Genomic DNA, 56,687 nt, shown 5'->3' with positions numbered 1-56,687 from the left:
CGGGGCAGGGCGTCGTCACCATGCAGCACACCGGCCGCAACCAGGACGGCACTGTGGTGGCACTGGCCACGCGGAGCTGCCTGATGTGGACGCGCGAGGCGCACATAGAGGCGCAGCGGGCCAAATAATCGGACAATGTCTGTATGACGTTTGTGATGGGCCCTGCCCTGCTTTTCTGCCCTGCCGACCGCCCCGAACGGTTCCAGAAGGCCGCCGAGCGCTCCGATGCCGTCATCCTGGACCTCGAGGATGCCGTGGCGGCGCCGGACAAGCAACGGGCACGGGGCGCCATCCTGGCCCAGCTCGGCGGCTCCGGCGAAGGGCCGGAGCTCGACCCCAGCCGGACCATCATCAGGATCAACCCGGCCGGCACCGAGGACTTCGAAAAGGACCTGCACTGCCTGGCCCACACGCCCTACCGCACCGTCATGCTCGCCAAGGCGGAGAGCGCCAACCAGCTCCGGGCCCTCCCGGACTTCCACGTGATTGCCCTGTGCGAAACGGCCGCGGGCGTGGTCCACGCACCAGCCATTGCGGCCGAACCGAACGTGGTGGCCATGATGTGGGGGGCGGAGGACCTGCTGGCCTCCCTCGGCGGCACTTCCAGCAGGAATGACGACGGCGGCTACCGCGCGGTTGCCCTGCACGCCCGCTCATCCGTGCTCCTGGCGGCGGGCGCAGCCGGCAAGCAGGCCGTGGACGCGGTCTACGTCAACATCCCCGACCTTGACGGGCTCGCCGCGGAGGCACGCGACGCCGCTGCCTCCGGGTTCGGCTCCAAGGCCTGCATCCACCCCAGCCAGGTGGCCGCCGTCCGGGCCGCCTACGCACCCTCGGGCGAGGACGTGGCTGCTGCCACGCACCTGCTGGAGGCAGCAAGGGAAGCCGGGAGCGGCGTGTTCCAGTACCAGGGCCGGATGATCGACGGACCCATTCTTCGGCACGCGGAGTCGGTGCTCCGCAGGGCACGGTAGGTTCCGCACGGCCGCGGTAGGTTCCGCACGGCCCCCGTCACCCGCCCGTCGGCCTCCTGTTTTCCGGACGCCATCACTTCCTGGCCCGCAGGGAAATGGGCGGGATCGCCTCGTAGAGGGGCGTCCGGATCCAGCGCTGGCCGGTCTCCCGGAACTCAGCCCGGGTGGCGAACCGGTACAGGTAGGTGCGGGCGCGCACCCAGCGGGGGCGTTCGCCGTCGAACGGGTCGTGGCGCAGCAGCCGCAGCATGGCTGCGTCAGCCTCGAGCAGCTTGCCGAGGAAGGCGTAGAACCATTCCTCGTGGACCGTGCGCAGGGGCAGGAACCACATGAGCCAGTCCAGGCGCAGGTGGTAGGGAGCCCACTGGCGGGGGAGCCGGTGCACCTCGCCTGGTTTTCCCTTGAAACCGTACTCGCGCCAGTCGGCCGCCTCGTCCGGCTCCTCGGCAAGGGTGCCCTCCACCGCCACCTCAATGCGCTGCTTGGTCACCGTGCCGAACGCGCCGTAGGTGTTCACCAGCTGCCAGCGGTTGAAGCTGGCGTTCATCAGCTGGTAGTGGGAGAACAGGTTGCGGATGGGCCAGTAGCTGAGGACCACCAGGAGCAGGGACGCGGCCAGCGTGATGAGAAGCCACCACAGCGGCGTCTCCCCAGTGGTGTGCCAGTCCAGCGGAATGACCGGCAGAACCGCGTGCGCCACGGGATCGCTGACGCCGGCGAACGCCAGCACGATCGCTATCCAGTTCAGCCACGCAAAGTTGCCGCTGGCCACCAGCCACAGCTGCGTGAAAATGATGATGCCCGCCGCGATGCTGCCCAGCGGCTGGGGCGCGAAGAGGAAGAACGGCACCACCAGCTGGGCGAAGTGGTTGCCCACCACCTCCAGCCGGTGGAAGGGCTTCGGCAGCAGATGCGCCTGCCGGCTTAAGGGTCCTGGCATGGGCTGGGTCTCGTGGTGGTAGTACAGGGCGGTGAGGTCGCGCCACTCCCGGCCGCCGCGGATCTTGATCATGCCGGCCCCGAATTCCAGCCGGAACACCAGCCAGGCCACGAGGATCAGGATGGTCCGGGGCGGATCGGTCTGGTCCGATCCCAGGAAGGCCACCGTGAAGCCGGCCTCCAGGAGCAGCATTTCCCAGCCGAAGCCGTAGAACGTCTGCCCTACATTGACCACTGACATGTACAGCAGCCACAGTGCAAGGAATGAGATCAGCGGTACCCAGGGCGGCCCTAACTGGGGGAGGCCGAGGACCAGGACGCCGGAAATGAGCAGACCCGCAGCGCAGACAGCCCGGAACAGCCGGTCCGAATAACGCCAGCGGAACAGCGTGGGCCGGCGCATCCGGCTGAAGGATTTCAGGTAGTCCGGAACCGGAAGGAGCCCGCGCTCGCCGAGCAGGGCGGGGAACTGGTTGAGGGAGGAGAGGAACGCAACGAGGTAGAGTGCGGCAACACCGCGCTGCAGCACCTGCCGGGCGAATTCATAGTCCGGCGCATCGAACCACGCGGCCCAGTCCACGGGCACCACGTTACCCCCGCGCGGAAGCGCGTCAAGGTGCTGCGGATCGCACCGTGCAGCCAGCCTGCGCCGATCCCCGGGACGTCCTTCGGCCACTGGCGGTGCGGGATACTTAAGCCATGCAGACTTCCGGCCCCAGCCGACCAGCCAGCCAGCCGCGCACCATCGTCATCCTCGGATCCACCGGTTCCATCGGCACCCAGGCGATTGACGTCGTCGACGGCGCCCCCCATCTTTTCGAGGTTGTGGCGCTGAGCGCCGGGGGCGGCAACCTCGAACTCCTCGCCCGGCAGGCCGTGCACACCCGGGCCGCGGCCGTCGGCATCGCCGAAGGAAATCCCGGGCGGCTCCGGGACCTGATCAACGACGCCGCCCGCCAGGCAGGGGTCCGTCAGTACCGTCCCGAGATCATCGCCGGCCACGACGCCTCAACCACGATCGCCGCCATGAAGGCGGACGTGGTGCTCAACGGCATCACGGGTTCGATCGGGCTGGCGCCCACGCTGGCCGCGCTGGAATCCGGTGCCACGCTGGCGCTCGCCAACAAGGAATCCCTGATCGTTGGCGGTTCGCTGGTCAAAGCCGCCGCCGCGGAGGGACAGATCGTGCCGGTGGACTCCGAGCACTCCGCCATCGCCCAGTGCCTGCGCTCGGGCACCGCCGCGGAGGTGGACAAGCTCATCCTGACCGCCTCCGGCGGGCCGTTCCGCGGCCGTACCCGCGAAGAGCTCTTCGCGGTGACGCCGGAGGAGGCCCTGGCCCACCCCACCTGGGATATGGGCCTGATGGTCACCACCAATTCCGCCAGCCTGGTGAACAAGGGCCTCGAAGTCATTGAGGCGCACCTGCTGTTCGACATTCCGCTGGACCGGATCGATGTGGTGGTCCACCCGCAGTCCGTGATCCACTCGATGGTGCAGTTCGTGGACGGTTCCACCATCGCCCAGGCGTCGCCGCCGGACATGCGCCTGCCGATTGCGCTCGGCCTGGGCTGGCCGGACCGGGTGCCCAACGCCGCAACCCCCTGCGACTGGACCCGCGCCACCAACTGGACGTTCGAGCCGCTGGACTCCGTCGCGTTCCCAGCCGTCCAGCTGGCCAAGGACGCGGCGAGGCAGGGAAGCACCTACCCGGCTGTGTTCAACGCCGCCAACGAGGAAGCCGTCACGGCTTTCCACGCCGGACACATCCGGTTCACGCGCATCGTGGACACCATCGAGGCCGTCCTCAGCGAACACTCGGGTTCCTCCGGGCTAACGGTCGGATCCGTGCTCGATGCTGAGAAATGGGCACGTGCGCGCACCCACGAACGTTTAGCAGTGAGCAGTCTCTAGGAAGCAGCAGATCTGAAGCATGAGTCCCGTCATCCTCTTTATTCTTGGTGTCGTCTTTGTGGCGGTCGGCATCGCAGTATCGATCGCGCTGCACGAGGTGGGCCACCTGGTGCCCGCCAAGCTGTTCAAGGTGCGCGTCACCAAGTACATGATCGGCTTCGGCCCCACCATCTGGTCGACCAAAAAAGGTGAGACCGAGTACGGCTTCAAGGCGTTGCCGCTTGGCGGCTATGTCTCGATGATCGGCATGTACCCGCCCAACAGCCAGGACGGCTCGGTGCGCCCGTCCAGCACCGGCATGTTCCAGACGCTGGCCAGCGAGGCCCGCTCCCTGGCCCATGAAGATGTGGGACCCGGGGATGAGAACCGCGTGTTCTACCGGCTCCCGGTCTGGAAGAAGATCATCATCATGCTCGGCGGGCCGGCAATGAACCTGCTCATCGGCCTCGTGCTCACCGCGGTTCTGCTCATGGGCTTCGGCATCTCGGAGCCCACCACCACCATCGCGGATGTTTCCAAGTGCCAGGTGAAGGCGGGCGAGACCGTTGACCCGGACTCCGCCGAGTGCAAGCCGACACCGGCAGCTGCAGCCCAGCTCAAGCCCAACGACGTCATCACCGCCTTCGACGGAAAAACCGTCACCAGCTGGGACCAGTTGACGGGCTGGATCCGTGCTTCTGCCGGCAAGGAAGTGTCCATCACCGTGGAGCGCAACGGCTCCCCGGTGACCAGCACCGTCACCCCCGTCCTGTCCGCCCGCCCGGTCGTCGGAGCGGACGGACGCCAGGCAAAGGATGACGCCGGAAAGCTCCTCTACCAGGACGTCGGCTTCCTGGGCATCGGCGCGCAGACCGCCCTGGTTCCCCAGCCGGCGTCGTCCGTCCTGCCCATGGCAGGGGAGAACATCAAACAGGTGGCCGGGGTGGTGCTTAATCTGCCGGCCCGGGTTGCCGGCGTCGCCAAGGCGGCGTTCAGCGAAGAACCCCGCGACCCCAATGGCCCCATCAGCGTGGTGGGCGTGGGCCGCGTGGCTGGCGAGGTGGCCGCCATGGAGGAAGTGCCCGCCCAGGCCCGGCTCGCCGCCCTGGTGGGGCTCCTCGCCGGACTGAACTTCGCCCTGGCCGTTTTCAACCTCATACCGCTGCTCCCGCTCGACGGCGGCCATGTGGCCGGCGCACTCTACGAGGCCGTGCGGCGGCGGGTGGCGAAGCTGCTCGGCAAACCCGATCCGGGTGCCTTCGACATTGCGAAGCTGCTGCCTGTGACCTACGTGGTTGCCGCGCTTCTCATGGGGATGGGTGCGCTGCTGATCTACGCGGACATCGTTAAGCCCGTTAATCTCTTCGGCTGATCTTTACTTATCATCCTATATCGGCTGATAACTAGTTATCAGCTCCAAATGATTGATTTAGATAAATAAACCGGATACGGTTTAGAAATGTACGTTCTGACCATCGACCAGCGTGGCAGCACCAATGACACGGACCGGGTGCCCGAGCTCCTCGAAGCCCTCGGCAGCCATCCCGGTGTTCGCTTTGAACGCTCTGTCGGCGACGAAGTGCAGGGGGTTCTGCAGGACCCTGCCCTGGTGGTCGACGTGGCGCTGCTAGCGCTGCGGAGCGGGCGATGGTACGTGGGGATAGGCGTCGGCCCGGGAACCCTGGCGCCGGACGCCAGCCCCCGCGAAGGGTCCGGACCCGCCTTTGTTGCCGCGCGCCGGGCGGTGGAGCGGGCCAAGTCAGCCGCGAGCCATGTTCCCGCGGCAGTGGTTGCGGGGAGCCGGGAACCAAGGGCCGCCGCGGCCTGCGCCAACGCGGAGGCGGTGCTGCGCCTGGTCGGGAGGCTGGTGCAGGACCGGACCGATGCCCAGTGGCGCGTGGTGGATGCCCTCCGTGTGAAAAGCGGAGCCCCAACGGAGCGGGGACCCGGACGTCACGGACTCCAGAAGCAGGTTGCACGGGATCTGGGAATCAGCGAACAGTCGGTGAGCCGGGCCGTCTTCCGGTCGGGCTGGCAGGAAGAATGGGCCGCAAGGCCGGCGGTGGAGATGCTGCTGGCGACCGCCCACCGCCTTGCCCTTGAGAACCCCACCCCGGGGGCCCGGGACGGCGACAACAACCGAGGAGAACCGTGAACGCTGTCTGGATCGCAGCCGCCCTGCTGACAGCCGGATTCGTGGGCTGGCCCGTCACGGCCCTGGTTTTCCGGCTGGCCCGTACCATCGACGACAAAGCCGATGCCGCCGCCGGCGCCGGCCGGGACAGTGCAGACGACCCCTCGGCGGATGTGACCGTGGACAGCCCCGCCACAGGGGACAGGGACAATGCGGGGGACAGGGCCAATACCGTGAACGGCGACATCACGGTGGACGCCGGCCAGGGTGCCACGCTGGCACCCGGAGGCGGTGCCCCGGGCACCCGGATTCTCCGGGGCGGGGCCATCATCGGCGTGCTCGAGCGGCTGGCTGTCTGCCTCGCCATCCTGGCCGGGCAGCCCGTGGCCATCGCCTACGTGGTGGCTATCAAGGGCCTGGGCCGGTTCGCGGAACTCAAGGAAACGCCCGTGGCTGCGGAGCGGTTCATCATCGGCACCCTGGCCTCCATGCTGTGGGCGGCGGGAGTTGCCGCCTTCACGAAGGTCGTGCTCCTCGGCTAGCCCGGCCGCGGGATAGGGTATCTCTATGACTGTTTTTGCTGTTGAGTACGTATACGACGCCGAATCCTCCGAAACGCGCGCGGCCACCCGCCCCGCCCACCGCGAATGGACTGCAGGACTGGCGCAGGACGGCACTCTTCTTGCCAGCGGACCCTACGGCGACGGTGCAGGCGCTTTGCTCATCTTCAAGGCGGCCGACGAAGCCGCACTCAACGAGATCCTCCGGCAGGATCCCTTCGCCGGTGCGGGTGTCATTTCCGGCATCCGGACCACTGAATGGGCCCCCGTGACCGGCCTCCTGGCTGAGCACGCAGCCTAGCCGCCGCCGCACTACCGATTTTCGAATTCAAGGAGTCCACGTGACCTCGGTCAGCCTGGGAATGCCATCCGCACCGCCGCCCGTCCTTGCCCCGCGCCGCAAGACGCGCCAGATCAAAGTGGGCTCCGTCGGCGTCGGTTCAGATTTCCCCATCAGCGTGCAGTCGATGACCACCACGCCCACCACGGACATCAATGCCACGCTGCAGCAGATTGCCGAGCTGACTGCGTCCGGCTGCGACATCGTCCGGGTGGCGTGCCCGTCCGCAGACGACGCTGAAGCCCTTCCGATCATCGCCCGGAAGTCGCAGATCCCGGTCATCGCCGACATCCACTTCCAGCCGAAGTACGTCTTCGCCGCAATCGAGGCCGGCTGCGCGGCAGTGCGCGTCAACCCGGGCAACATCCGCAAGTTCGACGACCAGGTCAAGGAGATCGCCAAGGCGGCCAAGGACCACGGCACGTCCATCCGCATTGGCGTCAACGCCGGGTCACTGGAACCGGGCATCCTGAAGAAGTACGGCAAGGCCACCCCGGAGGCCCTGGTCGAGTCGGCTGTCTGGGAAGCCTCACTGTTCGAGGAGCACGGCTTCCACGACTTCAAGATCTCCGTCAAGCACAATGACCCGGTGGTCATGGTGGCGGCCTACGAAATGCTCGCCGAGAAGGGCGACTGGCCGTTGCACCTTGGCGTGACGGAGGCCGGACCCGCGTTCCAGGGAACCATCAAGTCGGCCACAGCCTTCGGCGCCCTCCTCTCGCGCGGCATCGGCGACACTATCCGCGTGTCCCTCTCCGCGCCTCCGGTGGAGGAAATCAAGGTGGGCAACCAGATCCTGCAGTCGCTGAACCTGCGGCCCCGCAAGCTCGAAATCGTCTCCTGCCCCTCCTGCGGCCGCGCCCAGGTGGATGTCTACACCCTCGCCGAGCAGGTCACCGCCGGGCTCGAGGGAATGGAGATCCCGCTGCGCGTCGCCGTCATGGGCTGCGTTGTCAACGGTCCGGGCGAAGCGCGCGAAGCTGACCTCGGCGTCGCCTCCGGCAACGGCAAGGGCCAGATATTTGTGAAGGGGGAGGTCATCAAGACTGTCCCCGAGAGCCAGATTGTTGAGACACTGATCGAAGAGGCCATGCGTATCGCGGAAGAGATGGGGGAGGCCGATGGCGAAGATGCTGTCAAGGGTAGCCCCGTGGTTAGCGTCTCATAAGGACGGCGCCGCGCCGGACGGTGCCACCGTCCGGGTACTGGGTGTTGCGGACACCCAGCAACTGCGCGAACTGGCTGGGACGGATCCCGTCGCCAACGTGTTCATTCTGGCGCACCTGGAGTCAACGGACTCCGCCGCGCCAACCCCGGGGGGCGCGAACGTCCTGGGTGTTTTCGACGACGACGTGCTGGTTGGCGCCTGCTGGGCAGGCGCCAACCTGGTCCCCGTCCAGCTGGATCCGGAGCAGGCCGGAGCGGTGGCTGCCGCGGCCCACCGCTCCGGGCGCCGGTACGCGTCAATCTTCGGACCGGCGGCCACGGTCCTTGCCCTGCACCGCCACCTGGAGGAGCTGGGCCACCTGGCCCACGAGGTACGGCCCGACCAGCCGCTCATGACCATCACCGGCCCTCCCACCGTCGAGCCGAACTGGCAGTTGGGATACGGGCAGTACGCCGACTTTGACGCCATCCTCCCCGCATGTGCGGCGATGTTCGAGGAAGAGGTTGGCTACTCGCCGTACCTCGGCGGCCGCGACTTCTACAGCCGCCGGGTGGCGGGCCTGATCCGCCAGGGGCACTCCCTGGTCCATTTGAAGGACGGCGAAGTCGTGTTCAAAGCTGAACTCGGCGCGGTCACGGCCGAGGTCACACAGGTGCAGGGCGTATGGATGAATCCCAGCCACCGGGGACTCGGGCTGAGCGCCGGCTACATGGCGGCCGTGGTGCTGCTGGCCCAGAAAATGGCACCTGTCACCAGCCTGTACGTCAATGACTACAACTCCCGGGCCCGGGCAACGTACGAACGCGTAGGCTTCCGGCAGGTAGGCACCTTCGCCACGGTTCTCTTCTAGCCTGTGACCCAATCTGCCCCCGCCAAGCTGATTTGGAATCGGTGACGGCTATCACATAGGTTCGTTCTAACCGCGTTTTCGGGCTCGGGTGGTCTTTCGGGAATTTGCGGCATGACCGGCCGCGGAGCCACGCCACCACAGGGATGACCAGCCGGAAACGGCCAGGGGCTTCTTCTGCGGGGCGTGGCTTTTCCTTTCAGCTGCCGCAGGGCCTGGAAACCTGTACTGCTGCCCAGCCGGTAGATTAGTACCCAGACAATCAGCACTTTCCCCAGAAACGGACATCTACCCGTGGTTCTTCGACTCTCCAAGCTTTTCCTGCGCACCCTGCGTGAAGACCCCGCCGACGCCGAGGTGGCCAGCCACCGGCTGCTCGTGCGCGCGGGATACATCCGCCGCGCGGCTCCGGGCATCTACACCTGGCTGCCGCTGGGACTGAGCGTGCTCCGCAAGGTGGAACAGATCATCCGGGAAGAGATGGCCGCCATCGGCGCACAGGAAGTCCACTTTCCCGCGCTGCTCCCGAAGGAGCCCTACGAGGCGACCAACCGCTGGACCGAGTATGGCGAAGGGCTGTTCCGGCTGAGGGACCGCAAGGGCGGCGACTACCTGCTGGCCCCGACGCATGAGGAGATGTTCACCCTCCTGGTGAAGGACCTGTACTCCTCGTACAAGGACCTGCCGCTGAGCATCTACCAGATCCAGAACAAGTACCGCGACGAGGCACGTCCCCGCGCCGGACTCCTCCGCGGCCGCGAATTCATCATGAAGGACTCCTACTCGTTCGACGTCGACGACGCCGGGCTGGACGCCAGCTACTCCGCCCATCGGGCGGCCTACCTGAAGATCTTCGAGCGGCTGGGCTTGGAAGTCATTCCCGTGACAGCCACGGCCGGCGCGATGGGCGGCTCCAGGAGCGAGGAGTTCCTGCACCCGACCGACGTCGGCGAGGACACCTTCGTGCGCTCCGCCGGCGGCTACGCCGCCAACGTCGAAGCGGTGACCACGGTGGTTCCCGCCGAGATCGACTACACCAACGCCCCGGCCGCGGAAATCCGCGATACCCCGAACACTCCCACGATCGAAACGCTCGTGGCCGCCTCGAACGAGCTCGTGCCGCGCAGCGAGGCCGACGGCGGTCCCTGGACTGCCGCTGACACGCTCAAGAACGTTGTCCTCGCCGTCACCCTGCCTACCGGAGAGCGCCAGATCGTCGTCCTCGGTGTCCCCGGCGACCGGGGCGTCGACCTCAAGCGCGTCGAGGCCAACATCGGTGCCTACCTCCCGGTGGCCGGCGAGATTGCCGTGGAAGCCGCGGGCGAGGAGGACCTGGCCAAAAATCCGCTCATCGTGCGCGGTTACCTCGGCCCGGGCATGTCCCTGAGCGAACCCCTCCTCGGCCTGGAGGGCGCCGCCAAGCTCCTGTACCTGGTGGATCCCCGCGTCGTCAGCGGCACCGCCTGGGTTACCGGCGCCAACATGGCCGGCAAGCACGTCTTCGGGCTCGTCGCGGGCCGCGACTTCACCTGGGATGGCGTCATCGAGTGCACCGAAGTGCGCGCCGGTGACGAAGCCCCGGACGGCTCCGGGCCCCTCGAAACGGCCCGCGGCATCGAGATGGGACACATCTTCCAGCTGGGCCGCAAGTACGCCGAAGCGTTGGAACTGAAAGTCCTGGACCAGAACGGCAAGCAGGTGGTGGTCACCATGGGCTCCTACGGCGTGGGTGTTACCCGGGCCGTGGCCGCGCTGGCCGAATCCAACCACGACGCCAAGGGCCTCGTCTGGCCCCGCTCCGTGGCTCCGGCCGATGTGCACGTCGTGGCCGTCGGCCGCGGCGAGGAGATCTTCGCCGCCGCTGAGCAGCTAGCCCTCGAGCTTGAAGGCGCGGGCCTGGAAGTTATCTATGATGACCGGCCCAAGGTTTCCCCGGGCGTCAAGTTCGGTGACGCCGAGCTTGTCGGCGTGCCCACCATCCTTGCGGTCGGCCGCGGACTGGCGGACGGCGTCGTCGAGATCAAGGACCGCCGCAGCGGCGAGGCTGAAAACGTGGCAGTGGACAAGGCCGTTGACTACGTGGTCAACGCCGTCCGCAGCAACTGACGCCGATCCACAAAGTGGTTTCGGGGTTCGAGTCGATCCAGCTCGCCACTATCGTCCTGATAGTGGTGGCTGGGTTCTCCGCAGGCTGGGTGGACGCCGTCGTGGGCGGCGGCGGCCTGCTGCAGTTGCCTGCGCTGCTGCTCGTGCCGGGCATCACCCCGGTGCAGGCACTGGGCACCAACAAGATGGGCTCCATTTTCGGCACCACCACCAGCGCCGTGACCTACTACGGCCGCGTGCGGCCCGACCTGCGGACGGCCGTGCCGATGGCCGTGATCGCACTGGCGGGCAGCTTCGGCGGTGCGCTGCTGGCCACCCGGCTGCCGGCGGAGGTGTTTAAGCCGATCATCGTGGTGGCCCTTGTCGCCGTCGCGGTGTTCACGGCCCTTAAGCCCGACGCCGGCCACATCACCGTCCTCCGGCACGATGGCCATACGCACTATGTCGTGGCCTGCGCCATCGGCGCCGTGATCGGGTTCTACGACGGCCTGATCGGGCCCGGCACCGGATCGTTCCTGGTCATCGCGCTGGTCTCGGCGATGGGCTATGCCTTCCTCGAGGCCAGCGCCAAGGCAAAAATCGTCAATGTGGCCACGAACGCCGGGGCACTCATATTTTTCCTCCCGCACGGCTCCCTGCTCTGGGGTGTCGGCCTGCTGCTGGGCGCGGCGAACATGGCCGGTGGCTACCTCGGCGCGCGCACCGCTGTGAAGCAGGGGAGCAAGTTCGTGCGCGTGGTGTTCCTTGCGGTGGTTTTCGCCCTGATCATCAAGCTCGCCTTCGACGTCTGGCAGGAGAACTTCGCCTGAGCCTGGCTCCCGGCCGGGCTTTCTCCTCGCGGGCGGCTCAGTGACGGCGTAACATGCCCCTATGTCAGCCGGCGCAGAACCGTACCTGGATGCCTTGGCTGCCGCCGTCCGGCACGCCGCGCAATGGCTGGAAAGCCAGCCCAGCCGGCGGGTAGGTCCGCAGCAGGCAGCCAGGGAACTTGCCGCAGCATTCGATGGGGCGCTGCCACAGTCGGGTATGGCCCCTGCCGACGTGGTGGACTACCTGGCCAGCCACGCCGAACCGGGCCTCATGGCCATGCCGTCCGGACGCTTTTTCGGCTGGGTCATCGGGGGTACCCTCCCGGCAGCCATGGCGGCGGACTGGCTCGTCAGCGCCTGGGACCAGAACTCGGTGCTCCGCTATGCCACACCTGCCATTGCCGCCATCGAGGATGCCGCCGGCCACTGGCTGCTGCAGCTGCTCGGCCTGCCCAAGGAGTCCGACGTCGGCTTTGTCACCGGAGCCACCATGGCCAACTTCACCGGGCTGGCCGCCGCCAGGTGGCGGCTCCTCAGGAATGCCGGCTGGGACCTGGAACGCGACGGACTCTTCGGGGCGCCGCGGATCCATTGCCTGGTGGGGGAGGAACGTCACGACTCGGTGGACCTCGCGCTGCGTTACCTGGGCATGGGCAGCCCCACCGTGGTTCCGGCCGACAGCCAGGGACGCATCGACGCGGCGGAGCTGGACTGTGCCCTGGACCGGATCGCGCTGGAACATACTTCCGCGGACCAACCCGGCGGAGCCCAGGGTGCCGGCCGAGCCCTGGTGCTGGTGTGCCTGCAGGCCGGAAACCTCCACTCCGGAGCCTTTGACCCCTTCACCGCGGCCACCGCGGTGTCCAAAGCACACGGCGCCTGGGTTCATGTTGACGGTGCCTTCGGGCTCTGGGCTGCGGCCGTCCCGGAACTCGCAGGGCTGACCGCAGGTGTGGAACTGGCCGACTCGTGGGCCACGGACGCCCACAAAAGCCTTAACGTCCCATACGACTGCGGGGTCGTCGCGGTTCGGGACGCCCAGGCGCTGCGCAGTGCCATGGGGCTGAATGCCAGCTACCTCCTCCAAGATCCCGACGGCTCCGGTGATCCCAGCCACCGGGTGCCGGAGCTCTCCCGCAGGGCCAGGGGAGTGCCCGTCTGGGCAGCGCTGAGGTCGCTGGGCAGGGCCGGCGTCGCCGAGCAGATTCGCCGTCTGGCTTCCGCCGCCGCCCAGCTCGCGGAAAACCTCACCGCGGTTGACGGGGTGGAAGTGCTCAACGACGTCGGCTACACGCAGATCACGGTGGCTTTCGGCGACGACGGCACAACCCGGCGCGTGGCGGACCGGCTCATCGCCGACGGCAAGGTGTGGATGTCAGGGTCCCGCTGGCACGGCAGGGATGTGGTGCGGATATCCGTCAGCAACTGGACCACCGACGCCGCCGACGTCGCCACTGCGGTGGAAGCAGTGCGGTCGGCTGTCGAAGCCGTCCGGCCGGGCCGGTCCTGACGGTCCTATGACGGCGGGGTATCCATGGCGTCCGCGCCCGGTTCGGGCAAGTCGTGGGCCGCCGGAAGCCCGTCCAGGGTCCGCCCGGCAAGTGTGCTGGCCACCCACAGCGACCGTGCCATATCACCGGCGTGGCCCGGCCTCGAGGTGTAGTGGAGGGCGTTGTCCACCTCCCGGACCAGGCTCCATTGCCGGGCCACCTCCGGGTCCAGCCCTGCCGTGACACTGAAGTCATGGCACCTGGCAAGCAGGCCCGCGGCTGTATCCGTTGCGGGCAGGTCCGAAATACGGTTCCAGAGCACGGGAGCCACGGCGAACTCCGCCTCACCCACCATCGGCTGGGGATCGATGGCGGCAAAGCCGTCGGCGACATTGGCGGCCGTTGGGCTCCCGGAGGCAGGCCCTGGCGCTCCCGGCCTGGCCAGGATGTTGAGGTAGTGGAAGTCCGTATTGACCAGGACGTCCTCGGACGAGCGGCGGCCCACGGCGCCGCGCGTCTGGCAAACCTCGAGCGCGGCCTCCAGCAGCCACCGGGGAAACGGCCGGCCCAGCTGTTCCCAGTCGGCGGGCAGGTCATCGCTCCACTGTTCCGCCCGCGCGGCCACGTGCACAAATTCCAGCCACTGCGGCCTGCCGTCGGGCACCAGGCTCAGCTGCCGCATCAGACCGCCCCACACCTCACGGGCGGTATCCATCGGCTCTGTCCGGAGCGACCTGCCGGCATCAAGACGCTCAAGGAGCATGGAACACGTTCCGGCATCGGAGGCCAGCAGCTTCACCGCACCATGGCCGTTCCACAGCGCCAGCGCGTGGCGTTCCACCAGCGCTTCATCGTGCGGAAAGGCGACCTTCAACGCTGCGGCCGATCCTGCGACGCGGACCGGCACCACAACCCCGCCGTGCCCGCTCCAGGGGAGCGCTCCCGGTTCCAGGTCAAGCTCAAGCTGCCATTGCTCCAGCCGGCCGCGGATCATGTCCGGGAGGGAGGCCAGCCAGGCCCTGCCGGCGCTGCTGCGGGAATAGCGGCGCGCCAGGTCCGGGGGAATGGGAACATCTGCTGACCGGCTCACAGCTCCAGCGTAATAGAGGCGGCCCAACCAGACGGGCAGGCCGGACAGCGGCTTCCGGCCCGATGCGCTGGCTCCTACACGATGCCGCTGGCCCCCAGCAGGTTGCCGATGGTGAATGTCGCCGCCAGGGCGAGGCCGCCCCCCACCACCACCCGTGCAGCAGCCCGGATTTTCGAGCCTCCGCCGATCCACGCTCCGACGGCCCCAGTCACGGCCAGGGCAAGCAGTACTGCGCCAAAAGTCACGGCAACACGAATGCTTTCCGGAGGCAGCAGGATGGCGAGCATCGGCAGCACGGCCCCCAGCGTGAAGGCGATGGCCGATGCGAAGGCGGCATGCCAAGGGCTCACGATGTCCTCTTCGTCAATATTGAGCTCGGCGGAAAGATGGGCAGCCAGGGCGTCGTGCTCGGTGAGTTCCCGGGCCACTCTCCGTGCTGTCTCCTCGCTTAGGCCCTTGCTTCTGTAGATCTCGGCGAGTTCCAGCAGTTCCTCTTCCGGTTCCTCGGCCAGTTCACGCCGTTCCTTCTCGATCAGCGCCTTCTGGCTGTCGCTCTGGCTGCTCACGGAGACGTACTCGCCCAGGGCCATGGACACGGCGCCACCCACGAGGCCGGCAGCACCGGCGGCGAGGATGGGGCCGTTCTCGCTGGTCGCTCCGGCCACGCCCACCACAATGGCGGCGACCGATACGATCCCGTCGTTGGCGCCGAGGACACCGGCACGCAGCCAGTTCAGGCGGTGCACGATGTCGTTGCCGTGGGGCTCATTGGCATGCTGCCCCGCAGGGGGCAACGCCTGCTTGTCCGCTGGATCCATGGCTCCAGCAAACCACCTGGAGGCAGCCGGCTGCCAGTGGAATGTCACCGGCCCCGCGCTTAGGGGGCGGCGGGAGTCACCACTGCGCCGCCGGTGGTCTGGCGTGACGGGGTCGCAGCCGGTTCCGGAAGCTCCGGCAGGAGCGTGGTGTCCAGCACAATGCCAGGCACGGGCCCCGGATCGGACCCCCAGCGCATGGTCCGCTGGGCGGCCGCGACCAGCGAGGCGACGGCCCAGCGCCGGGTCTCACCTTCGCTCAGGGCCACAAGGTCGCCGTAGACCGGCAATGTTCCGGCTTCCAGGCTGGCCAGTCCCGCAGCGGGTTTCTGCAGGAACGAGGTGCCCAGGGTGTAGCCCGGTTCCCGGGGAGGAACGGACACACAGTGAACGCGGGTGTACGCCTCTGCCTGGCCAACCAGGGACTCGTGCGTGGCCAGCAGGGAGGCAGCCTGGTCCGCGGCGGACCCGTTCAGGCGGGTCAGCGCCACCTGATAGCCATACACCGTCTCAACTTCGGTCCGAACCACCCGGTTCAGGGCTGCAGCCAGCGTGGCACCAGACGGCTCGGCCGCCTGGGTGGACCGGTCACCGGTGCTCGTTTCGGGGCTGCCCTGCGTCTCAGTGCTGCTGTTCGAAGGGCCGGTGACCGGGCACGCCGTGGCTGCGTTGCCCCGGGTCGCCCTCGGTGCCTCAAGCGCAGGTGGCGGCGTCCCGGCAGCCTGCGCCAGCCCCGTCGCCTGAAGCAGCTGAGCAGCCCCTACCGCTGCGAGCAGGCGGGCCATCCCGCCGTAGGCCTTCTCGGCATCCACGAGACGCGACTTGCCGCTCTGGGAGAGCGCGGCCACCAGTGTTGGCAGCGTTGCCGTGCCCGCGGATGCTGTCCCTGATGATGCGGTGGCGGACGGGCGTGCGGTTCCCGACGCGCCGGCCGGAGTTGTGCCCGCCACAGAACTGGCGGCACCGCCCGGAAGGAGTGCCCTTGCCTGCGTAGTCAGCAATGTCACAGTGTGCGAAAACAGCTGCCGCCGGGCTCCGGACGAACCGTCCGCGAGCTGCTGGCTGGCAGTCCTCAGATCCAGGGTTTCGGCGAGGGCGGCGGCGCGCGCCTGCTCGGAGAAGGGCGGGGCTGGCGGGGCCGGGGATTCCCGCGGAACCAGCGCAAAGCCCAGGCTCAGCACCAGGAGCGCGGAGAGTGCCAGCAGGCCGTACCGGAGATAGCTGGCCGGCCCTCTTTTTCGCCCGCTGTCGTCGTTCACAACAGACCATGTTGTCACGGCCGACGGGAAGTCCGTGCACCAAGCTGCCCGGAAAATCGCTAGGCTAGTAGTCACAACATCATCTAACGGGAGGCGGCCGGCATCGTGAGCAATGCAGAAGCCACGACTTCATCAGACCGGACCGACGCGGGAAAGGCTGAACCCGCGGCTGTCCACAATCCCGAGGCTGAACGCCTCCGGGCGCTGCTGGAACCCGCGGTCCAGTCGCACCGGCTTTACCTGGAGGATGTTGCCATCCACATCGCAGGCTCCAACCGCGTGGTCCACGTAGTGGTGGATCTGCCGCAGGAAGAAACCGGCGGGGTAAGCCTTGACGTCATCGCTGACATCTCCAAGGAACTTTCCGACATTCTGGACAGTGACCCGAGCACGGACAGCCGCCCGTACGATCTTGAGGTTTCATCGCCCGGCGTGGGGCGGCCGCTGACCGAACCCCGGCACTGGCACCGCGCCCGCGGCCGCATGGTCAGCGTCAACGTGATCCAGGGCGAGAACGTCACCGGCCGGATCCAGTCGGTTGACGACGCCGGCGTGACCCTCGTTCCCGAAATTGCCGTGAAAAAGGGCATGAAGCCCCGGCAGGGCGACCCCGTAAAACTTCCTTTCGACAAGATCCGCAGCGGAAAAGTCGAAATTGAGTTCAGCCGCCTCGACGAGGCCGGTCTGGAAACTGAGCACAATGGACCTTCTGAGGAGGCCTGATGGATATTGACATGAGCGCGCTGAGACTCCTGGAGCGTGAGCGCGAAATCCCGCTGGATCTCCTCATCCCCACGATCGAGCAGGCACTGCTTGTTGCCTACCACAAGTCGCCGGGCGCCTTCGAGAAGGCCCGGGCGGAGCTGGACCGCAAGAGCGGCCACGTGACCATCTGGGCCACGGAAATCGACGACGACGGCGCACCCATCGGCGAGTTCGAGCACACGCCGGCCGGGTTCGGGCGCATCGCCGCCAGCACCGCCCGGCAGATCATCCTGCAGCGGCTGCGCGACGTTGAGGACGACAACGTCCTGGGTGAGTTCAAGGGCCGTGAGGGTGAACTTGTTGCCGGGCTGATCCAGCAGGGCAACAACCCCCACATGATCCAGGTCAACCTCGGCACCGTGGAAGCCCTGCTTCCGCCGCCGGAACAGGTGCCGGGGGAGAAGTACATCCACGGGAACCGGCTTCGTGCGTACGTGATCGACGTGCACCGCGGCACGAAGGGCCCTTCCATTACCCTTTCCCGTTCACACCCGGGCCTGGTTCGGAAGCTTTTCGAGCTGGAGGTCCCGGAGATCGCCGACCGCTCGGTGGAGATTGTGGCCCTGGCCCGCGAGGCCGGGCACCGTACCAAGATCGCGGTCAAGGCAAACACCCCGGGCATCAACGCGAAGGGTGCGTGCATCGGGGAAATGGGCTCGCGCGTGCGGGCGGTCATGACCGAACTGAACGACGAAAAGATCGACATCGTTGACTTCAGCGAGGATCCGGCCACCTTCATCGCCAGCGCACTGTCGCCGTCGCGTGTGAATTCAGTCACCATCACCGACGAGGCCACCCGTTCGGCACGCGTCGTGGTGCCGGATTACCAGCTCTCCCTCGCCATCGGCAAGGAAGGGCAGAACGCCCGCCTCGCCGCCAAGCTGACGGGCTGGCGGATCGATATCGTCTCGGACGCCGCCGCTCCCCGCGGTTAAAAGCGCCGGCTGGACCGCGGAAAAACCGTCCGGCAAAGGCTCGCAACCTGACCGAACTGCCCGCCCTTCGGCGGGCAGTTTCGGTTTGCGGTTTCGGGTATGGGCCCCGTGAGGGGCTAGAATAGAACTTGGCCGCGCCTAGCGGCCGGCATCAGCGTGTTTGAGCGCCGGGTCCTGCTGCAAGGCAGTGACGGGCGGCCGGGCAGGCAGATAGGTACAGGCAGGAAGATACTCGGCAGTGGCACACGTGCAACAACTCGGGAATCAGCCGCTGCGTACCTGCATCGGATGCCGGAAAAAGGGGCCGCGGTCAGAGTTGCTCCGGCTCGTCTCCGACACCGGCGGTTCGTCCGCCGTCGTGGTGGATGAACGACGCCGGATGGCTGGCCGGGGTGCATGGCTGCACCCCAGCGAAGCGTGCCTGGCCCTGGCGGTCAAGCGGCGAGCCTTCGGAAGGGCCCTCAACGGGTCAACCGGAACCGCCGCCGTCGAACGCCGGATAACGGCAGGAGTGCACGCTGCGGACGTCCCGGCGTCTGCAGTACCAACCGTCCAACCTGAAAGCGGGTCAGAAATCTGATGGAAACCCGATGAGTTCCCAGCGATGAGTGCGTAACGATGACAACTTTGTTGCGCTCTGCAATGGGCCTTTCAGCTGTAACAGCAGCGGGGGCCCGCAGTAAGAAGTAGACGGTTCGTGCCTGGCTCGGTGCGGACCGAGACAGGAGAAATGTGGCCAAGGTCCGCGTACATGAGCTTGCAAAAGAGCTCGGTATTACTTCCAAAGATGCAGTAACCAAACTGCAGGAACTGGGCGAATTCGTTCGCTCCGCCTCTTCCACCATTGAGGCCCCCGTGGTGCGGAAACTCCGCAACGCGTTCCCGGCTGCCGCCGCTTCGAAGTCCGAAGCCCCCGCAGCCGCCCCCAAGTCCCCGGCGAAGCCGGCAGAGACCCGTCCCGCGCCGGCTCCCGGCCCCGCTGCCCCCAAGGCTGCGGCGCCTGCTCCGGCCCCCGCACCGGCACCGGCCCCCAAAGCCGAGGCGCCCGCAGCTCCGGCTGCTCCCGCCGCGCCGGCAGCTCCGGCTGCCAAAACGCCTGCTGCGCCCTCCACCGGTGCCAAGCCGGGAGCACGTCCCGCGCCGAAGGCTGAGACCCCCTCACGTCCGGGTGGCGCTCCGCGTCCCGGCGGCCCGCGTCCCGGCAACAACCCCTTCGCCACGTCCCAGGGCATGCCCCGCGGCCGTGGGGGAGACGGCGAACGTCCGCCGCGCCCGGGCAACAACCCGTTTGCAACTTCCCAGGGCATGCCCCGTCCCGGCGGCGGCCGCACTGACGGCGAACGTCCCGGCGGTCCGCGTCCGGCAGCCGGTGCAGGCGGACCCCGCCCCGGTGCTCCGCGGCCGGGCGCTACGCCCGGCCCGCGTCCCGCAGCCGGCGCAGGTGGACCCCGTCCCGGCGGGCCCCGTCCGGGTGCCGGCGGAAACCGGCCCACGCCTGGCATGATGCCTAACCGCACCGAGCGTCCCGCACCTGCAGGTGCCGGCCGTCCGGGTGGCGGCGGACGCGGCCCCGGCCGTCCCGGCGCTCCCGGAACCGGCGGTCCCGGTGCCGGCGGCGGTGCTCCGGCCGGCGGTGGCTTCGGCAAGGGTGGCCGCGGTCGCGGTGGCACCCAGGGTGCGTTCGGCAAGGGCGGCGCTGGCCGCGGCAAGCAGCGCAAGTCGAAGCGCGCAAAGCGCCAGGAACTTGAGCAGATGAGCGCACCGTCGCTGGGTGGCGTGAGCGTACCCCGCGGCGACGGCAACACCGTTATCCGGTTGCGCCGTGGATCGTCCATCACGGACTTCGCTGACAAGATCGAGGCGAACCCCGCCGCACTGGTTACCGTGCTCTTCCACCTCGGTGAAATGGCAACGGCAACCCAGTCGCTGGACGAGGACACCTTTGCACTCCTGGGTGAGGAACTCGGCTACAAGCTGCAGGTCGTTTCCCCGGAGGACGAGGAGCGCGAACTGCTCAGCGCCTTCGATATCGACGTCGAGGCTGAACTCGAGGCAGAAGGCGACGAAGAGCTTGAGGCGCGTCCGCCGGTAGTTACCGTTATGGGTCACGTTGACCACGGTAAGACCCGGCTTCTGGACGCGATCCGTAACTCCGACGTCGTTGCCGGCGAGCATGGCGGCATCACCCAGCACATCGGTGCCTACCAGATCAGCCATGAGCACGAGGGCGCGTTGCGCGACATCACCTTCATCGATACCCCGGGCCACGAGGCGTTCACCGCCATGCGTGCCCGTGGTGCGAAGGTCACGGACATCGCCATCCTGGTTGTGGCTGCCGACGACGGCGTGATGCCGCAGACCGTTGAAGCACTCAACCACGCCCAGGCGGCCAACGTGCCGATCGTCGTGGCCGTGAACAAGATCGATAAGGAAGGCGCGAACCCTGACAAGGTCAAGGGTCAGCTGACCGAGTACGGCCTGGTTCCGGAAGAATACGGTGGCGACACCATGTTCGTTGAGGTATCTGCCCGCCAGAACATCAACATCGACGAACTGATCGACGCCGTGCTGCTGACCGCCGACGCCGCGCTGGACCTTCGGGCCAACCCGGACAAGGCTGCGCGAGGCATCGCCATCGAAGCGAACCTGGACAAGGGCCGCGGTTCCGTGGCCACCGTCCTGGTGCAGTCCGGTACCCTCGCGGTCGGCGACACGATCGTGGCCGGTACGGCCCACGGCCGCGTACGTGCCATGTTCGACGAAGACGGCGAAGCCCTCGACGTCGCACTGCCGTCGCGTCCGGTTCAGGTCCTCGGACTGTCCAATGTGCCGCGTGCCGGTGACACCTTCCTGGTGACCACCGACGAGCGTACGGCCCGCCAGATCGCCGAAAAGCGTGAAGCGGCCGACCGAAACGCTCAGCTCGCCAAGCGCCGCAAGCGCATCAGCCTGGAAGACTTCGACCAGGCCGTCGCCGAAGGCAAGATCGACACCCTCAACCTCATCCTCAAGGGTGACGTGTCCGGTGCCGTGGAAGCACTCGAAGACGCGCTGCTCAAGATCGACGTCGGCGAAGGCGTTCAGCTCCGCGTCATCCACCGCGGTGTCGGTGCGATCACGCAGAACGACGTCAACCTGGCAACGGTCGACAGCGCTGTCATCATCGGCTTCAACGTCAAGCCCGCCGAGCGTGTTGCCGAACTGGCAGACCGCGAAGGCGTGGACATGCGCTTCTACTCCGTCATCTACTCGGCAATCGATGACATCGAGCTGGCCCTCAAGGGCATGCTCAAGCCGGAGTACGAGGAGGTCCAGCTGGGCACGGCCGAGGTCCGCGAAGTGTTCCGGTCCTCCAAGTTCGGCAACATTGCAGGTTCCATCGTGCGCACCGGTACCATCCGACGCAACACGAAGGCCCGCATCAGCCGCGCCGGCAAGCTCATTGGCGACAACCTCACGGTGGAGACGCTCAAGCGCTTCAAGGACGACGTCACCGAGGTCCGCACGGACTTCGAGTGCGGTATCGGACTTGGCTCGTTCAACGACATCACCGAGGGCGACATCATCGAGACCTTCGAGATGCGCGAGAAGCCGCGCGTCTAGGTTGTCTTAGCGCTAGAGGTGTGGGGCCGTTGGGTTTTTCCTGGCGGCCCCGCACTGTCGCCCGACCCGGGAGCCCCCGAGTTTTGGGGGCGCCCCGCCCCTACGCTGGGCGGCTTGGGATCTTCGATCCCTAGCGCGCCCAGCTCCGGCAGGCCCGATGCCACTCCCGGGCGCCCCCAAAACTCTCCGGCATCGTCTTAGACTCACCTCAGGTGCGCGGCAGCAAAGGCAACCCAAGAAGCCAAGCCGCCCTCGCGCCGTCGTACCTCAATTTTTAGGAGTAAAAATGGCTGATCCGGCACGCGCTGCCAAGATGGCGCAGCGGATTAAGGTTGTTGTTGCCGAAGCTTTGGGCCGGAAGGTCAAAGATCCCCGGCTTGAGGGCATTACTGTCACTGATGCACGGGTGACCAATGACCTGCAGCATGCCACCATCTACTACACCGTGTTCGGTGACCAGACCGTGCAGGTTGACGCCGCCAGGGGCCTGGAGAAGGCCAAGGGCGTGCTGCGGCAGGAAGTGGGCCGCAACATCACCGCCCGGCTTACTCCCACACTCGAGTTCGTGGCCGACCAGATTCCGGTGAACGCCTCCAACCTGGAGGAACTGCTCCGGGAGGCCAAGCGGCGCGACGCCGAAGTGGCTGCCCTGGCCGAGAAGGCCAAGCACGCCGGTGACGCCGACCCGTACAAGAGCGACGTCCAGCCGGACGTGGAAATCGACGAAGACGACTTCGACGAAGAGGACCTCGACCCGGCCGACGACGCGACAATCGACGAGGACCGGAACCGCTAGCCTTCCAGGTTCTGCACAGCACAGCCCCAGGCCAACAGGCACAGTAAAGGTGCGGCCGGATCTCTTCGATCCGGCCGCACCTTTTCTTTTTGAACCGCTACTTTGTCAGTCGTTGAATACTTTGTCAGTCATCGAGCGGGGCCTTCACGACGCGCCCATCCGGTGCCGCATTCGGCGCGGGCAGCGAGTTGACCGTCGCGTAGATGCTCTCGCCCCTGATGTCGACGTCTGCCGTAAGCATTCCCGGCAGCACCACAGTCTGCTTGCCTGAGTGGGCAGAGAGCCGCAGCACGCCCTTGCCGAACAGGGACGCGACGTACACGTGCCCGTCGTCGTCCATGTCCAGGCCGGTGGGTGACATCACGTCGTCAGCGAACAGCTTCACGCGACCATTGTGGGGATTGACCTTGTACACCGCTCCGCGGGCACCCAGCACCGGGTCCTCCGGGCCGCCGGGCAGCACGGAGACATACAGCCAACCGTCCGGTCCGCGCTTGACGTCGGTGGGCACGGGCTCGAAGCGGTAGGTGTGGCCGGCGATGCAGCCCGGAAGTTTGAGGGCCGCGGCCTCGTTGGCCGTGAACGTGTGCGGCCGGGCCGGCAGCACGGCAACGGTTTCGGCCTTGCCCGAGTCCACGTCCACCGACACGATGGAGTTGGCTCCGGCGTCGGCGACGTAGATGGTGTCGCCGTAAACATCGATTCCATAGGGATGCGAATCGATCTGGCCCTTGTAGGAGACCGGGACGTCCTTCGGCAGCTTCGCAGCGCAGGCAGCGGGAAGGTCCCTGAAGCCGTAGCTGGTGCCGCCGTCGGCGTTGTGCTTGTTTTCCAGGGCAGCAAGGTCGCCGAAGGTGCGGTGCTTGCCGTCGGCACCAATGCTCCTGATGTGTCCGGCCAGCGGCCTCGGATCCATGGGGCCGGCGCCCTGGCTTTCGGCCAGATATATGGTGCGGCCGCGGCGGTCGCTGCCGGCCACATCCCAGGCCGCGTTCCGGTAGACCACCGATTTGCTGCCGTCCCGGGCGACTTTCGTCAGCTGCCCCGCGAATTCCTCGCTGACCAGGACCGAACCGTCCTGTCCGTCGCTGAGGTGGAGCGGGCTCAGCAGGCCCTTGGCAAGCACGGCGGGTGCGGGCTGGCTCTCGGCCGCCGCGCCTGCCGGGGCCGCGTGGCCCGCCGGGGACGCCGACAAGAGGAGTGAGGCAGCCGCGACAGCCGCCAAAAGTGCTCGTTGCTTTTCCATACTGTCTCCAATGTCAATGGTGCGCATCCAGAACATTGAGACCGATATGTGGTCCGGAAATCGGGTCCCCCGACGCGGGTATTCTAAGCCCGGCTCTCGGGGCGTGTCGACGGCGTGTTGCCAGGCGTGATGCCAACACGAACGGACGCAATCCGGCTGTCCCGCGACGCCATCCGGCTGGCTATGATCAGACCATGCGCGCCAACCCATCAGCAGCAGACGTGACCGAATACCTGACCGCGGCTGTGGCATTGGCCCAACGGAACGTCGCGGCAGGCGGCGGTCCCTTTGGTGCGCTGGTGGTGACAGCCGACGGCACCGTCCACGAAGGGGTCAACCGCGTCACGCGGGACAACGACCCCACAGCCCATGCTGAGGTGGTGGCCATACGGGCCGCCGCTGCGGAGAGCCGGAACTTTGATCTCACCGGTGCTGTCCTGTACGCCAGCTGCGAACCGTGCCCGCTCTGCCTGGCTGCTGCGCTGTGGGCGCGGATCGACCGGGTGTACTTCGCCGCCGACCGGCACGGCGCCGCCGCCGCGGGATTCGACGACGCCCTCTTCTACGAATACTTCGGCGGTTCCCGGCCGGAACTGCTGCCTGTCAGCCACACCCCGGTTCCGACGTCGGACAACCCCTTTGAGGCCTGGCGCAACAACGCCGAACGCACCGACTACTGATACCTTCTGCGGGGCCGGGCGCTACCTTCGGGGGAGCCTGCCCACGCCCTCGACCAGTTCGCTTTGGTCGCCGCACAAGGCGATTCGGATCCAGCCCTCGCCGATGGAGCCAAAGGCGGTTCCCGGAGCAAAGGAGACGCCGGCATCGGCGAGGAACTGTTTGACCCAGGCCCGGACGTTTCCGCCGCTCACATGCGAGACGTCCGCCCACAGGTAGAACGCCCCTTGCGCGCTCAGGAAGGGAATGCCCTTCTCTGCCAACACAGCCGACGCCGCGTCGCGGTTGGCACGGTAGTGCGCGTGAGCCTGCGACACATAGTCCTGCGGACCGGTCAGCGCGGCGAGCGCCGCGTACTGCGACGGCGAGGCCACGCAGGAGACAATCGCCTCCATGACGTTGTTCATCCGCTGCTCCAGGCCGGGCGGGCACACCAGAGCTCCGATGCGCAGACCGGTGAGCCCGTACGTCTTGGACAGGGTCAGTGACGTGAACACGCGTGCCTTGCCGGGGGCGTTGCTGTCAAACCGGGCAGGACTCACGTGCGGGACGTCGTACGTGAAGGCCTCGTAGCATTCGTCGGAGATGATCCACAGGTCGTGGCGGCGGGCCAGTTCCACCAGTTCCCGGGTCAGGTCTTCCCGGAGGACCGCGCCCAGGGGGTTCGACGGCGAGTTCAGCATGAGCACGCGCGTCCGGTCCGTGATGAGCGCCTCGATGTCCGCGATCCGGGGTTGGAAGTCGTGCGCGGGGTAAAGGGGGTATTCCACGGGGACGGCATGCAGCAGCCGGCTGGTCATGGCAAATGTGGGATAGCCCGGATTGGGAATAAGGATTTCGTCGCCGGGTGCGAGCAGCAGGCTCATGGCGAAGTGCAGGCCCTGCTGGGCGCCGTCGACCACGTAAACGCGGTCCGCCCCGATGTCCACGCCGGACTGTTCCCGGAACCTGGCGGCGAAAGCTTCCCGGAGCGGCCGGATGCCGGCGTTCGGAGTGTAGTTGGTCTCATCCCGGTCCAGGCACGCGATTCCGGCATCCAGAACATGGCGGGGGAGCGGGAACCCGGGTTCCCCGATGCTCAGGATCAGCGCCCCGGGCGTGCGCCACGCGGCCTCGGTGATCTCGCGGATCTGGTTGACGGGGACGTCGCGTATGTGCGCGGAAAGCTCGGGCATGACTGCCATCCTAGCGCCGGGCCTGCCGCGGCCCCGCTGCGTCCCAATACCGCCGCCGCGTCCCCGATATACTGATAGGCGTGCTTTCTGGACTGGTAATAGTGGACAAGCCGCAAGGATGGACCAGCCATGATGTGGTTGGACGGATGCGGCGGATCGCCGGTACCCGGAAAGTGGGCCACGCGGGAACGCTGGATCCCATGGCCACCGGCGTGCTGGTGCTCGGCATCAACAAGGCCACGCGGCTCCTCACGTACATCGTGGGCACGTCCAAGACCTACACGGCAACCATTCGGCTGGGGGAATCAACCATCACCGATGACGCCGAGGGCGAAGTTGTGAGTCGGGCCAGTGCCGCGTCCCTGACCGAGGACTCCATCCGCTCCGGCGTGGAGTCCCTGACGGGGGAGATCCAGCAGGTTCCCAGCAGCGTCAGTGCCATCAAGGTCAACGGTGAACGCTCCTATGCACGCGTCCGGTCCGGGGAAGATGTCCAGCTGGCTGCCCGGCCGGTCACCATCCACCGCTTCGACATCCACGGAATCCGCCGGGACCAGGCCGTCGGACACGACACGGATGTGGTGGATGTCGACGTGACGGTGGAATGCTCCTCGGGCACCTACATCCGCGCCCTCGCCAGGGACCTCGGCAACTCCCTCGGCGTCGGCGGACACCTGACCGCATTGCGGCGGACAAACGTGGGGCCCTACTCGCTGGACCAGGCGCGCACCCTCGAACAGCTCGCCGAAGACCTCGAAATCCTGGAAATGTCGCAGGCGGCCAGGGCGCTGATGCCCAACCGGGAACTGAGCGCCGACGAAACCACCGAGATTTCCTTCGGCCGGCGTATCGCAGCCGGAGCCGCGGCGGGCACACCGGCCGCCGCCACCGCGGAGAAGCCCGCAGCCGCGTTCGCGCCTGACGGGTCGCTGGTGGCGCTGCTCGCGGACAGCGGAAGCTTCGCCAAACCCGTGCTGGTCTTCGCCCCGGGAACGGGCCCCGGCAGTTCCGGTGCCGCCGCCGGCGTTGCGGACGGTTCCCATGCCGACGGCGGCGGGCAGGCCTAGCGTTGGACGCGTATTTCTACATCATCCTGGCGGTCGGCCTGCTGTCCACCCTCATCTGTGTGGCGGCAGGCATCATGAAGAAGGCCCCGAACGACATCACCATCCTCTCGGTTGCCGCCGTCGAACTGGCCCTTCTGGTCTACCTGGTGGGCTCCATCGTCCGGGTCATCGCGGGGGAACAGATCGCCGGGGAGGCCTGGGAATTCTGGGGCTACCTCGCCACCGCCCTCCTGCTGCCGGTGGCTGCGGTGTACTGGTCCATCCTGGAACGGACCCGCTGGAGCAACTTCGTCCTGGCCGCCGTCGGAGTTACGGCCCTCGTCATGGCCGCCCGCATGAATCAGATCTGGTACTGAAGTGGAAGAAGCACGAAACGTGACTGATACGTCCGAACACACCGGCAAGCGCCCCGCCGACACGAGGAACACCGGTCCCGGCCGGCTCCTCATCGCCGTCTACGCCATCTTTGCCATTTCCGCCACGGCACGGGCGGGCTACCAGATCATCACCAAGTTCTCCGAGGCCCCGCTGGCCTACCTGCTCTCCGCCTTCGCCGCCGTCGTCTACGTCGTGGCCACGGTGTCTCTGGCCAAGGCGGGCCGCACCTGGTTCAAGGTCTCGCTGGTCGCCGTCCTGGTGGAACTGGTCGGCGTCATCATCGTGGGGGCGTTGAGCCTGTTCGATTCTGTGCAGTTCCCGCACGAGACCGTGTGGTCCGCGTTTGGCCGCGGTTATGCCTTCGTTCCGCTGATCCTGCCGGTCCTGGGCCTCATCTGGCTCTACCGACGCCGGCCGGCACCCCGGACGGTCTAGGAACCACCGTTTCTGACTGCCGGACGTCCCGGAGCTAGCGGTTCTCGTCGGACAGGTCCACCTCGATCAGTTCACCGGGTGTCACAGAGCGGTGCGCCGGTAGCGCTGAACTGTCCGTAGCCGGTGCAGAGCCGGATTGCGTGGACGGTCGCTGGTCCTGCTCGGTCAGCGGAGCCTGCTGCGGCTGCGGGCTGCCGCCCAGAATGCCGCCCAGGATATCGCCGAGGCCGCCTGAACCGAGCCGGCCGGCACCCTGCCCGCCTGAACCTAGGCCGCCGCCCAGGATCCCTCCGAGGATGCTTCCCAAGTCAATTCCGCCGCCTCCGGCCGGGGACGGCTGTGCGCCGGAGTCCTGTCCGCCGCCGAGGACCTTCTTGGCCAAGTAGGACATGACGATGGGGGCGAGGATGGGCAGCAGCCTGCGGACGAGGTCTCCGCCGACGCCTCCGAGGTTGGCTGTTCCGGCGAGGCGGTTGGCAACCTGGTCCTGCTGGCCGCCGAAGACATGGCCAACGATTTTTTCGCCGTCCCCGGTGTCCACCTGCGACGGGTCCACCCCGCCGTCGGCCAGTCCGTTCCGGTGCCTGGCCAGTTCGGATTCCAGCGCCGCGGCACCATCGGGCGCCTGGACATTGCTCTGCATTCCGGCAAGCAGCGTGGGCACGGCGGCTTCGACGGCGGCCTGCGCGGAGCCGATATCAGTCCCCAGCAGGGACGCAATCTGTTCGACGGGGATCTGTCCCAGCAGCTCCCGGATGTCACTCATGGCGTGGCTCCTCCCGGCCCGCTCCTGTCGCAGGCGATCCTTGCGGTCAAAACACGAATGAAACTCTGAAGGCCCAGGGCGGCACTGCCCGGCGGCTGCCTTTGCATCCTAGCCGGGCGTCCATGGAGGCGGTAGGCCACCCTGGCCGTCCGTCACTGGCAGGGATTCCGGGTAACCTTAGAGAGTTCCGGCTCCTGAGCGCGCCGGGAGCAAGTTCTGGCAGGCAGTAAAAGGCGAGGTTGATGGTCCACATCTGGAATGATCCGACCGAGGTCCCCGAAGACTTTGGTCCTTCCGTTGTCACTATCGGCAATTTTGACGGCGTCCATCGCGGCCACCAGCAGGTGCTGTCCCAGCTCATCAGGACGGCGCGGCTGAACAGTGCCCGGTCGGTTGCCGTGACGTTTGACCCCCATCCGGCCCTGGTCCACCGGCCGGAAAGCGCGCCCGAGCTGATCATGGGCCTGGAGGACAAGCTCCAGGCGCTCGGCGAGCTGGGCCTGGACGCCGTCCTGGTGATGAAGTACTCCCTCGAGCTCGCCAGCCTCACCCCGGAGGAGTTCGTCGGCTCGGTCCTGGTGGACAGCCTTCACGCCAGCCATGTGGTGATCGGCCACGACACCCGGTTCGGCAAAGGCAACTCCGGAGACCTGAACACCATGCAGGAGCTGGGGGAGAAGTTCGGCTTCGAGGTGCTGGTGATCAGCGAGTTCGGCTCCGAAGGTTTCCCGCTGCACGACGACGGCGGGACGGACCGCCGCTGTTCCTCCACCTGGGTGCGCGAGGCGCTCCGTGATGGGGACGTCGCCACCGCCGCCGCTGTCCTGGGCCGCGCACACCGGATGCGGGGCGAGGTGGTCCACGGCGCCGCGCGCGGCCGGGACCTTGGTTTCCCCACCGCCAACCTTTCCAGCGATGCAAGCGGCCTGATCCCTGCGGACGGCATCTACGCGGGCTGGCTCGTGGACGAGGCCGGGACGCGCTGGCCTGCCGCCATTTCCGTCGGCTCCAACCCCACGTTCGACGGCGTGAGCCGGCAGGTGGAGGCGCACGTCATCGACAGGCCCGAGGAGCGCATCGAGGACTTCGATCTGTACGGCCAGACAGTAGTCGTGGAGTTCGTGGCCCGGCTCCGCGGCATGGTGGCATACCGTGGGCCTGAAGCCCTCGTGGAGCAGATGCGCCAGGACGTCCTGCAGACGCACGACATCCTGCTCAAGCGCTGACGCGGGACTGCACCGGGCGGTTCCGCACCACACAGTATTGGCAAGGAAGGCGACGCTGTGACCGTAGAGAAGAACACCAGGAAACTGGACAAGGGGATTGTGCGCGATTTCAGTTCCCGCATGAGTTACGCGTCCTACCTTCAACTGCCCACGCTGCTCAGCGCCCAGCAGCCCGTCAGCGTCCCGGAACACCATGACGAACTGCTGTTCATCATCCAGCACCAAACCACGGAGCTGTGGCTGAAGCTGGTGCTCCACGAGCTCCGCAGCGCCGCCAAGTGGCTGCGGTCCGATGACCTCGGCTCGGCACTGAAGGGCATCGCGCGGGTCAAGCACATCCAGAAGACCCTCACCGAGCAGTGGTCAGTCCTGGCCACGCTGACACCCACCGAGTACGCGGAATTCCGCGGGTTCCTGGGCAATTCCTCCGGATTTCAGTCCAGCCAGTACCGTGCCGTGGAATTCGTGCTGGGCAACAAGAACAGGAAAATGCTTCCCGTCTTCGAGTCCGATCCCGAAGCGCACGCCCTGCTGACCGAAGTCCTGCACGCGCCGAGCATCTACGACGAATTCCTCGCCTACCTGCACCGCCAGGGCTTCGAGGTTCCTCAGGAGGTCCTGAACAGGGATGTGACCCGGGCGCATGAGTTCGAGCCCGGTCTGGTGCCTCTGTTCAAGCACATCTACGAGAATGCCGCGCAGAACTGGGGCGCATATGAGGCATGCGAGGAGCTGGTTGACCTGGAGGACAACTTCCAGCTGTGGCGGTTCCGGCACCTGCGCACCGTGCAGCGCACCATCGGCATGAAAACAGGCACCGGCGGCTCCACCGGGGCAGCGTTCCTGCAGAAGGCCCTTGAGCTGACGTTCTTTCCGGAGCTGTTCGCCGTCCGTACGGAGATCGGACAGTGACCACGCAGGCAGCCGACGCGCTGCTTCAAAAGGCCACCCGCCTCGACGCCGAAGATCCCCTCGCCCGGTACCGGGACCTGTTCGTCGGCGCGGACACAGAACTGTCCTACCTCGACGGCAACTCCCTGGGACGCCCGCTCAAGCGGACCGCCGGAGACATCACCGCCTTTATCCAGGAGGGATGGGGCGGGCGCCTGATCAGGGGCTGGGACGAGGAATGGCTGGACATGCCCCAGGCCATCGGCGACCAGCTGGGGCGTGCCGTGCTGGGCGCCGCCGCGGGCCAGACCATCATCGCCGACTCCACCACCGTGGTGCTGTACAAGCTGATCCGTGCCGCCGTGGCAGCCGTCGGGGATCCCGCGCGGACTGAGATCGTGGTGGACACGGACAACTTTCCCACTGACCGCTACCTCGTCGAGGGCATCGCCAAGGAGGAGGGCCTGACCCTGCGCTGGATCGAGGCGGATCCCGCCTCGGGTGTCCACCTCGAACAGGTGAGGGAGGCACTGGGGCCGGCCACCGCCGTCGTCCTCCTCAGCCACGTGGCCTACCGCTCGGGGTATCTCGCAGACCTGCCGGCCATCACGGCGGCAGTGCACGACGCAGGCGGCCTGGTGGTCTGGGACCTGTGCCATTCCGCCGGGTCAGTAGAGCTGCAGCTGGACGCCTGGAATGTGGACTTTGCCGCGGGCTGCACCTACAAGTACCTGAACGGCGGACCGGGTTCGCCCGCCTTCGCCTACGTCAATGACCGGCACCTGCCCGGACTCGCGCAGCCCATCTGGGGATGGATGGGCAGGAAGGATGCGTTCGAGATGGGACCGGGCTACGAGCCGGCCGCCGGCATCCGCGGTTTCCTGAGCGGCACGCCGGCCATCTTCGGAATGATCGCCATGCGCGGCACGCTGGACCTGATTGAAGAGGCCGGCATGGCTGCCGTCCGGGAAAAGTCGCGGGAACTGACGTCCTACGCGGTGGAACTGTACGATGCCTGGCTCGCGCCGGCCGGGGTGAGGATTGCCACGCCGCGGGATCCGGACCGCCGCGGAGGCCACATCACCGTTGACCATCCCGCCTTCCGCGAGGTGACGGCGGCGCTGTGGGAGCGGGATGTCATCCCGGACTTCCGCGCGCCGCAGGGCATCAGGATCGGTCTTTCGCCGCTGAGCACCGGCTTTGCCGAACTCCACCGTGGGATGGCGGCCATCCGGGACCTGCTTCCGGAAGCCTGACCGGCCCTGTTGCCGTTTCGACAGAATTGCAACCCGGCCGGTAAACTAAGCGGTGGATCCGGCTGCAGTCCGTGGTTGCTGGATCCTGTCATGTGCGGAATGTTCTTCGGAACTTCCGCGCCGGCACCCCCGGCAGTGAAGTACTGACTCGGGCCTCACGGCACATCTCTAGGAGTTATTGTGGCACTTGACGCCGCCGTAAAGCAGTCCATCATCAAGGAATACGCAACGTCCGAGGGCGACACCGGTTCGCCGGAGGTCCAGATTGCGGTCCTGACTCAGCGGATCAAGGATCTGACTGAGCACATGAAGGAGCACAAGCACGACTTCCACACCCAGCGCGGTCTGCTGGCCATGGTTGGTCGCCGCAAGCGCATGCTGACCTACCTGAAGAACACTGACATCGCCCGCTACCGTTCGCTCATCGAGCGTCTCGGCCTGCGCCGCTAGTCTGGTTTGGGGGCGGCCCTTTCCTGCGGGAACGGGCCGCCCCATCAGTACATAAAAACTAAACAGGAGGATCAACCGCATCACGCATTCGCGGTCCTCGGTAGTGATCCCCGGGAAGCTTCGCTGACTGAAGCCGGCCCGTGGGTCTCGATCGATGACCGGGTGCAAGGGCCAGTAGACAGATGCTGGGCTGGGTTGATGCGGCTGGACTTCCGTTACATAGGAAACGGAGGTGACTCTCTTGGAGGGTCCCGAAATCCAGTTCTCAGAAGCAGTCATTGACAATGGCCGCTTCGGCAAGCGTGTAATCCGCTTCGAAACCGGCCGTCTTGCCAAGCAGGCAGCCGGCGCAGCCATGGTGTACATCGACGAAGACACCGCGCTGCTCTCCGCCACCACCGCAGGCAAGCACCCGCGTGAAGGCTTCGACTTCTTCCCCCTGACGGTGGACGTCGAAGAGCGCATGTACGCCGCCGGCCGCATCCCGGGCTCGTTCTTCCGCCGTGAAGGACGCCCGTCCACGGAAGCCATCCTGGCCTGCCGCCTGATGGACCGCCCGCTGCGCCCCGCGTTCGTCAAGGGCCTGCGCAACGAGGTCCAGATCGTCGTCACCGTTCTGGCGATCAACCCGGACGAGCTTTACGACGTCGTGGCCATCAACGCCTCCTCGATGTCCACCCAGCTGTCCGGCCTGCCGTTCTCCGGCCCGATCGGCGGCGTCCGCGTTGCCCTCGTCGCCGACGAGCAGGGTTCGCAGTGGGTTGCCTTCCCGAAGCACTCCCAGCTTGAGAACTCCGTGTTCAACATGGTCGTTGCCGGCCGCGTTGCCGGTGACGACGTCGCCATCATGATGGTCGAGGCCGAAGCCACGGACAACTCCTGGAACCTCATCAAGGAACAGGGCGCCACCGCCCCCACCGAAGAGGTTGTTTCCGAGGGCCTGGAGGCTGCAAAGCCGTTCATCAAGGCACTCTGCGAAGCCCAGCAGGACCTGGCAGCCCGCGCCGCCAAGCCCACCGTCGAGTTCCCCGTATTCCTGGACTACCAGGACGACGTGTACGCCGCCGTCGAGGCCGCTGCAACGGAGAAGCTCACCGCTGTCTTCCAGATCGCCGACAAGCAGGACCGCGACAACGCAGCCGACGAGCTGAAGGACGAGGTTGTTGGCTCCCTCGCCGAGCAGTTCGAAGGACGCGAGAAGGAGCTGTCCGCAGCCTTCCGCTCGGTGACCAAGCACGTGGTCCGCCAGCGCATCCTCAAGGACCAGATCCGCATCGACGGCCGAGGCCTGACGGACATCCGCCAGCTCACCGCCGAGGTCGAGGTCCTGCCGCGCGTTCACGGCTCCGCCATCTTCGAACGCGGCGAGACCCAGATCATGGGTGTCACCACGCTGAACATGCTCAAGATGGAACAGCAGATCGACTCGCTGTCGCCGGTAACGCGCAAGCGCTACATGCACAACTACAACTTCCCGCCGTACTCCACCGGTGAAACCGGCCGCGTCGGTTCCCCGAAGCGCCGCGAAATCGGTCACGGTGCCCTGGCCGAGCGCGCACTCGTCCCGGTGCTGCCGTCCCGCGAGGAGTTCCCGTACGCCATCCGCCAGGTGTCCGAAGCCCTCGGCTCCAACGGCTCCACCTCCATGGGCTCGGTGTGCGCCTCGACGCTGTCCATGCTCAACGCCGGTGTGCCGCTGAAGGCTGCCGTTGCCGGCATCGCCATGGGCCTGGTCTCCGACGAGGTGGACGGCCAGACCCGCTACGCCGCGCTGACTGACATCCTCGGCGCCGAAGATGCCTTCGGCGACATGGACTTCAAGGTTGCCGGCACCGCCGAGTTCGTGACCGCCATCCAGCTGGACACCAAGCTCGACGGCATCCCCGCGTCGGTGCTGGCAGCAGCGCTGAAGCAGGCACGCGAAGCCCGCCTCCACATCCTCGAGGTCATCAACGCCGCGATCGACACCCCGGACGAGCTCTCCGAGTTCGCGCCGCGCGTCATCGCCGTCAAGATCCCCGTGGACAAGATCGGCGAGGTCATCGGCCCCAAGGGCAAGATGATCAACCAGATCCAGGAGGACACCGGCGCGGACATCTCCATCGAGGACGACGGCACCGTGTACATCGGCGCCACCGACGGCCCGTCGGCAGATGCCGCCCGCTCGGCAATCAACGCCATCGCCAACCCGCAGGTTCCCGAGATCGGCGAACGCTACCTGGGCACCGTGGTCAAGACCACCACGTTCGGTGCGTTCATTTCCCTGACCCCGGGCAAGGACGGCCTGCTGCACATCTCCGAGCTGCGCAAGCTCGCCAGCGGCAAGCGCGTGGACAACGTTGAGGATGTCGTCTCCGTGGGCCAGAAGATCCAGGTCGAGATCACCAAGATCGACGACCGCGGAAAGCTGTCCCTGTCGCCGGTTGTGGCTGAAGAAGAAGGCGCCGGCGAAGCCGAGCGCGTTTCCGCTTCCGCTTCGGCAGAAGGCTCGGACGCCTCCGAGTAGTTCCGGGCTCCGGCAGCTGCGTGCTGCCGGATCCCATCAGGGCGGGGCCGTTGGTTGTACCACCGGCCCCGCCCCGTTTAACCCGCACCCACCCCCCGCTTGCGGCGGCAAAACAGCCCACCTCACAGCCTCGCCGACGGCGGGCCCGCTGGTACGATTGCAGGCAGATTTGGCTCCGCTTCCCGAAAGGCCTTGATGACTGTCGTACCCCTGCCGCTGGAGCAGAACCACCCCGGCGACACCCTGATCCACGGAGCCGACGGCGGTTCGGAAGTCCGCCGCTCGGTCCTCCCCGGCGGGGTGCGCGTCCTGACAGAGGCCATGCCGGGGCAGCGTTCAGCCACCATCGGATTCTGGGTGGGCGTGGGGTCCCGCGATGAGGCTCCCGGACAGCACGGCTCGACGCATTTCCTTGAGCATCTGCTGTTCAAGGGCACCAAGCGGCGCACCGCCCTGGAAATCGCTTCCGCTTTTGACGAGGTGGGTGGCGAATCCAATGCCGCCACCGCGAAGGAGAGCACCTGCTACTTCGCCCGCGTGCTGGATACGGACCTGCCGATGGCCATCGACGTCATCGCCGACATGATCACCGGCGCCGTGCTGGACCCCGCCGAGATGGAGCAGGAGCGGGACGTCATCCTCGAGGAAATCGCCATGGACAGCGATGACCCCACGGACGTCGCGCATGAGCACTTCGTGGCCGCCGTGCTCGGCACCCATCCACTGGGGCGCCCCATCGGCGGCACTCCGGACGCCATCCGCGCCGTGGCGCGTGATTCCGTCTGGGACCATTACCGCCGCTACTACCGCCCGGACGAGCTCGTGATCACCGCCGCCGGCGGGTTGGAGCACGACGTCGTCTGCCGGCTTGTGGTGGATGCGCTCCACTCAGCCGGGTGGTCGCTTGAGCCCGGGGCGGCTCCCGTGGAGCGGCGCTCCACCGAACGCGCAGAGATCACCGGAACCGCGGGGCTGCACGTGGTAACCCGTCCGGTGGAACAGGCCAACATCATCATGGGCTGCCCCACCATTGTGGCCACCGATGAACGCCGCTATGTCATGAGCGTGCTGAACGCGGTGCTTGGCGGCGGGATGTCGTCCCGGCTGTTCCAGGAGATCCGCGAGAAGCGCGGTCTCGTGTACTCCACCTATTCCTTCGCCTCGTCCTACGCCGACGCCGGCTACTTCGGCATGTATGCGGGCTGCACGCCCACCAAGGTCCGCCAGGTCCTGGAACTCCTCGGCGCCGAACTCGACAGTCTCTCGGCCGGCGGCATTTCCGAGGACGAGCTCCGCAAGGCGGTGGGGCAGCTCTGCGGCGGGATCGTCCTGGCCCTCGAGGACACCGGCTCCCGGATGTCCCGGCTAGGCCGCGCCGAGCTAGTCTCCGGTGAATACCAGGACATCGACGAGACCCTGCGCCTCATCAAGGCCGTGACCGCGGAACAGGTCCAGGAACTGGCCAGCGAGCTGGCCGCGGCGCCCCGGACCGTGACGGTGGTCGGCCCCTTCGACGAATCGGAAACCTTCGGGCTCTGAGCCCTCGGAGATACGATGGATCAGCCGCAGCCGGGAACAGCGCACGAGGCGCTTGAGATCTTCGTCGGCCGCTGGCTGGGAACCACCGAACTGGCTGCCTCGCCGTGGGGTCCGGCCCGCACGGCCACCGCGGAGGTGACCTTCACGCGCGCGGCGGGAGGGTTCGCCGTCGTGCAGTCCTACCGCCACACCGAAGCCGACGGCACACACTTCGAGGGGCACGGGGTCTTCACAGTGGACCCGGACCACGACGAGACGCTGTGGTACTACGTTGACAGCATGGGCAGGCCCCCGGCGGCCCCTGCCCGTGGTGTCTGGCACGACTCGACCCTCACGGTGGAGCGGCACAGCGACCGCGGCACGGCCCGGCACACGTTCAGGGTGGACGAAGGGGTGCTGACCCACACGGCCGAACTGCGGCTGGGGGAGGCCCAGGACTTCCAGCCGTTCATGACCTCGATCTGCCACCGCGCTTAGAGGGGCGCCTCAGCCCACCCGTTCGATGACCCGTGTCTGCGGGGAGCCAGCCAGGGCCGGGGCAACGTCGGGGGAGTTCCATACATTTTCGCTTAGCTTGGCCAGGAACGCCTCGGCCTGGTCGCGCCGCTCGAAGTCCAGTTCCACCACGATGTACCGGTCGTCCTCCACCGGGCGGCCGATCCGGTGGGCTACGACGCCGGAGCCCGCCCGGTCCGCGGGGTCGCGGTCAAAGGCCGCCTTCCACATGTCGAAATCCTTGACGGCGTGCTCAATTTGCAGGGTGAACATTTCCGGTCTCCTTTGGCCAGCCTCTGCCCCCATTCCCGGTGCGTTCCAGTCCGGGTGCGTTCCATCCCCGCGCGGTCTCTTCCGGCGCGGTGGAATGGCGAGGTAGTGCCATGGTAGGTCCCGGCACCCGGCCGTGCCACCCGGCGCCGTACCGTTTAGGCAGTGCCGCTTAGCTGGTTATCCGCCGGCGAAGGGCGGCAGAACGTCCACCACGTCGCCGGCTGCCAGGACGGTGGTCCGGTCCCGGACGGCGACCTCGTTCAGCAGGAAGCTACTGCGGGCCAGGATCCTGTCCAGCGGCGGCGTCCCGGCCGGAGGCTCGGGGCGTTCGACGTTGAGCACGGCAGCGAGGAGCGACTCCACCGTGGAACCGGCGGGAAGCTCGAAGCGCTCTTCATCGACGCCTGCCGCGGCGCGCGCGGCAGCGAAGTATCGTACGTTCAAGGATTAGCCTCCGATGGCGCTCATGCTGCGGTCCGGCTGGACGAAGTCCGGAGCGTCGAGTCCCACGTGGTCCATACCGTGGGCTTTGGGCTTCAGCCACATGGCATCCTGCCAGCGTTCGGCGACCTGCTCGTCGCTGGCCCCTTGCCTCAGCAGGCCGAGCAGGTCGAATTCCTCGCGGGAGAAGAGGCAGCTCATGATCTTGCCCTCGGCGGTGATCCGCGTCCGCCGGCAGTCGGAGCAGAACGGCTCGGTGACCGAGGCAATGATCCCCACGGTTCCCAGCACCGGGCCGTGTGAGTCTGCGGCGCCGGTTGCATCAGCGGAACCTGCTGAAACTCCGGAACCGGCAGCCCGGCGTCGTACTTCAAAGCGCTCCGCCGGCGCGCCGTCGCGGGCGCGCGGATCAGGGCTCAGCACGAACTCCCGGGAGAGGAGTTCCCGGATCTCGGCCGCGGTGATCATGTTCCGGCGGGTCCAGCCGTGGTCGGCGTCCAGGGGCATCTGCTCGATGAACCGCAGTTCGTAGCCGCGCTCCAGCGCCCAGGCGAGGAGGGACGGCGATTCGGTGTCGTTGATGCCCCGCATCAGCACGGCGTTGAGCTTCACGGGTCCCAGCCCGGCAGCCCAGGCGGCATCCACCCCGGCGAGCACCCGGTCCAGGAACGGGCGCCGGGTCAGCTTGGTGAAGGTTTCCTCGTGCAGCGAGTCCAGGGAGACGTTGATGCGGGTCAGGCCGGCGGCCTTGAGGGCTGCAGCTTTCCGGTCCAGGCCCACGCCGTTCGTCGTCATGGAAATCGGAAGCTCGGGGTGGGCCTGGCGCAGCGCACTGATGACGTCGACGAGGTCGGCCCGGACCAGCGGCTCGCCGCCGGTCAGGCGCAGCTCTCGCACGCCCAGCAGGTTCACGCCGATGCCCACGATCCGCACGATTTCCTCGCCGGTCATGACTGCCTGCTTGGCGAGCCACTCCAGCCCCTCGGCCGGCATGCAGTAGGTACAACGGAGGTTGCATTTGTCCGTGAGCGAAAGCCGCATGTCTGTGGCCCGGCGGCCGTAGCGGTCCGCGAGGCCGGCAGGAGCGTCAGCCGGGCGGCGGGCCGGGACCCCGGCCGCGGGCGCAGCCGGAAGGGGCTGCGAACCGGAACCGGGTGCGCCTCCTTCACGGAGCTGAGGTATGCCAAGCTGAACACTCATGACTTCAGGCTACGCCACCCCGGGCCGCCGATCACATCCGTCGCGTTTCGTGACCGGGCTGCGGCTGCAACCCCGCTGATGGCGATGCGGCGCGGCAGTGTGCCCGTGCCGGAAAACAATGCTGAACCTATGCTGGAAGGGTGAACGGGTCCCATGAGCCAAGCCTGCACCGGCGCCGGTGGGCGGCGGCCGCAGGTGTGGTTGCGGCAGGCACCGGACTCGTCGCCAGCGAACTCATCGCCGGCTTCGTCAGCCCTTCACTTTCAACGATGACAGCGCTGGGCGGCGCCATCATCGACTCAGTCCCGCCCGGCGTCAAGGACTGGGCGGTGGCCCTCTTCGGAACAGCGGACAAGCTGGCGCTGCTGGCCGGCATGGCACTGGGAATCGCCGCTTTCGCCGCCGCGGCAGGTGTCCTCGAGCTGCGCCGGCGCTTCGCGGGTGCCGCTGTCTTTGCCGTGTTCGGCGTCGTGGGCCTGGCCGCGGTCCTGACCCGCGCCCAGGTGACCGCCGCCGCCGTCGTTCTCCCGCTCATGGCGGCCGGGATCGGGATCGCGGTGCTGCTGAAGCTGGTCAGGCGCCTGGCTGGTGCACACGTGGGCGGAGATGCTGACCCGGGCGCTGCACGGCGGGGCTTCTTCCAGCTGCTGGGAGGCACCGCCGCCGGCGTGCTGGTGGGCGGCGCACTCGTCACCGTCTGGCGTGGCGGGGCCGCCGGCGTCAACGAGGTCCGCCGGACCCTGCGGCTGCCTGTACCGCGATCTCCGGCGCCGCCCATCCCGGCCGGTGCCGACCTCCGGCTGGCCGGGGTGGCCCCGCTGGTCACGCCCAACCCCGACTTCTACCGCATTGACACCGCACTGTCCGTCCCCGTCCTTGACTCCCGCGAGTGGAGGCTCAAGGTCACCGGACTGGTGGAACGGGACGTCGAGATCTCCTTCGCGGACCTGCTGGCGAAACCCCTGATCGAACGGCACGTGACCCTCGCCTGCGTATCCAACGAGGTGGGCGGCGACCTGATCGGCAACGCCCGCTGGCTGGGCTGGCCGGTGCGGGAGCTGTTGGCGATGGCCGGTCCGAGGCCGGACGCGGACATGGTCCTGTCCCGAAGCTCGGACGGCTTCACGGCCAGCACGCCGCTGGAGGTGCTCACCGACCGCCGTGATGCGCTGCTCGCTGTGGGCATGAACGGCGAGCCGCTGCCGCTCGAACACGGCTTCCCCGTGCGGATGGTCGTCCCTGGGCTGTACGGGTATGTTTCCGCCACCAAGTGGCTCACCGAACTCAAGGTCACCAGGTTCGCCGACGACGTTGCCTACTGGACGCCGCGCGGCTGGTCCGAGCGCGGCCCCATCAAGATCTCATCCCGGATCGACGTGCCCAGGAACGGTGCCTCGGTACCGGCCGGGACCGTGGTGTTCGGCGGTGTGGCCTGGGAGCAGCACACCGGAATCGGCAAGGTGGAGCTGCGTGTGGACCGTGGCAGCTGGCAGCCGGCCCGGCTTGCTCCGGGCATCTCGGTGGACACGTGGTATCAGTGGCAGCTCGGCGTTGACCTGCAGCCCGGGCAGCACGAGGTCCAGGTACGGGCCACGGACCTGAAAGGTACCGCGCAGACGGAGGAACAGCGGTCGGTGGCGCCGGACGGTGCCACCGGCTTTCACACCATTAGAGTGGACGTGAAGACGTAGCCCACCAAAGGCCCGACCATGCACACCCATTCGCAGCCGCACGGCAACGCCGCCGTACGATCCAGCGCTGACGCCGCACCCGACGCCGGCGCTGCCACACCCTCCGCCGACGCCGACGCCGGCACCCACGACCACGGCAAGCCAGACCACGGCGCCCACCGCAGCGTTGCAGACCACCGGCAGGCGGTCAGGGAGCTCCTCCAACCGCTGCTGTCCCCGGCGCGGACCGACAGGCTCCCGCTGGTCCAGGCCCTCGGCCGCGGACTCGCCGAGGACATCACCGCACCGCTGAGCCTGCCCCCGTTTCCGAACTCCCAGATGGATGGCTTTGCCATCCGCTCCGGGGACGTGCCCGACGGCGGGGCGGACCTGCGCGTGGCCGCTCCGGTTCCGGCCGGGGCGAAACCAGCACCCCTGCAGCCGGGCACCGCTGTCCCCATCATGACCGGTGCCATGGTGCCCGACGGGGCAGACGCCGTCGTACCCATTGAACGGGCCGTCCCTTCCATCTTTCCGGCCGCAGGGGCAGAGGCTGAGGTGAGGCTGCCGGCCACGGCAGCCGGAACATTCATCCGCATGGCCGGGAGCGACATAGAGGCGGGTCAACAGGCATTGGCCGCGGGCACCTGCCTGGGCCCGGCGCAGCTGGGCCTGCTCGCCGCGCTGGGGCTGCCCGAGGTACTGGTGCGCAAGCAGCTTTCGGTCCTGCTGGTCACCACCGGCGACGAAGTGGTGGAACCCGGGCAACCGCTGGGCGACGGCAAGATCTATGACGCCAACGGCACCCTCCTGGAGTCCGCGCTGCGGCAGGCGGGGCTTGACGTGACCAGGGCGGGCATATCCGCCGACAGCCCGGAGGCCCTGCGGACGCTGCTGCGCACCCACACGTCCGCCGTGGACCTGATTGTCACCACCGGGGGAGTGAGCAAGGGCGCGTATGAGGTGGTGCGCCAGGCCATGGATGGCCAGGACGTCGCGTTCCAGCACCTTGCGATGCAGCCCGGCGGCCCCCAGGGGCTGGGAACGTTCGACGGCGTCCCCCTCCTTGCGTTCCCGGGGAACCCGGTCAGCTGCCTTGTCTCCTTTGAGATGTTCCTCCGCCCGGTGTTGGGCGAACTGTTCGGAGCGCCCGCCCCCAGGCCCGCGCTCCGGGCGCGGCTGGCCCAGGCGCTGTCCTCCCCGGCCGGCAAGCACCAGGTCCGGCGGGGGTCCCTGCAGGGCGACGGCACCGTCCGGCTGCAGGGCGGCGAAAGCTCGCATCTGGTGCAGGCCCTGGCCCACTCAAATGCCCTGGTCCACGTGCCCGTGGGCACTGCCGCACTCGAGGAGGGCGCCGAGGTGGAAGTATGGATGTTGTGACTGCAGAAAATGACCACGGCGCCCTGACCCACCTGCGCCGTGACGGCACGGCCCAGATGGTGGACGTCTCAGGAAAACCGGAAACCACGCGCGAGGCCACGGCCACGGCGACGGTCCGCAGCACCGCCGAGGTCCTGGCGCTGCTGGGCACCGGCGGCCTGCCCAAGGGCGATGCCCTGGCAGTGGCCCGGGTCGCCGGCATCATGGCGGCCAAGAAAACCCCCGAGCTGATCCCGCTGTGCCACCCGCTCCCGATTTCGAAAGTCACTGTCGACTTCGAACTCGGTCCGGAGAGCGTGGATATCCTGGCCACGGTCAAGACCCGGGGCGTGACCGGCGTCGAAATGGAGGCCCTGACTGCCGCCTCCGTGGCGGCGCTGAGCGTCTACGACATGATCAAGGCCGTGGACAAGCACGCCGTCCTCACGGACATCAGGGTGCTGGCCAAGAGCGGCGGCAAGAGCGGGGACTGGGCCCTGTGAGCAACCACCCTTCGGCAACCGCGGCGCCGCACGTCCACGGCGAGGTGCAGGGCCGGAAGGCCGGCGTCGTCATTGCCTCAACACGTGCCGCCTCCGGCGTCTATCCGGACGAGACGGGGCCCGTCATCACCGACTGGCTCACCGAACACGGTTTCGTGCCGTATCCCGTTATGGTGGTGCCCGACGGCGAGCCGGTGGGCGCGGCGATCCGCGCGCTCCTGACCCAGGAACCCGCCGTCGTGATCACCAGCGGCGGGACCGGCCTGAGCCCGGACGACCGAACACCGGAAATGACGCTGCCGCTGCTCGACCGCGAAATCCCCGGCCTCATGGAGGGGATCCGACAGTTTGGAACGGCGAAGACGCCGCATGCCATGCTGAGCCGCGGATACGCCGGTTCTGCGGGCCGGACTTTCATCATTAACCTGCCCGGATCACCGAAGGGGGTCATGGACGGCCTCTCCGTCCTGGACCCGGTGATCGGGCACCTGTGCGACCAGTTGGAGGGCGGACATGGCCACTGAGGCTTCGTTCGAAGTAGTAACCGCGGTGCTCAGCACCGAACCGATCTCCGTGGACCAGGCCATCGCCGCCGTGGAGTCGGACACTGCCGGGGCGGTGGTCAGCTTCAGCGGCGTGGTCCGGAACCACGACGGCGGCAAGCCGGTGGACCGGCTCAGCTACAGCGCCCACCCCACGGCCCGGAAGGTGCTGGATGACGTCGTGGCGCAGCTGGTGGCAGAGCAGGCCGGGTCGGCCGGCAGCGCCGCGTCCGACGATGCTGATGGCGCCGGTACCGTTCCTCCGGTCCGGATCTGGGTCGCGCACCGGGTGGGGCCGCTGGAAATCGGCGACCCCGCGCTCGTCTGCGCGGTATCGGCTGCCCACCGCGGGCAGGCCTTCGCTGTGTGCTCCGAGCTGGTGGACCGGGTCAAGGCGCAGGTGCCGATCTGGAAGGAACAGTTCTTCAGCGACGGCACCGTTGAGTGGGTCGGGGCCGGGGAATAACGGACGGCAGCGCCGGGGGATAACCGACGTCCGCGCCGGTCATTCGGCCGGGCACGCAGGCGGCCCGCGCGTGAGGTAACGCATGCGCCCCGGTTCCGTCCGGCGGTCCCCCGAACGGTAGTGTTGAACCCATGACCCAACAACTTCCTGTCGCCGTTCTGGGCGCAAACGGGCGCATGGGCGCCGAGGCCGTCAAAGCTGTGGAGGCCGCTCCCGACATGAAGCTCGTCGCTGCGCTGGGACGCAGTGACTCCCTCGATTCCCTGCTCGACGCCGGCGCCAAATACGTCGTCGACCTCACGGTTCCGGAGAGCACCGAGGAGAACGTCCGTTTCGCCATCGAAAACGGCATGCATGCCGTGGTGGGCACCACGGGCTGGGACCTGGGCAGGCTGGAGTCGCTGGAGACCCTGCTGGCGGGCCACCCCGAGGTCGGTGTGCTGATTGCCCCGAACTTCGCCCTGGGCTCCGTGCTCACGTCGGCGTTCGCTGCCAAGGCGTCCAAGTACTTCGAATCAGTGGAGATCATCGAACTCCACCACCCGGACAAGGTGGACGCGCCGTCGGGTACCGCCGTGCGCACCGCGCAGTTGGTGGCAGCGGAACGCGAGGCGGCCGGCGTGGGCCCCAGCCCGGATGCCACTACCACTGAGCTGGCCGGCGCCCGCGGCTGCGAAGTGGACGGCGTGCGCGTGCACAGTGTCCGGCTCCGGGGGCTCGTGGCGCATCAGGAGGTCCTGCTGGGCGGCCCGGGGGAGCAGCTGACGCTCCGGCATGATTCGTTCGACCGGGCTTCGTTCATGCCCGGTGTCCTTCTGGGTGTGCGGAATGTCGCAGCCCATCCCGGGCTCACCGTTGGCCTGGACGGCTACCTGGACCTGGGGCTGTAACGCAGTGAAACCGTTTCTTGGCTGGCTGAAGACACACCGCACCAAGATCTGGGTGGGCGCGGTGACGCTCCTGCTGGTCTTCTATCTCGTGGTGTCCTTGCAGCGCTCCATCCTGCTGCTTACGGACGCCCAGCCGGTGGCCAAGGCCATCGGCGCCGCGTACCTCGTGCTGCCGGTGGTCGGCGCCTGGGCCCTGATCCGGGAACTTCTGTTCGGCGCCCGGACCGAACAGATGGCACGTGTGCTTGAAGCCGAAGGCGGCCTGCCGGAGGACAACCTGCCCCGCACCCCGGCAGGCCGGATCATCCGGGCCGCCGCGGACCAGGAGTTCGAGAAGTACCGGGCGGAAACAGAAGCCGCCCCGGACGACTGGCGGTCCTGGTTCCGGCTCAGCTGCGCCTATGACGCGTCGGGTGACCGGAAGCGGGCACGTTCCTCCATGCGCGATGCGGTGCGTCTGTTCCGGGCCTCCGGCGACGCTGTGGCGCGCTAGCGGATCCTTGCCGGCTGGTGCCGCCCCACTTGGTTGGCGGCGTGCCCGAGCCATTCCAGCGGACCGCGCCATTTGAGGATGACGAAGACCATTCCGATCACCACGGCCAGCGCTGCGTGCGCGAAGTACATCCCGTCCTCGGTCCATCCCACAGGCAATGGCTTGAGGTGGAACGACGCCACCACGCAAACGTGGGCGGTGTACAGCGTCAGCGTCATGGCGCCCGGTCCGCGCAGCGGAAGCAGCAGGTCCAGGGCCAGCCACTGTCCCAACCTGCCCACCAGAAGGCAAAGGCCCACGACGGCGGCCGCCACGCCGCTGGTGTGCAGCAGGTCCAGCGTGGTTCCGGAATGGGGTGCGCTGCTGGCCAGCCACCACCAGGACCCCTCCTGCCGGACACCGGCCAGATTGACCTGCAGAAGGCTGTCCAGCGGATAGTTGGGGTCCGTGAGGATGCCCTGCAGGGCGGCGCGGCCGCCCCACTGCTCCATCGCCGCGGTGCCCAGGACCTTGGAGAATGCCGCCACGGCAGTGCCGCCGAGCAGCAGCACCGGAACGATTGCCGTGGTCAGCGCGAGCCTGCCGATGAGGAGCCCCACCAACAGATACGAGATCCACTGGAATACCGGGTAGTACCCCGTCAGGAACAGGTCGCCCAGCAGCTGGCCCGGGGTGGTGAGGTCCTCCCACCCCGGATTGTGGTTGAGCTGAAGCGGCGGATCTGCGGCCATGAGCCAGGGCCGAAGCAGGAAGGCGATCAGCGGGGACAGCAGGAACCAGCCCGCTGCCCAGGCGCACAGCGCCTTCACCCGCAGCCCAACGAACGGCAGGATGCAGAGGAACAGTACGGCGTAATGCACCAGGATCACCGCGACGTTGACGTCAAGCCCGCCGAGCGCGAGCCCGACGACGGCAATCACCAGGGCGCGCATCGCAATGCCGCGCCGGGCCGCCGTCAGCGCGGGTCCGTCCACCGGCTGTTGCTTGCCGGTGGAGAGGGCGAGGCCGATTCCCGCGAGCACGGCAAACAGGGCGGCGGCGCGGCCGGAGAACGTCAGGCCCACCCAGGTCGGGGTCAGCGCGGCGTTGGGCTCGAAGGTCGGGAGCAGGTGGGTGGCCATCATGCCAAGGAGGGCCAGGCCGCGGGCAGCATCAATACCGGCCAGTCGGACGCCTGTAGCTGGCCCCTTCGCTGTCTTGGAAGATGCAGCTGTGCTCCGCGAGGTCATGGTGTGATCGTCTCATATCCGCCAGGCCCGCCGGCTTTTCGTGAACCCCTGTCTCCTGGCCTTAGCCACCGTCGCTCGCGTAATGGAGCAAAACAACGCCGTTGCCGAACGAGTGCGTCCCCTCGAGCCTGAGGATCATCCCGAGATCGGGGTCTTCGAACAGCGGCCGGCCGCGCCCCAGGACCACGGGATGGACGAGAATCCGGAACTCGTCGATCAGGCCCTGCCGCATGAAGGCGGAGGCCAAATTGGCGCCGCTCAGGGCGATGTCGCCGCCGGGCTGGGCTTTCAGTTCCGTGATTTGTTCAGGCACGACGTCGTGGATCACGGTCGTGTTCCATGCGGTCTGCGTGAGGGTCCGCGAAAACACGAACTTGGGCATCTCGCGCCAGATCCCGGCGAACTCGACCATGGGCGCCGAGAGGCCGGGATTCTGGTCGGCGGTGGGCCAGAAACCGGCCATCAGCTCGTGGGTGATACGCCCGGACATAAAGGCACTGATCGTCCGGAACCGTTCGTTGAGGTGGCTGAGGAGTTCATCGTTCACCAGATGCCAGCTGATGTCCCGGTCGAGCCCCTCGAAGAATCCATCCAAGGAGACTGACATCATCAGGACTATCTTGCGCATTCGGGCACCTCCGGCTGGTGACGGAAGGCGGCAGGTCGCCGTCGTTCCTTCCAGTGAAGCACTCGGGGATCCGGCGGGACAGGACAAGACGTGGTGCGGACTGCCTGTGCCGTACCGCCGCTCATTCAGGACCAGTCCCGGCAGGATCTTGTATTCGAATATATGTTCGAATAGTATTTCGGGCATGAAGAAGTCATCAGGGCGCCCGGCAGGCCACCAGCTCGAAGGGCGCGGGCTTGGTGGGAACCGGCTCAAAGGCCAAGCCCTCAAGGGCGCTGTAACCAGGATTGAACCGCCAAGGGCTGATCCGGCCAAGGGTGACCTGCCTAGGGCTGACCCGCCAAAAGGTGATCCGCTGAAGGCAATGAGCCCCGGCGTGGTGGACTTTCTTTTTCGGCAGCTCGTCGCGGGGGAGCCTGCCGAGGACATCCAATGGGGTCGTGAGGGTGTTGCGCTCTCCGACCAGGCGCCGGGGGCGGAGCTGGCCCGCCGGCTCTCCGAAGCGGACCTCGATGCGCTGACGCCCACGGAACTGTTCCATTACGTCCGCGCCGCGCAGCGCCTCACCCTGTGGGCCGAATCGTTGCGGGAGGCGGCCGTAGAGCGGTACTGCTCGGGGGCAGACCCCGCCTAGGATGGGCTCGTGACTGCACCCCTGACCGTATCCGTCATCCAGTACGCGGCCCTGGACGGCGGCATCGACGCCAATGTGCCGGAGCACGTGCGCCTTATCGAGGACGCCGACTCGCACGGTGCCAGGCTGGTGCTGTTTCCCGAGCTCTCCCTCACGGGGTACAACTTGCAGCTGCTTCGCGGCGGTGACCGGCGGGGTGATGGTGCGCTGGGCAGTGATGTGTCGGGAGGCCAGCCGCGGGGCAGTGACCGGCGGGGCGGTGACCAGTGGGTGGCGCCGGCGGACCGCCGCCTGGACCCGATCCGGGAGATCTGCCGCAGAACAGGAATCACCGCCGCCATCGGGGCGCCCTTCCGGGACCGCGACGGCACGCCGCGGCTCGCATCCCTGGCCATCCACCCGAACGGCGCGGAAGAGGCTGTCTTCAAGACGCACCTGCACGGCGAGGAGGAGTCCCTCTTTGAAGCGGGTCCCGGGTTCGAAACAGGTCCCGGGATGGAGCGGGGGCCTGGGTTCGAGCAGGAGCCGCGGTCTGAAGGAGGTCCAGAACCGCTGATGCTGGACGTGGACGGCTGGAAGGTCGCGCTGGCCATCTGCTTCGATGCCGCCCATCCGGCACACTCCGGCGCTGCTGCCGCTGCCGGAGCCGACGTATATGCCGTCTCGGCGCTCTACACACAGGAGGAAGGCCACCGGCTGGGGCTGCATCTTGGCGCCCGGGCCATGGACAACCGCATGTACGGCGTGCTTGCCAACCTGGGCGGCCGCACGCCGCTGGGGCCGTCCTGCGGCCTGAGCGGTTTCTGGGGGCCGGACGGGCTGCCGATGCAACAGGCGGGCGGCACAGGAACCGAAGTAGTCACCGCTGTCCTGCGGCGGGGATCCCTGAATCGGTACCGCGGCTAGCCTATGCGCCGGAATTTGACGATCATCACGCGGCGGCCATTGTCCTAACCTGCAGGTGACAGGGTAACGTTTTTCCCATGGCTGACACTTCCGCGAACATTCCTGCCCTGGGCACCCTCCTGACCGCCATGGTCACCCCGTTCTCCACTGACGGCAAGGTCGATTACCAGCAGGCCGCGGAACTGGCCAGCAAGCTCGTTGACGACGGCTGCGACGGCCTCGTCGTCACAGGGACCACCGGCGAGACGTCCACCCTCACCGACGAGGAGAACCTCGGCATGTTCCGCGCCGTGATGGAAGCCGTTGGCGGGCGCGCCGCCGTCATCGCCGGCACCGGAACCAACGACACCGCCCACTCCGTGCACCTGTCCCAGGAAGCCGCAAAGCTGGGCGTCGACGGCCTGCTGATCGTCACGCCCTACTACAACAAGCCCAGCCAGGCCGGCGTCCGGGCGCACTTTGAGACGGTCGCCTCCGCCACGGACCTGCCCGTCATGCTCTACGACATCCCCGGACGGTCCTCCATCGAGATCGCGCCGGACACCATGATCCGCCTGGCCCAGCACCCGAACATCGTTGCCGTCAAGGACGCCAAGGCCGACTTCGCTGCCGCCACCCGCGTTCTGGCCGAGACCGACCTTGCCTTCTACTCCGGCGATGACGGCCTGACCCTGCAGTGGATGGCCCTGGGCGCTGTGGGCCTCGTGGGCGTCACCACGCACGTCGCCACCCGCCGCTTCCGCGAACTCATCGACGCGATCAACGCGAATGACCTCGGGACTGCCCGCAAGATCAACTTTGAGCTTGAGCCGGTCGTGCGCGCAACGATGACCCGGGTCCAAGGTGCCGTTGCCGCCAAACAAATTCTTAAATGGCAGGGAGTCCTGCCCAACTCGATTGTCCGCTTGCCCCTCGTGGAGCCGGACGAAGCCGAGATCGAAACCATCCGCGAGGACTTGGCGGAAGGAGGGCTGGTCTTTTCCTGACGGACTGAGACCGGCACTCTTCCGTCTGGAAAGAAGTGCATTATGACCCAAGTTGCCCTCCCCGGCCTCGTTACGCCTCCCCGCCTTCCCCAAGGCACCCTGCGGATTGTTCCGCTGGGCGGGCTGGGCGAAATCGGCCGGAACATGGCTGTGTTCGAAATCGACGGCAAGCTGCTGGTTGTCGACTGCGGCGTCCTCTTCCCCGAGGAAACCCAGCCCGGCGTTGACCTGATCCTGCCCGATTTCTCCTACATCGAGGACCGGATCGATGACATCGTCGCCGTGGTCCTCACCCACGGCCATGAGGACCACATCGGAGCTGTTCCATATCTGCTGCGGCTCCGCAACGACATTCCGCTCGTGGGCTCCCAGCTGACGCTGGCGCTGATTGAGGCCAAGCTGCAGGAGCACCGGATCAAGCCCTACACGCTGTCCGTCACCGAGGGACAGGTAGAGCAGTTCGGCCCGTTCCAGTGTGAGTTCGTGGCCGTCAACCACTCCATCCCGGACGCCCTGGCCGTCTTCATCCGCACGGCCGGCGGCACGGTGCTGCATACCGGCGACTTCAAGATGGACCAGCTGCCCCTCGACGGCCGCATCACCGATCTCCGGCATTTCGCCAAGCTGGGTGAAGAAGGCGTGGACCTGTTCATGTCCGACTCCACCAACGCCGACGTCCCGGGATTCACCACCGCGGAGAAGGAGATCGGTCCCACCCTGGACCGGCTCTTCGCCCAGGCCACCAAGCGCATCATCGTCGCATCGTTCTCCTCGCACGTCCACAGGGTGCAGCAGGTCCTGGACGCCGCAGCCAAGCACGGCCGCAACGTCGCCTTCGTGGGACGTTCCATGGTGCGGAACATGGCCATCGCCGCCAAACTTGGCTACCTGCACGTGCCGGACGGCATCGTTGTGGATCTGAAAAACGTCGACACGCTGCCCGACAACCGGGTAGTGCTGATGTCCACCGGCTCCCAGGGCGAACCCATGGCCGCGCTGTCACGCATGGCCAACGGCGACCACCGCGTGGTGGTGGGCCAGGGCGACACCGTCATCCTGGCGTCCAGCCTCATCCCCGGCAACGAGAACGCCGTCTTCCGCATCATCAACGGCCTGCTGAAGCTCGGCGCCGACGTGATCCACAAGGGCAATGCCAAGGTCCATGTGTCCGGCCACGCCGCGGCAGGGGAGCTGCTTTACTGCTACAACATCCTCGAGCCGCTCAATGCCATGCCGGTGCACGGCGAGACGCGCCACCTGATCGCCAACGGCAAGATCGCGGAGGAGTCGGGCGTTCCGGCGGCCAGCATCCTGCTGGCGGACAACGGCACGGTGATCGACCTCCGGGACCACCAGGCCGACATCGTGGGGCAGATTGAGGTCGGCTTCGTGTATGTGGACGGCTCCAGCGTCGGCGAAATCACCGACGCCGACCTCAAGGACCGCCGCGTCCTGGGCGACGAAGGTTTCATCTCCATCATCACGGTGATCAACCGGGCCACCGGCAAGGTGGTCTCGGGACCCGAGATCCACGCCCGCGGCGTAGCCGAGGACGACTCGGTCTTCGACGACATCATTCCCAAGATCAACGCCGCGCTGGAGGAGGCCGTGCTCAGCAACGCGGACCACACCAACCACCAGCTGCAGCAGATCGTCCGCCGGATCGTCGGCACGTGGGTCAACCGCAAGCTGCGCCGGCGCCCCATGATCATCCCGGTGGTCCTGGAGGCCTGACTGACGGTTCCGGCGGGGCTGGCCATGCCTGAACACAGCCCCCGACGGCCCGGAAATCCGCGGCTCCGCGGCTGCAGTGGAGTACCGTGGCAGATATGGCCACTCGTACTTCCCCCGCGCCAAAACGTACCTCCAGCAGCAAAACGGGCGCATCCGCAGGCCGCAGCGGCTCCTCGGCCGCCAAATCCGGCCGGGCAGGATCATCCGGCGGCAGCGCCCGCACGCGCCAGCTTCCCGCCGTCGAACACCGGCAGCCCTGGCTGCTGCGGGTGGCCGGCGGGGCCTGGCTGGGCATCGGCCACCTGGTGGGCGCGGGAGTGCGCCGCATCGGCCAGGACGTCAGCGACCTGGCCCCGGAAGACCGCCGTGACGGCGCCGCCCTGTTCAACCTGGCCCTGGCGGTCTTCATCGCCACCTTCGCCTGGTGGGGTTTCCGCGGCTGGTTCCCGGACGCTGTCTACGCCGTGGTCAACGGCACTTTCGGCTGGATGTCGCTGGTCCTGCCGCTCATGCTTTTCGTGTGCGCCTGCAGGCTGTTCCGGCAGCCTGTAGACGGCCGCGGCAACAACCGCGTGGGCATCGGTTTCCTCATCATGACGTTCGCCGGCTGCGGCATCGCGCACATCGTGGGCGGCCAGCCGACCGTCAGCGAGGGTTTCGACGGGCTGCGGCAGGCCGGCGGCATGCTGGGATTCCTGGCGGCCTCCCCGCTGGCCGCCATCCACCCCGCCGTCCCCGTGGTCCTGTACGGGCTACTGGCCTTCGTGTCGGTACTCATCGTCACGGCCACGCCGTTCGGGGCGATTCCGCGGCGCTTGCGCGGTGCCTATGAGCACCTGATGGGCATCGACCTTCAGGAGAACGACCGCGACGCCCACGACCGCAGCTACCTGTACGAAAACACCCCTCCCGCCCCGAAGAAGAAGCGCAAGCGGTTCTTTGGCAAGGACCAGGAAACCGACCCCAAGCTGGAGGGCTACGTCGGAGACGAAGCCTTTGAGCACGCCGTAATCGACGACGACGATCCGTCACAGTCCGCCGGCAAGGACACCCCCGCCGTGGCCCCCGGAGTCCGCCGTCCCACCCAGGCGGAGATCGCCGTCGAGAAGATCAAGGCAGCCCAGGGACTCGGCGCTAAGGGCGCCGACGCCGAGAACGCCACCGAAGCCATCCCGCTCGTGGTCCCCGGCATGGCCGGTTCGACGAATGCACCCGCTGCAGCTCCCGCTGCCGCCGTTCAGGTGCCCTCCAAACCGGTGGCGCCGGCGCCGCTGCCCACCCCCATTCCGCAGCGCACGGAGCAGTTGTCCCTCGCGGGCGACGTCACGTACACGCTGCCGTCGTCAGATGTGCTGACGCCCGGTTCCATTCCCAAGGAGCGCACCGAAGCCAACGACGCCGTCGTGGCCGCCCTCACGGACACGCTCCAGCAGTTCAACGTGGACGCCTCCGTAACCGGTTTCAGCCGGGGCCCGACCGTGACCCGCTATGAGATCGAACTGGCGCCAGGCACCAAGGTGGAGCGGGTCACCGCGCTCTCCAAGAACATCTCCTACGCCGTTGCCTCCAGCGACGTCCGGATCCTCAGCCCCATTCCCGGCAAGTCGGCCATCGGTATCGAGATCCCCAACACGGACCGTGAGACGGTCTCGCTGGGCGATGTCCTCCGCAGCCAGAACGCGCGCCGCACGGACCACCCCATGGTCATGGGCGTCGGCAAGGACGTCGAGGGCGGCTACGTCGTGGCCAACCTTGCGAAAATGCCCCACCTGCTCGTGGCCGGTGCCACCGGTGCAGGTAAATCCTCGTTCGTGAACTCCATGATCACGTCCCTGCTGATGCGCGCCACCCCGGACGAGGTCCGCATGGTCATGGTGGACCCCAAACGCGTGGAACTCACCGCCTACGAAGGCGTGCCCCACCTCATCACCCCCATCATCACCAACCCCAAAAAGGCAGCCGAAGCGCTCCAGTGGGTGGTCCGCGAAATGGACGCCCGTTATGACGACCTCGCCAACTACGGCTTCAAGCACGTCGATGATTTCAACAAGGCAGTCCGCGCCGGCAAGGTCCACCCGCCCGTAGACTCCAAGCGTGTCATCCGGCCCTACCCCTACCTCCTGGTGATCGTCGATGAGCTCGCCGACCTGATGATGGTGGCGCCGCGCGATGTCGAGGACTCCATCGTCCGCATCACGCAGCTGGCCCGGGCCGCCGGCATCCACCTGGTGCTCGCCACGCAGCGCCCGTCCGTTGACGTGGTCACCGGCCTGATCAAGGCCAACGTGCCGTCCCGCATGGCCTTCGCCACCTCATCCGTGACCGACTCCCGCGTGGTCCTGGACCAGCCCGGCGCGGAGAAGCTCATCGGGCAGGGTGACGCCCTGTTCCTGCCCATGGGTGCCTCCAAGGCCATGCGAGTCCAGGGCGCCTGGGTTACCGAGTCCGAGATCCACAAGGTGGTTGAACACGTCAAGGGCCAGCTCCAGGCCGTTTACCGCGATGACGTCGCACCCGAAGCGCAGAAGAAGCAGATCGACGACGACATCGGTGACGACCTCGAGGTGCTGCTGCAGGCCACAGAGCTCGTGGTCACCACACAGTTCGGCTCGACGTCCATGCTGCAGCGCAAGCTCCGGGTCGGCTTCGCCAAGGCCGGACGCCTCATGGACCTGCTCGAATCACGCGGCGTGGTTGGCCCGTCGGAAGGCTCCAAGGCACGTGATGTGCTGGTCAAGCCGGACGACCTCGCCGCCGTGCTGGCGGCGATGAAGGGCCAGGAGGCCCCGGCGACGGCAGATTCCCACACCGCCGCGCTCAGTGACAACGCCAACGCCAACATCGCGCAGGGCGGCTACGCCGAGGACCTCGTCGCCGCCGACCTGGATAACCGTGCCCAGAGCATTGACTATCACGACGGCGCCGACAGTTCCGGTGACGACGAGGACGGTTCCGAGGACGCCTGGTCCCTCACCGGCCGGTAGTTCCGAGGTGATGAACAAGAAGCCGGCAGTGCCGAAGACGGTAGCCTAGAAGGGTGACTAGCACCGAAGCGACCGCGGCCGGCTCCAACAGCTCCGGGATCTGGAATCTCCCCAACATCCTCACGATGCTCCGCATTGTGCTGGTGCCGTTCTTCGTGTGGTTCCTCATCGCCGACGCTCCGGGGCTGCGGAGCGAGTCCGGCGGGTGGCGCTGGGCAGCAGTGGCGGCGTTCGCCGTCGCGATCTACACGGACAAGCTCGACGGCGACATCGCCCGCAGCAGGGGACTGGTCACCGACTTCGGCAAGATCGCCGATCCGATCGCGGACAAGCTGCTCACGGGCTCGGCGCTGGTCATGCTGAGCGTACTGAACGAGCTGCCATGGTGGATCACCATCGTGATCCTGGTCCGCGAGTGGGGCATCACGGCGCTTCGGTTCTTCGTGATCCGTTACGGCGTCATCCCGGCATCGCGCGGCGGAAAGCTCAAGACGGTCGTCCAGACGGTGGCGATCTTCCTCTACCTTCTTCCTTTGGCATCTGTTGCACCGTGGCTGACCTGGGTGGCCTTAGCGGTGATGCTGGCAGCCGTGCTGATCACCGTCTGGACCGGCGTCGAATACGTCGTCCAGGCGCTGAAAGTCAGGTCGGAGGGGCTCCGCCGGCGCGCCGCCGACCCTGGCCAGCAGGGGAACGCCGGCCCGGACCTCCCCAAGCACGACGCACCCAACCACGAGATCCCCAACCAGGACAACCCCAGCCAGGACATCCCCAAGCAGGAGGGCCAGCCGTGACGAATTTGCACCGGATCGCCGGGGAGGCCGTCGCTGCGGCCGTTGGGCGTGGCGTCACGGTTGCCACCGCGGAGTCACTCACCGCCGGCATGGTCGCCGCCGTATTGGCCGACACTCCGGGGGCGTCTGCCATGCTGCAGGGCGGCGTGGTCTCCTACAACAACACCGTCAAGCGGGACGTTCTTGGCGTCCCGCAAGACCTGCTGGACGCCGTCGGCTCGGTGGACGAGGCGGTGGCTGCCGCCATGGCGCAAGGCGCCCGGCGAATCTGCGGCGCGGACCTGGCCGTCTCCACCACGGGTGTAGCAGGGCCCGACGCGCACGACGGCAAGGCCGTGGGAACGGTGTTTGTGGGCGTCGCCACCGCAGACGGTGTGCAAACCTTTCTCTACAGCTTCCAGGGCACCCGGGCAGAGATCCGCGGGCTGGCCTGTGGCGCTGCTCTGGAGCGTCTACAGGAAGCCCTGGCTGCGTTAAGCTGAGTTTCCGGCGACGCTGACCTGGCCCACTGACTGCGCTAAGCTACCCGGAGTAAGGTTGCCGGGAACAAAAAGCGAGTCCGAATAGTTGTCACATTGTGTCGCCTCTCGCTGAGGGAGGCGCCTAGGATGAAGAGAACATATGCGGTTTACGTCACAGTAAACCGGAACCATGAGGGAGCAAGGCGATACAGATGGTAAAGCAGCCCGTGTCCGTAAACGGCGTTGTCCGCTGGAAGGACGTGGGCCTCGCCGATCAGGCCAAGAGCGAACAAAAGGAGCGCAAGATGGTTGTACTTCGTCACGAAATCGGTGATGTTCTGCGCGATGTCCGCCAGCGTCAAGGGCGTACCCTCCGCGAAGTCTCGCACAGCGCCCGGGTCTCCCTGGGGTACCTGAGTGAAGTGGAACGCGGCCAGAAGGAAGCCTCCTCTGAACTCCTGTCATCGATCTGTTCGGCCTTGGATGTTCCGTTGTCCAGCATGCTCCGCGAGGTCAGCGACCGCGTGGCCGTCGCTGAAGGCGTTGCTGTGCCGGACACCGTGCCGCAGGAATTCTCCCAGCGCTACGGCCGGGAGCTTGAGCGTGACCTGAGCAGCGAGCTTAACAGCGAGCTCGCCACGGAACTGCTCTCCAGCGCCCGGTAAATGAATCCGTCCGGTAACCCAGATCCGGTAATCCGGACCAGATGACTACAGCGAAGGCCTCCGGCACAGTGCCGGAGGCCTTCGTCGTGCCCTGAAAACTAGGAGACACCGTCGCGGGGGAATCCGTCGCGCTCGTACGTGGCGTTAAGTTTTGCCATGTAGGCGGCCAGCGCCTGAAGGTCCTCCACCGGCCATTCGCCCAGCCGCTCCCGGAAAACCTGCCGCCGGGCATCCTGCACCTGATGCATCTTCTCTTCGCCCTCGGCGGTAAGCCGGATGGTTTGCGCCCGGCCGTCCAGCGGGTCGGCTTCCTTGAGTACCAGGCCGATGCTTTCAAGGAACGCGATCTGCCTGCTGACAGACGGCTTGCCGACGCCGATACAGGACGCGAGCTCGGTCAAACGGATCGGGCCGTTCTTGCGGATTACAGTGAGCAGACCGTAGGCTGCGGGCTCCATATCAGGGTGGACCTCGCGCGAAAGCTGCTGGGAAACGGACCGGGCCCGCCTCCAGAAAAGGCTGATCTGATGCTCCACGTTGGTCAGTGCCGTATCAAGCGTGTCCTCGAAGGGGGCAGCGGCTCCGGGGGCTTCAGCGGGGTTGCTCATGGTAACCATTTTAGAGTCAGTGCCCGTGAGAGACTGTATTGAGTGAGGATTAGTGATTTCTGGCGGCTGATGGACGATGAATTCGGGGCTGGCTACTCGCGCGTGCTGGGCAGTTCCCTCGTCCTTGCCGGGGTCGGCGGCCGGACGGCGGACCAGGCCCTCGCCGCGGGCGTTAGTCCCCGCGACATCTGGCTCGCGGTCTGCGACGTGCAGGACGTTCCCGAGGAGCGCCGCCTAGGCCGCGACATCAAGCCGCGCCAGAGCGGACCCGATCTGGTCTGAGTGGTTCCCCTGCCCGGCACGGGAAGCTGCTGACACGCCGACCGATTGTTCGAATATCTGTTCGGGTGCGACTATGCTTTTTGGCAGCGGGTTATCCACATACGCACGCCTTCCCGGTAAGAATGTCAGCGGGTGGCACTAGCGTCGGTGATGACAGACAGAGGGCCGCAGGCGGCCCCTCCAAAGCGAGAAAGCATTAGAGGTGTGAACCATGGCGGCAGCCCCGGATCGTGAAAAAGCGCTTGAAGCAGCGCTCGCGCAGATTGACAAGCAGTTCGGCAAGGGGTCGATCATGCGGCTGGGCGACG

Annotated in this window: 58 protein-coding genes (2 of these 58 cut by a window edge); 45 read left to right on the top strand and 13 right to left on the bottom strand. The window is 67.1% G+C overall.

The genetic code is table 11. The features are described from left to right. Both AC5RWD_RS07665 and AC5RWD_RS07660 read left to right on the top strand, forming a co-directional pair. Nucleotides 1-128, top strand: partial view of a MaoC family dehydratase gene (locus tag AC5RWD_RS07665; RefSeq protein WP_494019444.1) — the 3' portion only. It extends 412 nt beyond the left edge of the window; 128 of the gene's 540 nt are visible here — the last part of the coding sequence; its start codon lies beyond the left edge, outside the window; it ends in the stop codon at nt 126-128. 15 nt (nt 129-143) lie between these two features. Beyond that, the gene (locus tag AC5RWD_RS07660) at nt 144-974 is read left to right on the top strand and encodes an HpcH/HpaI aldolase/citrate lyase family protein (protein ID WP_494019443.1); all 831 of its coding nucleotides are present in this window, start codon (nt 144-146) and stop codon (nt 972-974) included. A 73-nt stretch (nt 975-1,047) separates the two neighbouring features. Here the strand turns inward: AC5RWD_RS07660 and AC5RWD_RS07655 are convergent, their stop codons facing one another. Next, nucleotides 1,048-2,493, bottom strand: a complete 1,446-nt coding sequence (locus AC5RWD_RS07655) for a lipase maturation factor family protein (RefSeq protein WP_494019442.1) — start codon at nt 2,491-2,493, stop codon at nt 1,048-1,050. Nucleotides 2,494-2,612: 119 nt separating this feature from the next. On the opposite strand from AC5RWD_RS07655, the gene dxr reads away from it, so the two are divergent. The 10 genes from dxr to AC5RWD_RS07605 all read left to right on the top strand — a co-directional run bounded on the left by dxr (nt 2,613) and on the right by AC5RWD_RS07605 (nt 13,280). Continuing rightward, entirely contained in the window at nt 2,613-3,827 is a 1,215-nt protein-coding gene (dxr, locus tag AC5RWD_RS07650) for a 1-deoxy-D-xylulose-5-phosphate reductoisomerase (RefSeq protein WP_494019441.1), read from the top strand. A gap of 19 nt (nt 3,828-3,846) precedes the next feature. Beyond that, nucleotides 3,847-5,178 (top strand): M50 family metallopeptidase, encoded by a 1,332-nt coding sequence (locus AC5RWD_RS07645; RefSeq protein WP_494019440.1) that lies wholly within the window; start codon nt 3,847-3,849, stop codon nt 5,176-5,178. Between the two features lie 87 nt (nt 5,179-5,265). After that, entirely contained in the window at nt 5,266-5,961 is a 696-nt protein-coding gene (locus AC5RWD_RS07640; protein WP_494019439.1) for a MarR family transcriptional regulator, read from the top strand. Beyond that, nucleotides 5,958-6,482, top strand: coding sequence for a hypothetical protein (locus tag AC5RWD_RS07635; protein ID WP_494019438.1), 525 nt, complete (start codon nt 5,958-5,960; stop codon nt 6,480-6,482). Before AC5RWD_RS07640 ends, AC5RWD_RS07635 begins: the two co-directional genes overlap by 4 nt. A 25-nt stretch (nt 6,483-6,507) precedes the next feature. Then, nucleotides 6,508-6,801 carry a YciI family protein gene (locus tag AC5RWD_RS07630; RefSeq protein WP_494019437.1) on the top strand — a complete coding sequence of 98 codons (294 nt, stop codon included), beginning with the start codon at nt 6,508-6,510 and terminating at the stop codon, nt 6,799-6,801. A 40-nt stretch (nt 6,802-6,841) separates the two neighbouring features. Beyond that, nucleotides 6,842-8,008: a flavodoxin-dependent (E)-4-hydroxy-3-methylbut-2-enyl-diphosphate synthase gene (gene ispG / locus AC5RWD_RS07625; protein WP_003805892.1), complete on the top strand. Its 1,167-nt coding sequence runs from the start codon at nt 6,842-6,844 to the stop codon at nt 8,006-8,008. Continuing rightward, nucleotides 7,971-8,858 carry a GNAT family N-acetyltransferase gene (locus AC5RWD_RS07620; RefSeq protein WP_494019494.1) on the top strand — a complete coding sequence of 296 codons (888 nt, stop codon included), beginning with the start codon at nt 7,971-7,973 and terminating at the stop codon, nt 8,856-8,858. Before ispG ends, AC5RWD_RS07620 begins: the two co-directional genes overlap by 38 nt. Nucleotides 8,859-9,149: 291 nt before the next feature. Next, a complete protein-coding gene (locus AC5RWD_RS07615) occupies nt 9,150-10,961 on the top strand; it encodes a proline--tRNA ligase (protein ID WP_494019436.1) in 1,812 nt (603 codons plus the stop codon). Nucleotides 10,962-10,975: 14 nt separating this feature from the next. Continuing rightward, a complete protein-coding gene (locus AC5RWD_RS07610; protein ID WP_494019435.1) occupies nt 10,976-11,770 on the top strand; it encodes a sulfite exporter TauE/SafE family protein in 795 nt (264 codons plus the stop codon). A 61-nt stretch (nt 11,771-11,831) separates the two neighbouring features. Then, the gene (locus AC5RWD_RS07605) at nt 11,832-13,280 is read left to right on the top strand and encodes a pyridoxal phosphate-dependent decarboxylase family protein (RefSeq protein ID WP_494019434.1); all 1,449 of its coding nucleotides are present in this window, start codon (nt 11,832-11,834) and stop codon (nt 13,278-13,280) included. 5 nt (nt 13,281-13,285) lie between these two features. On the opposite strand, the gene AC5RWD_RS07600 is transcribed toward AC5RWD_RS07605, so the two are convergent. The 3 genes from AC5RWD_RS07600 to AC5RWD_RS07590 form a co-directional block, all read right to left on the bottom strand. Further along, a complete protein-coding gene (locus tag AC5RWD_RS07600; protein ID WP_494019433.1) occupies nt 13,286-14,350 on the bottom strand; it encodes an aminoglycoside phosphotransferase family protein in 1,065 nt (354 codons plus the stop codon). Between the two features lie 74 nt (nt 14,351-14,424). Then, a complete protein-coding gene (locus AC5RWD_RS07595) occupies nt 14,425-15,168 on the bottom strand; it encodes a VIT1/CCC1 transporter family protein (protein WP_494019432.1) in 744 nt (247 codons plus the stop codon). A 59-nt stretch (nt 15,169-15,227) separates the two neighbouring features. Beyond that, nucleotides 15,228-16,424, bottom strand: coding sequence for a DUF4439 domain-containing protein (locus AC5RWD_RS07590; RefSeq protein WP_494019431.1), 1,197 nt, complete (start codon nt 16,422-16,424; stop codon nt 15,228-15,230). 105 nt (nt 16,425-16,529) lie between these two features. Between AC5RWD_RS07590 and rimP the strand changes: the two genes are divergently transcribed. The 5 genes from rimP (at nt 16,530) to rbfA (ending at nt 22,523) form a co-directional block, all read left to right on the top strand. Next, the gene (rimP, locus tag AC5RWD_RS07585) at nt 16,530-17,147 is read left to right on the top strand and encodes a ribosome maturation factor RimP (RefSeq protein WP_494019430.1); all 618 of its coding nucleotides are present in this window, start codon (nt 16,530-16,532) and stop codon (nt 17,145-17,147) included. After that, the gene (gene nusA, locus AC5RWD_RS07580) at nt 17,147-18,124 is read left to right on the top strand and encodes a transcription termination factor NusA (RefSeq protein ID WP_076798160.1); all 978 of its coding nucleotides are present in this window, start codon (nt 17,147-17,149) and stop codon (nt 18,122-18,124) included. The genes rimP and nusA overlap by 1 nt, the downstream gene beginning before the upstream one ends. Nucleotides 18,125-18,362: 238 nt before the next feature. Next, nucleotides 18,363-18,704 (top strand): YlxR family protein, encoded by a 342-nt coding sequence (locus tag AC5RWD_RS07575; RefSeq protein WP_494019429.1) that lies wholly within the window; start codon nt 18,363-18,365, stop codon nt 18,702-18,704. A gap of 152 nt (nt 18,705-18,856) precedes the next feature. Next, on the top strand, nt 18,857-21,727 hold the full coding sequence (gene infB, locus AC5RWD_RS07570; protein WP_494019428.1) for a translation initiation factor IF-2: 2,871 nt from the start codon (nt 18,857-18,859) through the stop codon (nt 21,725-21,727). Nucleotides 21,728-22,013: 286 nt separating this feature from the next. Next, nucleotides 22,014-22,523, top strand: a complete 510-nt coding sequence (gene rbfA, locus AC5RWD_RS07565) for a 30S ribosome-binding factor RbfA (RefSeq protein ID WP_494019427.1) — start codon at nt 22,014-22,016, stop codon at nt 22,521-22,523. Between the two features lie 124 nt (nt 22,524-22,647). Here rbfA and AC5RWD_RS07560 read toward each other — a convergent pair whose 3' ends face one another. Beyond that, nucleotides 22,648-23,769 (bottom strand): ScyD/ScyE family protein, encoded by a 1,122-nt coding sequence (locus tag AC5RWD_RS07560; RefSeq protein WP_494019426.1) that lies wholly within the window; start codon nt 23,767-23,769, stop codon nt 22,648-22,650. A 194-nt stretch (nt 23,770-23,963) separates the two neighbouring features. Here AC5RWD_RS07560 and AC5RWD_RS07555 point away from each other — a divergent pair, with 194 nt between their 5' ends. Then, on the top strand, nt 23,964-24,449 hold the full coding sequence (locus tag AC5RWD_RS07555) for a nucleoside deaminase (protein ID WP_494019425.1): 486 nt from the start codon (nt 23,964-23,966) through the stop codon (nt 24,447-24,449). Between the two features lie 21 nt (nt 24,450-24,470). Here the strand turns inward: AC5RWD_RS07555 and AC5RWD_RS07550 are convergent, their stop codons facing one another. After that, the gene (locus AC5RWD_RS07550; RefSeq protein WP_494019424.1) at nt 24,471-25,622 is read right to left on the bottom strand and encodes a pyridoxal phosphate-dependent aminotransferase; all 1,152 of its coding nucleotides are present in this window, start codon (nt 25,620-25,622) and stop codon (nt 24,471-24,473) included. 80 nt (nt 25,623-25,702) lie between these two features. Between AC5RWD_RS07550 and truB the strand changes: the two genes are divergently transcribed. From truB to AC5RWD_RS07535, 3 genes are read left to right on the top strand one after another with little or no spacing between them, the layout of a single operon-like run. Then, nucleotides 25,703-26,689: a tRNA pseudouridine(55) synthase TruB gene (gene truB, locus AC5RWD_RS07545; protein ID WP_494019423.1), complete on the top strand. Its 987-nt coding sequence runs from the start codon at nt 25,703-25,705 to the stop codon at nt 26,687-26,689. A 2-nt stretch (nt 26,690-26,691) separates the two neighbouring features. Continuing rightward, the gene (locus AC5RWD_RS07540; protein WP_494019422.1) at nt 26,692-27,045 is read left to right on the top strand and encodes a hypothetical protein; all 354 of its coding nucleotides are present in this window, start codon (nt 26,692-26,694) and stop codon (nt 27,043-27,045) included. A gap of 1 nt (nt 27,046) precedes the next feature. After that, nucleotides 27,047-27,502, top strand: coding sequence for a hypothetical protein (locus AC5RWD_RS07535; RefSeq protein WP_494019421.1), 456 nt, complete (start codon nt 27,047-27,049; stop codon nt 27,500-27,502). Nucleotides 27,503-27,536: 34 nt separating this feature from the next. Here AC5RWD_RS07535 and AC5RWD_RS07530 read toward each other — a convergent pair whose 3' ends face one another. Next, complete coding sequence (locus tag AC5RWD_RS07530; protein ID WP_494019420.1) at nt 27,537-28,268, bottom strand: DUF937 domain-containing protein; 732 nt, start codon at nt 28,266-28,268, stop codon at nt 27,537-27,539. 242 nt (nt 28,269-28,510) lie between these two features. Here AC5RWD_RS07530 and AC5RWD_RS07525 point away from each other — a divergent pair, with 242 nt between their 5' ends. From AC5RWD_RS07525 to AC5RWD_RS07495, 7 genes are all read left to right on the top strand, one after another. Continuing rightward, nucleotides 28,511-29,494, top strand: a complete 984-nt coding sequence (locus AC5RWD_RS07525) for a bifunctional riboflavin kinase/FAD synthetase (protein WP_494019419.1) — start codon at nt 28,511-28,513, stop codon at nt 29,492-29,494. A 57-nt stretch (nt 29,495-29,551) separates the two neighbouring features. Beyond that, nucleotides 29,552-30,406: a tryptophan 2,3-dioxygenase gene (kynA, locus tag AC5RWD_RS07520; RefSeq protein ID WP_494019418.1), complete on the top strand. Its 855-nt coding sequence runs from the start codon at nt 29,552-29,554 to the stop codon at nt 30,404-30,406. Beyond that, complete coding sequence (kynU, locus tag AC5RWD_RS07515; protein ID WP_494019417.1) at nt 30,403-31,641, top strand: kynureninase; 1,239 nt, start codon at nt 30,403-30,405, stop codon at nt 31,639-31,641. Before kynA ends, kynU begins: the two co-directional genes overlap by 4 nt. A 180-nt stretch (nt 31,642-31,821) precedes the next feature. Continuing rightward, complete coding sequence (rpsO, locus tag AC5RWD_RS07510; protein ID WP_003798808.1) at nt 31,822-32,091, top strand: 30S ribosomal protein S15; 270 nt, start codon at nt 31,822-31,824, stop codon at nt 32,089-32,091. Between the two features lie 241 nt (nt 32,092-32,332). After that, on the top strand, nt 32,333-34,597 hold the full coding sequence (locus AC5RWD_RS07505) for a polyribonucleotide nucleotidyltransferase (RefSeq protein WP_494019493.1): 2,265 nt from the start codon (nt 32,333-32,335) through the stop codon (nt 34,595-34,597). A 195-nt stretch (nt 34,598-34,792) separates the two neighbouring features. Continuing rightward, nucleotides 34,793-36,136 (top strand): M16 family metallopeptidase, encoded by a 1,344-nt coding sequence (locus AC5RWD_RS07500; protein ID WP_494019416.1) that lies wholly within the window; start codon nt 34,793-34,795, stop codon nt 36,134-36,136. Nucleotides 36,137-36,151: 15 nt separating this feature from the next. Beyond that, nucleotides 36,152-36,613, top strand: a complete 462-nt coding sequence (locus AC5RWD_RS07495; RefSeq protein WP_494019415.1) for a DUF1579 family protein — start codon at nt 36,152-36,154, stop codon at nt 36,611-36,613. Between the two features lie 9 nt (nt 36,614-36,622). On the opposite strand, the gene AC5RWD_RS07490 is transcribed toward AC5RWD_RS07495, so the two are convergent. The 3 genes from AC5RWD_RS07490 to moaA all read right to left on the bottom strand — a co-directional run bounded on the left by AC5RWD_RS07490 (nt 36,623) and on the right by moaA (nt 38,545). Continuing rightward, nucleotides 36,623-36,904 carry a hypothetical protein gene (locus AC5RWD_RS07490; RefSeq protein ID WP_494019414.1) on the bottom strand — a complete coding sequence of 94 codons (282 nt, stop codon included), beginning with the start codon at nt 36,902-36,904 and terminating at the stop codon, nt 36,623-36,625. A 177-nt stretch (nt 36,905-37,081) separates the two neighbouring features. Then, on the bottom strand, nt 37,082-37,348 hold the full coding sequence (locus tag AC5RWD_RS07485) for a MoaD/ThiS family protein (protein WP_494019413.1): 267 nt from the start codon (nt 37,346-37,348) through the stop codon (nt 37,082-37,084). 3 nt (nt 37,349-37,351) lie between these two features. Further along, nucleotides 37,352-38,545: a GTP 3',8-cyclase MoaA gene (moaA, locus tag AC5RWD_RS07480; RefSeq protein ID WP_494019412.1), complete on the bottom strand. Its 1,194-nt coding sequence runs from the start codon at nt 38,543-38,545 to the stop codon at nt 37,352-37,354. 269 nt (nt 38,546-38,814) lie between these two features. On the opposite strand from moaA, the gene AC5RWD_RS07475 reads away from it, so the two are divergent. From AC5RWD_RS07475 to AC5RWD_RS07445, 7 genes are all read left to right on the top strand, one after another. Next, complete coding sequence (locus AC5RWD_RS07475; protein ID WP_494019492.1) at nt 38,815-40,236, top strand: molybdopterin-dependent oxidoreductase; 1,422 nt, start codon at nt 38,815-38,817, stop codon at nt 40,234-40,236. An 18-nt stretch (nt 40,237-40,254) separates the two neighbouring features. Beyond that, entirely contained in the window at nt 40,255-41,595 is a 1,341-nt protein-coding gene (locus AC5RWD_RS07470; RefSeq protein ID WP_494019411.1) for a molybdopterin molybdotransferase MoeA, read from the top strand. Beyond that, nucleotides 41,583-42,077 (top strand): cyclic pyranopterin monophosphate synthase MoaC, encoded by a 495-nt coding sequence (gene moaC / locus AC5RWD_RS07465; RefSeq protein ID WP_494019410.1) that lies wholly within the window; start codon nt 41,583-41,585, stop codon nt 42,075-42,077. Before AC5RWD_RS07470 ends, moaC begins: the two co-directional genes overlap by 13 nt. Further along, nucleotides 42,074-42,601, top strand: a complete 528-nt coding sequence (locus AC5RWD_RS07460; protein WP_494019409.1) for a MogA/MoaB family molybdenum cofactor biosynthesis protein — start codon at nt 42,074-42,076, stop codon at nt 42,599-42,601. The genes moaC and AC5RWD_RS07460 overlap by 4 nt, the downstream gene beginning before the upstream one ends. Next, nucleotides 42,591-43,085 carry a molybdenum cofactor biosynthesis protein MoaE gene (locus tag AC5RWD_RS07455; protein ID WP_494019408.1) on the top strand — a complete coding sequence of 165 codons (495 nt, stop codon included), beginning with the start codon at nt 42,591-42,593 and terminating at the stop codon, nt 43,083-43,085. Before AC5RWD_RS07460 ends, AC5RWD_RS07455 begins: the two co-directional genes overlap by 11 nt. Before the next feature lie 131 nt (nt 43,086-43,216). Then, on the top strand, nt 43,217-43,975 hold the full coding sequence (dapB, locus tag AC5RWD_RS07450) for a 4-hydroxy-tetrahydrodipicolinate reductase (protein ID WP_494019407.1): 759 nt from the start codon (nt 43,217-43,219) through the stop codon (nt 43,973-43,975). A gap of 4 nt (nt 43,976-43,979) precedes the next feature. Beyond that, a complete protein-coding gene (locus tag AC5RWD_RS07445; protein ID WP_494019406.1) occupies nt 43,980-44,468 on the top strand; it encodes a hypothetical protein in 489 nt (162 codons plus the stop codon). Here AC5RWD_RS07445 and AC5RWD_RS07440 read toward each other — a convergent pair. Continuing rightward, on the bottom strand, nt 44,465-45,697 hold the full coding sequence (locus AC5RWD_RS07440) for a heparan-alpha-glucosaminide N-acetyltransferase domain-containing protein (protein WP_494019405.1): 1,233 nt from the start codon (nt 45,695-45,697) through the stop codon (nt 44,465-44,467). The genes AC5RWD_RS07445 and AC5RWD_RS07440 overlap by 4 nt on opposite strands. A gap of 61 nt (nt 45,698-45,758) precedes the next feature. Beyond that, entirely contained in the window at nt 45,759-46,325 is a 567-nt protein-coding gene (locus AC5RWD_RS07435) for a dihydrofolate reductase family protein (RefSeq protein WP_494019404.1), read from the bottom strand. A 184-nt stretch (nt 46,326-46,509) separates the two neighbouring features. Between AC5RWD_RS07435 and AC5RWD_RS07430 the strand changes: the two genes are divergently transcribed. The 8 genes from AC5RWD_RS07430 to AC5RWD_RS07395 all read left to right on the top strand — a co-directional run bounded on the left by AC5RWD_RS07430 (nt 46,510) and on the right by AC5RWD_RS07395 (nt 55,489). Then, nucleotides 46,510-46,959, top strand: coding sequence for a hypothetical protein (locus tag AC5RWD_RS07430; RefSeq protein ID WP_494019403.1), 450 nt, complete (start codon nt 46,510-46,512; stop codon nt 46,957-46,959). Between the two features lie 9 nt (nt 46,960-46,968). Next, nucleotides 46,969-47,865, top strand: a complete 897-nt coding sequence (locus tag AC5RWD_RS07425; protein ID WP_494019402.1) for a carbon-nitrogen hydrolase family protein — start codon at nt 46,969-46,971, stop codon at nt 47,863-47,865. Nucleotides 47,866-47,942: 77 nt separating this feature from the next. Then, nucleotides 47,943-48,851: a 4-hydroxy-tetrahydrodipicolinate synthase gene (gene dapA, locus AC5RWD_RS07420; protein WP_494019401.1), complete on the top strand. Its 909-nt coding sequence runs from the start codon at nt 47,943-47,945 to the stop codon at nt 48,849-48,851. A gap of 42 nt (nt 48,852-48,893) precedes the next feature. Then, on the top strand, nt 48,894-50,585 hold the full coding sequence (locus AC5RWD_RS07415) for a ribonuclease J (RefSeq protein ID WP_494019400.1): 1,692 nt from the start codon (nt 48,894-48,896) through the stop codon (nt 50,583-50,585). 95 nt (nt 50,586-50,680) lie between these two features. Further along, on the top strand, nt 50,681-53,569 hold the full coding sequence (locus tag AC5RWD_RS07410; protein WP_494019399.1) for an FtsK/SpoIIIE family DNA translocase: 2,889 nt from the start codon (nt 50,681-50,683) through the stop codon (nt 53,567-53,569). A gap of 53 nt (nt 53,570-53,622) precedes the next feature. Then, nucleotides 53,623-54,363, top strand: coding sequence for a CDP-diacylglycerol--glycerol-3-phosphate 3-phosphatidyltransferase (gene pgsA, locus AC5RWD_RS07405; RefSeq protein WP_494019398.1), 741 nt, complete (start codon nt 53,623-53,625; stop codon nt 54,361-54,363). Next, entirely contained in the window at nt 54,360-54,845 is a 486-nt protein-coding gene (locus AC5RWD_RS07400) for a CinA family protein (protein ID WP_494019397.1), read from the top strand. Before pgsA ends, AC5RWD_RS07400 begins: the two co-directional genes overlap by 4 nt. Before the next feature lie 191 nt (nt 54,846-55,036). Next, entirely contained in the window at nt 55,037-55,489 is a 453-nt protein-coding gene (locus AC5RWD_RS07395) for a helix-turn-helix domain-containing protein (RefSeq protein ID WP_494019396.1), read from the top strand. A 98-nt stretch (nt 55,490-55,587) separates the two neighbouring features. On the opposite strand, the gene AC5RWD_RS07390 is transcribed toward AC5RWD_RS07395, so the two are convergent. Further along, a complete protein-coding gene (locus AC5RWD_RS07390; protein WP_494019395.1) occupies nt 55,588-56,097 on the bottom strand; it encodes a MarR family winged helix-turn-helix transcriptional regulator in 510 nt (169 codons plus the stop codon). A gap of 42 nt (nt 56,098-56,139) precedes the next feature. Here AC5RWD_RS07390 and AC5RWD_RS07385 point away from each other — a divergent pair, with 42 nt between their 5' ends. Continuing rightward, nucleotides 56,140-56,379 (top strand): DUF3046 domain-containing protein, encoded by a 240-nt coding sequence (locus AC5RWD_RS07385; protein ID WP_494019394.1) that lies wholly within the window; start codon nt 56,140-56,142, stop codon nt 56,377-56,379. Between the two features lie 211 nt (nt 56,380-56,590). Further along, on the top strand, nt 56,591-56,687 hold the beginning of the coding sequence (recA, locus tag AC5RWD_RS07380; protein WP_494019393.1) for a recombinase RecA. It continues 956 nt past the right edge of the window; only the first 97 of its 1,053 coding nucleotides appear in the window; its start codon is at nt 56,591-56,593; its stop codon lies beyond the right edge, outside the window.

The organism is Arthrobacter sp. CMU6 (assembly GCF_059090205.1).
This window is presented reverse-complemented; position numbering and strand designations above follow the sequence as displayed.

Coding starts and splice junctions, on each gene's coding strand:
- AC5RWD_RS07660 (WP_494019443.1), top strand. CDS start 144: ATGACGTTTGTGATGGGCCCTGCCCTGCTTTTCTGCCCTGCCGACCGC.
- dxr (WP_494019441.1), top strand. CDS start 2,613: ATGCAGACTTCCGGCCCCAGCCGACCAGCCAGCCAGCCGCGCACCATC.
- AC5RWD_RS07645 (WP_494019440.1), top strand. CDS start 3,847: ATGAGTCCCGTCATCCTCTTTATTCTTGGTGTCGTCTTTGTGGCGGTC.
- AC5RWD_RS07640 (WP_494019439.1), top strand. CDS start 5,266: ATGTACGTTCTGACCATCGACCAGCGTGGCAGCACCAATGACACGGAC.
- AC5RWD_RS07630 (WP_494019437.1), top strand. CDS start 6,508: ATGACTGTTTTTGCTGTTGAGTACGTATACGACGCCGAATCCTCCGAA.
- AC5RWD_RS07620 (WP_494019494.1), top strand. CDS start 7,971: ATGCTGTCAAGGGTAGCCCCGTGGTTAGCGTCTCATAAGGACGGCGCC.
- AC5RWD_RS07605 (WP_494019434.1), top strand. CDS start 11,832: ATGTCAGCCGGCGCAGAACCGTACCTGGATGCCTTGGCTGCCGCCGTC.
- AC5RWD_RS07595 (WP_494019432.1), bottom strand. CDS start 15,168: ATGGATCCAGCGGACAAGCAGGCGTTGCCCCCTGCGGGGCAGCATGCC.
- nusA (WP_076798160.1), top strand. CDS start 17,147: ATGGATATTGACATGAGCGCGCTGAGACTCCTGGAGCGTGAGCGCGAA.
- rbfA (WP_494019427.1), top strand. CDS start 22,014: ATGGCTGATCCGGCACGCGCTGCCAAGATGGCGCAGCGGATTAAGGTT.
- AC5RWD_RS07560 (WP_494019426.1), bottom strand. CDS start 23,769: ATGGAAAAGCAACGAGCACTTTTGGCGGCTGTCGCGGCTGCCTCACTC.
- AC5RWD_RS07555 (WP_494019425.1), top strand. CDS start 23,964: ATGCGCGCCAACCCATCAGCAGCAGACGTGACCGAATACCTGACCGCG.
- AC5RWD_RS07550 (WP_494019424.1), bottom strand. CDS start 25,622: ATGCCCGAGCTTTCCGCGCACATACGCGACGTCCCCGTCAACCAGATC.
- AC5RWD_RS07530 (WP_494019420.1), bottom strand. CDS start 28,268: ATGAGTGACATCCGGGAGCTGCTGGGACAGATCCCCGTCGAACAGATT.
- AC5RWD_RS07525 (WP_494019419.1), top strand. CDS start 28,511: ATGGTCCACATCTGGAATGATCCGACCGAGGTCCCCGAAGACTTTGGT.
- AC5RWD_RS07500 (WP_494019416.1), top strand. CDS start 34,793: ATGACTGTCGTACCCCTGCCGCTGGAGCAGAACCACCCCGGCGACACC.
- AC5RWD_RS07495 (WP_494019415.1), top strand. CDS start 36,152: ATGGATCAGCCGCAGCCGGGAACAGCGCACGAGGCGCTTGAGATCTTC.
- AC5RWD_RS07490 (WP_494019414.1), bottom strand. CDS start 36,904: ATGTTCACCCTGCAAATTGAGCACGCCGTCAAGGATTTCGACATGTGG.
- moaA (WP_494019412.1), bottom strand. CDS start 38,545: ATGAGTGTTCAGCTTGGCATACCTCAGCTCCGTGAAGGAGGCGCACCC.
- AC5RWD_RS07475 (WP_494019492.1), top strand. CDS start 38,815: ATGACAGCGCTGGGCGGCGCCATCATCGACTCAGTCCCGCCCGGCGTC.
- AC5RWD_RS07470 (WP_494019411.1), top strand. CDS start 40,255: ATGCACACCCATTCGCAGCCGCACGGCAACGCCGCCGTACGATCCAGC.
- moaC (WP_494019410.1), top strand. CDS start 41,583: ATGGATGTTGTGACTGCAGAAAATGACCACGGCGCCCTGACCCACCTG.
- AC5RWD_RS07455 (WP_494019408.1), top strand. CDS start 42,591: ATGGCCACTGAGGCTTCGTTCGAAGTAGTAACCGCGGTGCTCAGCACC.
- dapB (WP_494019407.1), top strand. CDS start 43,217: ATGACCCAACAACTTCCTGTCGCCGTTCTGGGCGCAAACGGGCGCATG.
- AC5RWD_RS07440 (WP_494019405.1), bottom strand. CDS start 45,697: ATGACCTCGCGGAGCACAGCTGCATCTTCCAAGACAGCGAAGGGGCCA.
- AC5RWD_RS07435 (WP_494019404.1), bottom strand. CDS start 46,325: ATGCGCAAGATAGTCCTGATGATGTCAGTCTCCTTGGATGGATTCTTC.
- AC5RWD_RS07430 (WP_494019403.1), top strand. CDS start 46,510: ATGAAGAAGTCATCAGGGCGCCCGGCAGGCCACCAGCTCGAAGGGCGC.
- dapA (WP_494019401.1), top strand. CDS start 47,943: ATGGCTGACACTTCCGCGAACATTCCTGCCCTGGGCACCCTCCTGACC.
- AC5RWD_RS07415 (WP_494019400.1), top strand. CDS start 48,894: ATGACCCAAGTTGCCCTCCCCGGCCTCGTTACGCCTCCCCGCCTTCCC.
- AC5RWD_RS07410 (WP_494019399.1), top strand. CDS start 50,681: ATGGCCACTCGTACTTCCCCCGCGCCAAAACGTACCTCCAGCAGCAAA.
- AC5RWD_RS07395 (WP_494019396.1), top strand. CDS start 55,037: ATGGTAAAGCAGCCCGTGTCCGTAAACGGCGTTGTCCGCTGGAAGGAC.
- AC5RWD_RS07390 (WP_494019395.1), bottom strand. CDS start 56,097: ATGAGCAACCCCGCTGAAGCCCCCGGAGCCGCTGCCCCCTTCGAGGAC.